Annotated in this window: 52 protein-coding genes (1 of these 52 running past the window's edge); 17 read left to right on the top strand and 35 right to left on the bottom strand. The window is 53.2% G+C overall.

Annotated elements, in window-relative coordinates; genetic code table 11:
* The 16 genes from tolA to sdhC form a co-directional block, all read right to left on the bottom strand.
* Window positions 1-562 (bottom strand): cell envelope integrity protein TolA (gene tolA / locus TU92_RS20285; RefSeq protein WP_112168970.1); only part of this gene is annotated, 562 nt, incomplete at its 3' end.
* Window positions 563-676: 114 nt separating this feature from the next.
* Window positions 677-1,108, bottom strand: coding sequence for a colicin uptake protein TolR (tolR, locus tag TU92_RS20290; protein WP_112168971.1), 432 nt, complete (start codon window positions 1,106-1,108; stop codon window positions 677-679).
* 11 nt (window positions 1,109-1,119) lie between these two features.
* On the bottom strand, window positions 1,120-1,809 hold the full coding sequence (gene tolQ, locus TU92_RS20295) for a Tol-Pal system protein TolQ (RefSeq protein WP_056771666.1): 690 nt from the start codon (window positions 1,807-1,809) through the stop codon (window positions 1,120-1,122).
* A complete protein-coding gene (ybgC, locus tag TU92_RS20300) occupies window positions 1,806-2,210 on the bottom strand; it encodes a tol-pal system-associated acyl-CoA thioesterase (RefSeq protein WP_112168972.1) in 405 nt (134 codons plus the stop codon). Before ybgC ends, tolQ begins: the two co-directional genes overlap by 4 nt.
* Window positions 2,211-2,348: 138 nt before the next feature.
* Window positions 2,349-2,642 (bottom strand): cyd operon protein YbgE, encoded by a 294-nt coding sequence (gene ybgE / locus TU92_RS20305; protein WP_112168973.1) that lies wholly within the window; start codon window positions 2,640-2,642, stop codon window positions 2,349-2,351.
* Window positions 2,642-2,755 (bottom strand): cytochrome bd-I oxidase subunit CydX, encoded by a 114-nt coding sequence (cydX, locus tag TU92_RS20310; RefSeq protein ID WP_013576433.1) that lies wholly within the window; start codon window positions 2,753-2,755, stop codon window positions 2,642-2,644. Before cydX ends, ybgE begins: the two co-directional genes overlap by 1 nt.
* A gap of 10 nt (window positions 2,756-2,765) precedes the next feature.
* Window positions 2,766-3,905 carry a cytochrome d ubiquinol oxidase subunit II gene (gene cydB, locus TU92_RS20315; RefSeq protein ID WP_112168974.1) on the bottom strand — a complete coding sequence of 380 codons (1,140 nt, stop codon included), beginning with the start codon at window positions 3,903-3,905 and terminating at the stop codon, window positions 2,766-2,768.
* A gap of 14 nt (window positions 3,906-3,919) precedes the next feature.
* Window positions 3,920-5,488, bottom strand: coding sequence for a cytochrome ubiquinol oxidase subunit I (gene cydA / locus TU92_RS20320; protein WP_112168975.1), 1,569 nt, complete (start codon window positions 5,486-5,488; stop codon window positions 3,920-3,922).
* Between the two features lie 718 nt (window positions 5,489-6,206).
* The gene (gene sucD, locus TU92_RS20325) at window positions 6,207-7,079 is read right to left on the bottom strand and encodes a succinate--CoA ligase subunit alpha (RefSeq protein WP_056771654.1); all 873 of its coding nucleotides are present in this window, start codon (window positions 7,077-7,079) and stop codon (window positions 6,207-6,209) included.
* The gene (gene sucC / locus TU92_RS20330; protein ID WP_056771651.1) at window positions 7,079-8,245 is read right to left on the bottom strand and encodes an ADP-forming succinate--CoA ligase subunit beta; all 1,167 of its coding nucleotides are present in this window, start codon (window positions 8,243-8,245) and stop codon (window positions 7,079-7,081) included. The genes sucD and sucC overlap by 1 nt, the downstream gene beginning before the upstream one ends.
* A 100-nt stretch (window positions 8,246-8,345) precedes the next feature.
* Window positions 8,346-9,578: a 2-oxoglutarate dehydrogenase complex dihydrolipoyllysine-residue succinyltransferase gene (gene odhB / locus TU92_RS20335; protein ID WP_112168976.1), complete on the bottom strand. Its 1,233-nt coding sequence runs from the start codon at window positions 9,576-9,578 to the stop codon at window positions 8,346-8,348.
* Window positions 9,579-9,624: 46 nt separating this feature from the next.
* On the bottom strand, window positions 9,625-12,432 hold the full coding sequence (gene sucA / locus TU92_RS20340; protein WP_112168977.1) for a 2-oxoglutarate dehydrogenase E1 component: 2,808 nt from the start codon (window positions 12,430-12,432) through the stop codon (window positions 9,625-9,627).
* Between the two features lie 429 nt (window positions 12,433-12,861).
* Entirely contained in the window at window positions 12,862-13,578 is a 717-nt protein-coding gene (locus TU92_RS20345; protein WP_112168978.1) for a succinate dehydrogenase iron-sulfur subunit, read from the bottom strand.
* 19 nt (window positions 13,579-13,597) lie between these two features.
* Window positions 13,598-15,364: a succinate dehydrogenase flavoprotein subunit gene (gene sdhA / locus TU92_RS20350; protein ID WP_112168979.1), complete on the bottom strand. Its 1,767-nt coding sequence runs from the start codon at window positions 15,362-15,364 to the stop codon at window positions 13,598-13,600.
* Between the two features lie 3 nt (window positions 15,365-15,367).
* Window positions 15,368-15,715: a succinate dehydrogenase membrane anchor subunit gene (sdhD, locus tag TU92_RS20355; RefSeq protein WP_112168980.1), complete on the bottom strand. Its 348-nt coding sequence runs from the start codon at window positions 15,713-15,715 to the stop codon at window positions 15,368-15,370.
* The gene (gene sdhC / locus TU92_RS20360) at window positions 15,709-16,098 is read right to left on the bottom strand and encodes a succinate dehydrogenase cytochrome b556 subunit (protein ID WP_101077384.1); all 390 of its coding nucleotides are present in this window, start codon (window positions 16,096-16,098) and stop codon (window positions 15,709-15,711) included. Before sdhC ends, sdhD begins: the two co-directional genes overlap by 7 nt.
* Before the next feature lie 757 nt (window positions 16,099-16,855).
* On the opposite strand from sdhC, the gene TU92_RS20365 reads away from it, so the two are divergent.
* Window positions 16,856-18,139, top strand: coding sequence for a citrate synthase (locus tag TU92_RS20365; RefSeq protein ID WP_112168981.1), 1,284 nt, complete (start codon window positions 16,856-16,858; stop codon window positions 18,137-18,139).
* Window positions 18,140-18,212: 73 nt separating this feature from the next.
* Here TU92_RS20365 and TU92_RS20370 read toward each other — a convergent pair whose 3' ends face one another.
* From TU92_RS20370 to pxpB, 6 genes are all read right to left on the bottom strand, one after another.
* Window positions 18,213-19,658: a CBM96 family carbohydrate-binding protein gene (locus tag TU92_RS20370; protein ID WP_112168982.1), complete on the bottom strand. Its 1,446-nt coding sequence runs from the start codon at window positions 19,656-19,658 to the stop codon at window positions 18,213-18,215.
* Between the two features lie 151 nt (window positions 19,659-19,809).
* The gene (nei, locus tag TU92_RS20375) at window positions 19,810-20,604 is read right to left on the bottom strand and encodes an endonuclease VIII (protein ID WP_112168983.1); all 795 of its coding nucleotides are present in this window, start codon (window positions 20,602-20,604) and stop codon (window positions 19,810-19,812) included.
* Complete coding sequence (gene pcp / locus TU92_RS20380) at window positions 20,604-21,254, bottom strand: pyroglutamyl-peptidase I (RefSeq protein ID WP_112168984.1); 651 nt, start codon at window positions 21,252-21,254, stop codon at window positions 20,604-20,606. The genes nei and pcp overlap by 1 nt, the downstream gene beginning before the upstream one ends.
* A gap of 55 nt (window positions 21,255-21,309) precedes the next feature.
* On the bottom strand, window positions 21,310-22,044 hold the full coding sequence (gene pxpA, locus TU92_RS20385) for a 5-oxoprolinase subunit PxpA (protein WP_112168985.1): 735 nt from the start codon (window positions 22,042-22,044) through the stop codon (window positions 21,310-21,312).
* A complete protein-coding gene (pxpC, locus tag TU92_RS20390) occupies window positions 22,034-22,963 on the bottom strand; it encodes a 5-oxoprolinase subunit PxpC (protein ID WP_112168986.1) in 930 nt (309 codons plus the stop codon). Before pxpC ends, pxpA begins: the two co-directional genes overlap by 11 nt.
* The gene (gene pxpB / locus TU92_RS20395; protein WP_112168987.1) at window positions 22,957-23,622 is read right to left on the bottom strand and encodes a 5-oxoprolinase subunit PxpB; all 666 of its coding nucleotides are present in this window, start codon (window positions 23,620-23,622) and stop codon (window positions 22,957-22,959) included. Before pxpB ends, pxpC begins: the two co-directional genes overlap by 7 nt.
* Window positions 23,623-23,911: 289 nt before the next feature.
* On the opposite strand from pxpB, the gene TU92_RS20400 reads away from it, so the two are divergent.
* Window positions 23,912-25,300: an MFS transporter gene (locus tag TU92_RS20400; protein WP_425272536.1), complete on the top strand. Its 1,389-nt coding sequence runs from the start codon at window positions 23,912-23,914 to the stop codon at window positions 25,298-25,300.
* 116 nt (window positions 25,301-25,416) lie between these two features.
* Here TU92_RS20400 and TU92_RS20405 read toward each other — a convergent pair whose 3' ends face one another.
* The 5 genes from TU92_RS20405 to TU92_RS20425 form a co-directional block, all read right to left on the bottom strand.
* A complete protein-coding gene (locus TU92_RS20405; RefSeq protein WP_112168989.1) occupies window positions 25,417-26,160 on the bottom strand; it encodes a type 2 GTP cyclohydrolase I in 744 nt (247 codons plus the stop codon).
* A 24-nt stretch (window positions 26,161-26,184) separates the two neighbouring features.
* The gene (locus TU92_RS20410) at window positions 26,185-27,165 is read right to left on the bottom strand and encodes an MBL fold metallo-hydrolase (protein WP_112168990.1); all 981 of its coding nucleotides are present in this window, start codon (window positions 27,163-27,165) and stop codon (window positions 26,185-26,187) included.
* A gap of 35 nt (window positions 27,166-27,200) precedes the next feature.
* Complete coding sequence (phrB, locus tag TU92_RS20415; RefSeq protein WP_112168991.1) at window positions 27,201-28,631, bottom strand: deoxyribodipyrimidine photo-lyase; 1,431 nt, start codon at window positions 28,629-28,631, stop codon at window positions 27,201-27,203.
* Window positions 28,632-28,641: 10 nt separating this feature from the next.
* Window positions 28,642-29,595, bottom strand: a complete 954-nt coding sequence (locus TU92_RS20420; protein WP_112168992.1) for a YbgA family protein — start codon at window positions 29,593-29,595, stop codon at window positions 28,642-28,644.
* A 182-nt stretch (window positions 29,596-29,777) separates the two neighbouring features.
* Window positions 29,778-29,993, bottom strand: a complete 216-nt coding sequence (locus tag TU92_RS20425; protein ID WP_112168993.1) for a YbfA family protein — start codon at window positions 29,991-29,993, stop codon at window positions 29,778-29,780.
* 304 nt (window positions 29,994-30,297) lie between these two features.
* Here TU92_RS20425 and TU92_RS20430 point away from each other — a divergent pair, with 304 nt between their 5' ends.
* From TU92_RS20430 to kdpE, 6 genes are read left to right on the top strand one after another with little or no spacing between them, the layout of a single operon-like run.
* On the top strand, window positions 30,298-30,387 hold the full coding sequence (locus TU92_RS20430) for a K(+)-transporting ATPase subunit F (protein WP_101075733.1): 90 nt from the start codon (window positions 30,298-30,300) through the stop codon (window positions 30,385-30,387).
* A complete protein-coding gene (gene kdpA, locus TU92_RS20435; protein WP_112168994.1) occupies window positions 30,388-32,076 on the top strand; it encodes a potassium-transporting ATPase subunit KdpA in 1,689 nt (562 codons plus the stop codon).
* 43 nt (window positions 32,077-32,119) lie between these two features.
* Complete coding sequence (kdpB, locus tag TU92_RS20440) at window positions 32,120-34,186, top strand: potassium-transporting ATPase subunit KdpB (protein ID WP_112168995.1); 2,067 nt, start codon at window positions 32,120-32,122, stop codon at window positions 34,184-34,186.
* Window positions 34,187-34,207: 21 nt separating this feature from the next.
* Entirely contained in the window at window positions 34,208-34,801 is a 594-nt protein-coding gene (gene kdpC / locus TU92_RS20445) for a potassium-transporting ATPase subunit KdpC (RefSeq protein WP_112168996.1), read from the top strand.
* Window positions 34,802-34,855: 54 nt separating this feature from the next.
* Complete coding sequence (kdpD, locus tag TU92_RS20450) at window positions 34,856-37,555, top strand: two-component system sensor histidine kinase KdpD (RefSeq protein ID WP_112169093.1); 2,700 nt, start codon at window positions 34,856-34,858, stop codon at window positions 37,553-37,555.
* Window positions 37,552-38,241, top strand: coding sequence for a two-component system response regulator KdpE (gene kdpE / locus TU92_RS20455; RefSeq protein ID WP_112168997.1), 690 nt, complete (start codon window positions 37,552-37,554; stop codon window positions 38,239-38,241). The genes kdpD and kdpE overlap by 4 nt, the downstream gene beginning before the upstream one ends.
* Here kdpE and TU92_RS20460 read toward each other — a convergent pair.
* From TU92_RS20460 to seqA, 3 genes are all read right to left on the bottom strand, one after another.
* Window positions 38,231-38,962, bottom strand: coding sequence for a PadR family transcriptional regulator (locus tag TU92_RS20460; protein WP_112168998.1), 732 nt, complete (start codon window positions 38,960-38,962; stop codon window positions 38,231-38,233). The two genes, kdpE and TU92_RS20460, sit on opposite strands and share 11 nt — an antisense overlap.
* Before the next feature lie 172 nt (window positions 38,963-39,134).
* A complete protein-coding gene (gene pgm, locus TU92_RS20465; RefSeq protein WP_112168999.1) occupies window positions 39,135-40,778 on the bottom strand; it encodes a phosphoglucomutase (alpha-D-glucose-1,6-bisphosphate-dependent) in 1,644 nt (547 codons plus the stop codon).
* A 24-nt stretch (window positions 40,779-40,802) separates the two neighbouring features.
* Window positions 40,803-41,351: a replication initiation negative regulator SeqA gene (gene seqA, locus TU92_RS20470; protein WP_112169000.1), complete on the bottom strand. Its 549-nt coding sequence runs from the start codon at window positions 41,349-41,351 to the stop codon at window positions 40,803-40,805.
* A 238-nt stretch (window positions 41,352-41,589) separates the two neighbouring features.
* On the opposite strand from seqA, the gene ybfF reads away from it, so the two are divergent.
* The gene (gene ybfF, locus TU92_RS20475) at window positions 41,590-42,378 is read left to right on the top strand and encodes an esterase (protein WP_112169001.1); all 789 of its coding nucleotides are present in this window, start codon (window positions 41,590-41,592) and stop codon (window positions 42,376-42,378) included.
* A 255-nt stretch (window positions 42,379-42,633) separates the two neighbouring features.
* A complete protein-coding gene (gene ybfE / locus TU92_RS20480) occupies window positions 42,634-42,915 on the top strand; it encodes a LexA regulated protein (RefSeq protein WP_056772022.1) in 282 nt (93 codons plus the stop codon).
* Window positions 42,916-42,994: 79 nt separating this feature from the next.
* On the opposite strand, the gene TU92_RS20485 is transcribed toward ybfE, so the two are convergent.
* Complete coding sequence (locus TU92_RS20485) at window positions 42,995-44,659, bottom strand: methyl-accepting chemotaxis protein (RefSeq protein WP_112169002.1); 1,665 nt, start codon at window positions 44,657-44,659, stop codon at window positions 42,995-42,997.
* A 419-nt stretch (window positions 44,660-45,078) separates the two neighbouring features.
* Between TU92_RS20485 and fldA the strand changes: the two genes are divergently transcribed.
* Both fldA and fur read left to right on the top strand, forming a co-directional pair.
* A complete protein-coding gene (fldA, locus tag TU92_RS20490; protein WP_056771565.1) occupies window positions 45,079-45,606 on the top strand; it encodes a flavodoxin FldA in 528 nt (175 codons plus the stop codon).
* Window positions 45,607-45,920: 314 nt separating this feature from the next.
* Entirely contained in the window at window positions 45,921-46,376 is a 456-nt protein-coding gene (gene fur, locus TU92_RS20495; RefSeq protein WP_013576469.1) for a ferric iron uptake transcriptional regulator, read from the top strand.
* A gap of 302 nt (window positions 46,377-46,678) precedes the next feature.
* Here fur and chiQ read toward each other — a convergent pair whose 3' ends face one another.
* From chiQ to nagE, 4 genes are all read right to left on the bottom strand, one after another.
* A complete protein-coding gene (gene chiQ, locus TU92_RS20500; protein ID WP_112169095.1) occupies window positions 46,679-47,020 on the bottom strand; it encodes a ChiQ/YbfN family lipoprotein in 342 nt (113 codons plus the stop codon).
* Window positions 47,021-47,033: 13 nt separating this feature from the next.
* A complete protein-coding gene (gene chiP, locus TU92_RS20505; RefSeq protein ID WP_112169003.1) occupies window positions 47,034-48,497 on the bottom strand; it encodes a chitoporin ChiP in 1,464 nt (487 codons plus the stop codon).
* 419 nt (window positions 48,498-48,916) lie between these two features.
* Window positions 48,917-50,587 carry a glutamine--tRNA ligase gene (glnS, locus tag TU92_RS20510; RefSeq protein WP_112169004.1) on the bottom strand — a complete coding sequence of 557 codons (1,671 nt, stop codon included), beginning with the start codon at window positions 50,585-50,587 and terminating at the stop codon, window positions 48,917-48,919.
* 213 nt (window positions 50,588-50,800) lie between these two features.
* A complete protein-coding gene (nagE, locus tag TU92_RS20515) occupies window positions 50,801-52,753 on the bottom strand; it encodes a PTS N-acetyl glucosamine transporter subunit IIABC (protein WP_112169005.1) in 1,953 nt (650 codons plus the stop codon).
* Window positions 52,754-53,147: 394 nt separating this feature from the next.
* Between nagE and nagB the strand changes: the two genes are divergently transcribed.
* The 5 genes from nagB to asnB form a co-directional block, all read left to right on the top strand.
* Window positions 53,148-53,948 carry a glucosamine-6-phosphate deaminase gene (gene nagB, locus TU92_RS20520; RefSeq protein WP_112169006.1) on the top strand — a complete coding sequence of 267 codons (801 nt, stop codon included), beginning with the start codon at window positions 53,148-53,150 and terminating at the stop codon, window positions 53,946-53,948.
* A 145-nt stretch (window positions 53,949-54,093) separates the two neighbouring features.
* Window positions 54,094-55,233, top strand: a complete 1,140-nt coding sequence (gene nagA, locus TU92_RS20525; RefSeq protein ID WP_112169097.1) for an N-acetylglucosamine-6-phosphate deacetylase — start codon at window positions 54,094-54,096, stop codon at window positions 55,231-55,233.
* A gap of 20 nt (window positions 55,234-55,253) precedes the next feature.
* Window positions 55,254-56,477 carry a DNA-binding transcriptional regulator NagC gene (gene nagC / locus TU92_RS20530; RefSeq protein ID WP_112169007.1) on the top strand — a complete coding sequence of 408 codons (1,224 nt, stop codon included), beginning with the start codon at window positions 55,254-55,256 and terminating at the stop codon, window positions 56,475-56,477.
* Window positions 56,478-56,534: 57 nt separating this feature from the next.
* Complete coding sequence (locus TU92_RS20535) at window positions 56,535-57,287, top strand: HAD-IIA family hydrolase (protein WP_112169008.1); 753 nt, start codon at window positions 56,535-56,537, stop codon at window positions 57,285-57,287.
* A gap of 348 nt (window positions 57,288-57,635) precedes the next feature.
* Window positions 57,636-57,671, top strand: partial view of an asparagine synthase B gene (gene asnB, locus TU92_RS20540; protein ID WP_112169009.1) — the start only. 1,629 nt of this gene lie beyond the right edge of the window; only the first 36 of its 1,665 coding nucleotides appear in the window; its start codon is at window positions 57,636-57,638; its stop codon lies off the right edge, out of view.

The raw sequence follows: 57,671 nt of genomic DNA on the forward strand, positions 1-57,671 counted from the left end.
CGGCAGCAGCGGCTTTTTTCTGTGCATCAGCCTGGGCTTTGGCGGCTTCTTTCGCCGCATCGGCTTTAGCCTGAACGGCAGCTTCTTTCGCTGCTTCCGCTTTGGCTTGCGCCGCAGCCGCTTCTGCTTGTTTCTGTTGTTCTTTGGCCTGCTCAGCGGCTTGTTCAGCCTGTTTCTGCTGCTGGGCCTGTTCCTGAGCCTGCTGCTTCGCATCCTGCTGCGCTTGCAGACGCTCTTTCTCTAACTCTTTCAGGCGCTGTTGTTCTGCCGCCTGCTTCTGCTGTAATTCTTCAGCCTGTTGCTCTGATTTTTTCTGACGTGCTGCTGCAGCACGTTGGGAATCAGCCTGTTGCTGCTGTTGACGGTTGTACTGATCGACCACTGCACTGGGATCGACCATTACCGCGGAGATATCACTACCGCCACCGCCGCCACTCATGCTGGTATCTTCGTCCAGCGATCCCAAAATCAGCAGGCCTATAATGATGATATGCAGAACGACCGAAACAATAACGGCGCGTTTGAGCTTATCGTTTTGTTCAGTTGCAGTTGCCTTTACCAAAATAGATTTCCCAAGACAGGATTACCAAAACCCGGATCCCTTCAGTGCCTGTCGTTCTCTTTTAACAAGGCAGGGAAAGCCGGGTTTCAAATAAGTGTTACAAATTACCTATCCTTAGATAGGTTGTGTCATCAATCCGACAGATTTCACACCGGCCTGATGCAACATATTCAGCGCCTTGATGATTTCATCATAAGGCACATCTTTTGCACCGCCGATCAGAAAGACCGTCTTCGGATTGGCCTGAATACGGCTGGTCGCTTCTGCGATAACCTGCTGTTCAGGCAACTGTTCCATACGCTGATGATCCACCACAATGGTGTACTGACCGACGCCTGAGACTTCAACAATCACTGGCGGGTTATCATCGCTGGATACCGCTTTGGAATCCGTCGCGTCAGGCAGATCTACTTCCACGCTCTGAGTAATAATCGGTGCTGTTGCCATAAAAATCAGTAACAGAACCAGCAGTACGTCCAGCAGCGGAACAATGTTGATCTCCGACTTACCTTCGCGACGGTTACGACGACCTCGTGAACGAGCCATACTCTCCCCCTTTAGTTACTGCTGGTTTCGCGAGAGAAAGCCTGACGGTGCAGGATGGCCGTAAATTCTTCCATGAAGTTATCGTAGTTTTGCTCAAGCTTGTTCACGCGCTGGTTGAGGCGGTTATACGCCATAACCGCAGGGATAGCAGCAAACAAACCGATCGCAGTAGCAATCAGTGCTTCTGCAATACCCGGTGCAACCATTTGCAGGGTAGCCTGTTTCACAGAACCTAAGCCGATAAAGGCGTGCATGATGCCCCAGACCGTACCAAACAGACCGATGTACGGGCTGATGGAACCGACAGTGCCGAGGAATGGAATGTGCATTTCAAGGGATTCGAGTTCACGGTTAAAAGAAATACGCATCGCACGCGAAGAACCTTCAATCACAGATTCAGGTGCATGGCTGTTGGCACGATGAAGACGTGCAAACTCTTTAAAACCGGAATGGAAGATTTGCTCTGCCCCGCTCAGGGTTTCGCGACGGCCCTGGCTTTCCTGATACAAACGGGAAAGCTCAATACCGGACCAGAATTTATCTTCAAACGCTTCTGCCTCACGGGTGGCGGCATTCAGCACTTTCGTACGTTGAATGATGATTGCCCAAGACGCGACAGAGAAGCACACCAGGATAAGCATAATCAGCTTAACCAGGATGCTGGCCTTTAAAAATAAATCAAGCATGTTCATGTCAGTCACTGCTTAAACTCCGCGACAATAGACTTAGGAAGCGCTCGTGGCTTCATTTGGTGTGGATCAATGCACGCAATTAACACTTCCGCAGAACTCAGAAGGTTTCCTTGCGAATCAAGAATTCGTTGTGCAAAAGTAAGAGAAGCTCCGCGAATGGACGTAATCTCACTCTGGACATCCAGCATGTCATCTAGACGAGCTGGTGCAAAGTATTCGACCGTCATGCGGCGGACAGCAAAAGCGACGTGTTCGCCCAGCAACTGTTGCTGGTGAAAATTGCGTTGGCGCAACATCTCTGTGCGAGCCCTTTCATAAAAGGCGACGTATCGAGCGTGGTAGACCACGCCTCCCGCGTCTGTGTCTTCATAGTAGACACGAACCGGCCATCGGAACAACGAATTACTCACTGTACATCCCGTAATGCAATTTGACGGCACTACTATACTCAAGAGGGCTGGGGTTGGGAATGGGTTGCATTGATGTATTGAAAATAATTATGGGCCAGAACGGCCCATAAGATTTTGAATGTAAATCTGTGTATTTATTCAGCTAAAAAAGTATAGAAGACCAGCAGCTAAGGCAATCATAGCGAGCAACGGGCAAAAGAATGCTTTCCAAATCGACTTATGCGGGCGGAATCCCAGACCGTGGATCACGCCAGCACACACCGCCCAAATCAGAATGATCCCATGCCACACTTCCAGCTGACTGGTCGACGAGGCAAACATACCCGGTTTCCAGAACACACAGCCGGCAAGAACCAGCGACATCACCAGTGAAAGGGCCCGCAAGGGGCCCTTATCGGTGAGGGCGTAAATCTTATCCGCGATCACACTCATTACTTCTCTTCTTTGGCAGCTTTATTGGCTTCGCTGTGCTCAAACGCCAGCGCGGTAATGATACCAAACGAGCAAGCCAGTAAGGTGCCGAGGATCCAGGCAAAATACCACATGGTGTTCTCCTTAATACAACGAATGCTTGTTGTTCTCGATGTAGTTTTTATCGAGGCGACCGAACATCTTGTAATACGCCCATGAGGTGTAAATCAGGATGAGTGGCACAAAGATACAGGCTACAACGGTCATCACTCTCAGCGTCAGCAGTGTGGAGGTCGCATCCCACATGGTCAGGCTGGCATTCGGCTCAGTAATGGACGGCATCACGAACGGGAACATGGTGATACCGGCAGTCAGGATCACACAGGCGATAGTCAGTGAGTTACTGATAAACGCCAGTGCGCCCTTGTTGATGCGTGAGAACAGAATGGTCAGCAGCGGCAGAATAACGCCGAGCGCAGGGATAGCCCACAGGCCCGGTGTTTTATTGAAGTTAGCCAGCCAGGCGCCCGCTTCGTGAGATACCGTTTTGCGCAGAGGATTCGACGGGCCCGCGTGATCCATCACTGAAGTCACGGTGAAGCCATCAATCCCTTTGACTAACCAGATACCGGCAAGCAGGAAGCACACCATCATCACCAGCGCGGAAATCTGGGATGCCGCACGGGTACGCAGATGCAGTTCACCCACGGTACGCATTTGCAGATAGGTTGCGCCCTGCGTGATAAGCATGGTCAGGCTGACCAGACCGGCGAGAATGCCGTACGGGTTCAGCAGCTGCAACAGGTTGCCGGTGTAGAAGAGACGCAGATCGTTATCAATGTGGAACGGAACGCCCAACAACAGGTTACCGAATGCCACGCCGAACACTAATGCCGGCACGAAGCTCCCGATGAAGATGCCCCAGTCCCACATGCCACGCCAGCGTGCGCTATCGACTTTTGAACGATAGTCAAAACCGAGCGGACGGAAGAATAAGGCGCACAGCACCAGCACCATCGCGGCGTAGAAACCGGAGAATGCCGCGGCGTAGACCATCGGCCAGGCAGCGAACAGCGCGCCGCCGGCGGTGATGAGCCAGACCTGGTTACCGTCCCAGTGCGGGGCGATGGCGTTGATCATTACCCGGCGGTCGGTATCGGTTTTGCCGATAATACGCACCAGAATGCCTACGCCCATATCGAATCCATCGGTGACTGCGAAGCCGATAAACAGCACGCCAATCAGCACCCACCAGATGAACCTTAGCGATTCATAATCAAACATATTTGGACTCCCTTTTACCGAGTTTGCTCAAGTGGCGCTGGAGTTTGTTCAAAGTGATAGCGACCTGTTTTCAGGCTGCTTGGGCCCAGGCGTGCATATTTGAACATCAGGAACATCTCAGCGATCAGGAACAGGGTGTACAGGCCGCAGATCAGAATCATCGACGTCAGTACATCACCTACCGTCAGTGAAGAGTGCGCAACCGCAGTCGGTAGCACTTCACCAATCGCCCAAGGCTGACGACCGTATTCCGCCACAAACCAGCCCGCTTCCACAGCAATCCACGGTAATGGCAGGCCGAGGAACACCGCGCGGTGCAGCCAGCGTTTCTGACCAATCTTGCCACGGATCACCGCGAAGAAGGACAGACCGATCAGCACTAACATCAGGATGCCGCAAGCAACCATGATACGGAATGCGAAATACAACGGCAGAACGCGAGGAATAGAATCTTTGGTGGCTTTCTGGATTTGTGCATCACTCGCATCAGCCGGGTTATCGGTATAGCGTTTGAGCAACATACCGTAGCCCAGATCCTGCTTGGCGCTTTCGAAATCGCTGCGTACTTTCGGGTCAGTGTTACCTGAACGCAGTTCTTCCAGCAGGGTGTACGCTTTCATCCCGTTGCGGATACGCACTTCGTGTTGCGCCATCAGGTCTTTCAGACCGGTGACCGGCGTATCAACCGAGCGCGTTGCGATGAGCCCCAGCAGGTATGGAATCTGAATAGAATATTCGTTTTCCATTTTGTCCTGATTCGGCATGCCGAACAGCGTGAAGCTGGCTGGTGCAGGTTGGGTATCCCACTCGGCTTCAATGGCAGCCAGTTTCGTTTTCTGTACGTCACCCATTTCGTAACCGGACTCATCACCCAGCACGATAACGGAAAGTACAGCCGCCAGACCGAAACTTGCGGCGATAGCGAATGAACGCTTCGCGAAACCGATGTCACGGCCTTTAAGCAGGTAATAAGAGCTGATGGCCAGAATGAACATCGCGCCAGTCACATAACCGGATGCCACGGTGTGAACGAATTTAACCTGCGCAACCGGGTTCAGAACCAGCTCAGAGAAGCTGACCATTTCCATGCGCATGGTTTCGTAGTTGAAGGTTGATGCAATCGGGTTCTGCATCCAGCCGTTCGCCACCAGGATCCACAATGCTGATAAGTTCGACCCGAGGGCAACGAACCAGGTCACCGTCATATGCTGAACTTTAGACAGACGATCCCAACCAAAGAAGAACAGGCCGACTAATGTGGATTCAAGGAAGAACGCCATTAAACCTTCAATCGCCAGAGGCGCACCGAAGATATCACCGACGTAATGTGAGAAATATGACCAGTTGGTCCCGAACTGGAATTCCATGGTTAAACCGGTGGCGACACCAAGTGCAAAGTTAATTGCAAAAAGTTTGCCCCAGAATTTGGTCATATCTTTATAGATTTGTTTGCCCGAAAGCACATAAACCGTTTCCATAATTGCCAGTAAAAACGCCATACCCAGCGTTAATGGGACAAATAGGAAATGGTACATGGCTGTTAAAGCAAACTGTAAACGCGACAGTTCAACGATATCAAACATCTTGACCCCTTGCTCCTCGGAGGAAGACCCCAACTTGCGATCTCTGACGAATCGGTCACCCGGAACGCCTCATGACTACCAGAATTCAAATCAAATGTGTGCAGAACAGAAATGTCTGCGATATGACGGAGTAAGACCGGCTCGCAGGCACTCTGATACCCGACAAAAAACCGACCTTTCAGCCTCGAACAGGGCTTTGCGGACAGGAAAAATTTCGGGAAAAGTAAACATACAAAATACTGATGTTACAGGGCTGATATGTTACGCCACTAATTCCACACAATAAATAGGTTTTTTAGTGACCCAAAGCGGATTTACGCATACAGGTCAATTAGCGCTCAGATCTGCCTCATCGGGTGAAATTGATCTGACGCAATTTAAGCCCATCTCATTGTTTATTTCTATATAAGATACCGCAAATTCCAAAAAAATATTTCCGGATGTTACTGATGGGTTTCAATACACTTTAATGATGACTTTATTGTTAATTAATTGTGTTTATATGGTTGGCAATAATACTCATCCAGCTACTTTAAAATCCCTATTTATTAACTTTCCATTCCCAGTGAACCTATCGTGCGTTGTTAATAAATATGACTTAAATCGGTTATTGTTAAACATTATAGCAGCAATAAAAAAGGTCACCCGAAGGTGACCAACATGTCGAATCTTTGTCGCTTTCAACCCGCCAGAATTTTTCTGGCAGGCGATGTCGTACTTACTGTGGCAGCAGTGATTTTACTGCTTCACCGATATCAGCCAGGCTGCGAACGGTTTTTACACCGGCCGCTTCCAGCGCAGCAAATTTATCATCTGCAGTGCCTTTACCACCGGCAATGATGGCGCCAGCGTGGCCCATACGTTTGCCTTTCGGCGCAGTCACACCAGCGATATAACCTACAACCGGTTTGGTCACGTGTGCTTTGATATAAGCTGCTGCTTCTTCTTCCGCATTACCACCGATCTCACCGATCATCACGATCACTTCAGTCTGCGGATCTTCCTGGAACAGCTTCAGAATATCGATGAAGTTAGAACCCGGGATCGGGTCACCGCCGATACCGACGCAGGTGGACTGGCCGTAACCGTAATCAGTCGTCTGCTTAACGGCTTCATAAGTCAATGTACCGGAGCGGGAAACGATGCCCACTTTGCCCGGCAGGTGAATGTGGCCCGGCATGATGCCGATTTTGCATTCGCCCGGTGTGATCACGCCCGGGCAGTTTGGCCCGATCATGACCGCATCGCTTTGGTCGAGCTTCATCTTCACAACCAGCATATCCAGCGTCGGGATGCCTTCGGTAATACAGATGATAAGCTTGATACCCGCATCCAGCGCTTCCAGAATGGAATCTTTGCAGAACGGTGCCGGAACATAAATCACAGACGCGGTGGCGCCGGTGGTTTCTACCGCTTCACGCACGGTGTTAAATACTGGCAGACCCAGATGTTCGGTGCCGCCTTTACCCGGCGTCACGCCGCCGACCATTTTTGTGCCATAAGCGATGGCTTGTTCGGAGTGGAAAGTCCCCTGGCTACCGGTGAAACCCTGGCAGATAACTTTGGTGTTCTTGTTGATTAAAATCGACATTATTTCCCCTCCACTGCCGCGACAACTTGTTGAGCCGCATTCGTCAGGCTGGTCGCTGCAATGATGTTCAAACCGCTGTCCGCCAGTTTTTTGGCACCCAGCTCGGCATTGTTACCTTCAAGACGCACCACAACCGGCACGCTGACGCCCACTTCTTCCACCGCACCGATGATACCGTCGGCGATCAGGTCGCAACGAACGATACCGCCGAAGATGTTAACGAAGACGGCTTTCACTTTTTCATCCGAAAGAATGATTTTGAAAGCTTCGGTCACGCGTTCTTTAGTCGCACCGCCGCCCACGTCGAGGAAGTTAGCCGGTTCGCCACCGTGCAGTTTCACGATGTCCATAGTGCCCATTGCCAGACCGGCACCGTTCACCATGCAACCGATGTTGCCGTCGAGCGCCACGTAGTTCAATTCCCACTGTGCAGCCTGAGCTTCGCGGGCATCTTCCTGACTGTGGTCACGCATTTCGCGCAGTTCTGGCTGACGGAACAAGGCGTTACCGTCCGCGCCCAGTTTGCCATCAAGGCAAATCAGGTCACCGGCGGTGGTCACCACCAGCGGGTTGATTTCGATCAGCGCCAGATCGCGCTCAAGGAAGATGTTCGCCAGACCCATGAAGATCTTAGTGAACTGCTGAACCTGCTTACCGGTCAGACCCAGTTTGAAGGCCAGTTCGCGGCCCTGATACGGCTGCGGACCAGCCAGCGGATCCAGTGCCACTTTGTGGATCAGGTGCGGGGTTTCTTCCGCCACTTTTTCAATTTCCACGCCGCCTTCAGTAGACGCCATGAACACCACGCGACGGGAGCTGCGATCGACTACCGCGCCGAGGTACAATTCTTTATCAATGTCAGTCGCCGCTTCAACCAGGATCTGGTTAACCGGCTGGCCCTGTGCGTCTGTCTGGTAAGTCACCAGACGTTTGCCCAGCCAATGTTCAGCGAAAGCACGAATTTCTTCTTTGCTTTTCACCACTTTCACGCCGCCCGCTTTACCGCGACCACCGGCATGAACCTGACATTTCACCACCCACGGACCGGCACCGATTTTCGATGCAGCCTCTTCCGCTTCACGCGGGGTGGAACAGGCGAAGCCTGATGGTGCTGGCAGGCCGTAGCGCAGGAAAAGCTGTTTCGCCTGATACTCATGTAAATTCATGATGTTCTATCCATTCTTATTCAGTAGGAGGGCTTTATCAGTGGCACAGCGAACCGTGCCACTGAGGGTCGAGATCTCTTTTACTTACGGCAACCGGGGACTAAACGTCCAACAGCAGACGAGCCGGATCTTCCAGCATCTCTTTAATGGTCACCAGGAAGCCGACCGATTCGCGGCCATCAACCAGACGGTGGTCGTAGGACAGTGCCAGATACATCATTGGCAAGATCACGACCTGACCATTCACTGCCATCGGACGATCTTTAATGGCGTGCATGCCGAGGATCGCGCTCTGCGGTGGGTTGATAATCGGAGTAGACATCAGGGAGCCAAAGACGCCGCCGTTGGTCACAGTAAAGTTACCGCCGGTCAGTTCTTCAACTTTCAATTTGCCGTCACGGCCTTTGATCGCCAGCTCTTTGATTTTCTTCTCGATATCCGCCATGCCCAGCGTATCCACATCACGCAGAACCGGGGTCACCAGGCCACGTGGCGTTGAAACGGCAATGCTGACGTCGAAGTAGTTATGGTAAACCACATCTTCGCCATCAATGGAGGCGTTCACTTCCGGATAGCGTTTCAGCGCTTCAACCACGGCTTTCAGATAGAAAGACATGAAGCCCAGACGCACACCGTGACGTTTTTCGAAACCATCACCGTACTGCTTACGCAGATCCATGATTGGCTTCATATTGATTTCGTTAAAGGTGGTCAGCATCGCAGTGCTGTTCTTGGCTTCCAGCAGACGCTCGGCAACGCGTTTACGCAGACGGGTCATCGGTACGCGTTTTTCGCTGCGTGAACCCAGAGCCGGTGCCGGTGTTTCGCTGGCAGCAGGCGCTGAAGCAGGTGCGGTTGCAGGTTTCGCATCTTTGGCTTTCGCCAGGTGTTGCTCTACGTCTTCACGGGTCAGACGACCGCCCACACCGCTGCCTTTAATGGCGTTGGCATCAAGAGAATGTTCTGCAATCAGGCGGCGGATCGCCGGGCTGAGGGCGTCGCTGCTCTCTTCTTCCAGCGCAGCTGTGTGGCGTGCCGCAGGAGTCGCTTCTTTATCGGAGCTTTTCTCAGTGCTTGGCTTACCAGAGCTGTTACCCGGACGAATGCGCGCCAGAATCTGACGGGAAATCACCGTTGCGCCTTCGTCTTCGATGATGCTGTCCAGAATACCGGCTTCGCTCGCCGGCACTTCCAGAACCACTTTATCGGTTTCGATTTCTACCAGTACATCGTCACGCTCAACACTGTCGCCCGGCTTTTTGTGCCAGGTGGCAACCGTCGCATCCGCAACGGATTCAGGAAGGTCAGGGACCAGAATATCTACGCTACTCATTATCAATCCTTCTTATGTTCCATATGGTTAACTGACACCAACGCGGTTATTTAACGTTCAGCGCATCGTTAACCAGATCTTGCTGTTGCTTCTGGTGAACGGACATGTAGCCGACTGCCGGAGAGGCAGAGGCCGGGCGTCCTGCGTAACGTAAAGAAGCCCCGAAAGGAATCACTTCACGGAAATTGTGTTGGCTGCAGTACCATGCGCCCTGATTCAGCGGCTCTTCCTGACACCAGACGAAATCATGAACGTGCGCGTATTGTTCCAGCACTTCCTGAATGGCCTTGTGCGGGAACGGATACAGCTGTTCGATACGGACGATCGCGACGTCGGTTTTTTCGTTCTTACGACGCTGTTCCAGCAGATCATAGTAGACCTTACCTGAACACATCACGACGCGCTTAACCTGTTTCGGATCCAGTTCGTCCACTTCACCAATGGCCGGCAGGAAGCTGCCGTTGGCCAGTTCGTCCAGCGTGGAAACCGCCAGCGGATGACGCAACAGAGACTTCGGTGACATCACGATCAGCGGACGACGCATACCGCGCAGCGCCTGACGACGGATCATGTGATAAACCTGCGCCGGGGTAGACGGGATACATACCTGCATGTTTTGCTCAGCGCAAAGTTGCAGATAGCGTTCCAGACGCGCGGAGGAGTGCTCCGGCCCCTGCCCTTCGTAGCCGTGCGGCAGCAGCATCACCAGACCACACATGCGGCCCCATTTTTGCTCGCCGGAGCTGATGAACTGGTCGATGACCACCTGAGCACCGTTGGCGAAATCGCCGAACTGCGCTTCCCAGATAGTCAGCGTACGCGGTTCAGCCGTGGCATAACCGTATTCAAACGCCAGCACCGCTTCTTCGGAAAGCACGGAGTCCCAGACGTTGAATTCGCCCTGGCTGTTGTGAATATTCGACAGCGGCACATACACAGAACCGTTTTTCTGGTTGTGGATCACCGCGTGACGGTGGAAGAAGGTTCCGCGACCGGTATCTTCACCGGACAGACGGATAGGAATACCTTCGTCGACCAGCGTGGCGTAAGCCAGATTTTCGGCACCGCCCCAGTCAAACTTCTTGTTCCCTTCAGCCATCTCGTTACGGTCGCCATAAATCTTGGCCACGCGGGACTGCATTTCGATAGCGTCCGGTACATGGCTGACGCGACGCGCCAGCTCCTGCAGACGTTTGAACTCCACCTTATTCGGGTAAGCTTCGTCCCACTCGTGGTTCAGATACGGTGACCAGGTGAACGTGTGCATGTCATTTTGACGCCACTCTTCCACCACACACTCACCGGCATCCAGCGCATCGCGGTACAGATTGACCATTTCGGTCGCATCTTCCAGGCTGGCAACGTTCTGCTCAGTCAGAATGTCTGCATAGATTTTGCGCGGTGTCGGGTGTTTCTTGATCTTGTTGTACATCAGTGGCTGCGTTGCGCTTGGCTCATCGGCTTCGTTATGGCCGTGGCGACGGTAGCAAACCAGATCAATCATGACATCGCGTTTAAAAGTATTGCGGAAATCCAGCGCCAGACGGGTCACGAAAGCGACAGCTTCCGGGTCATCCGCATTGACGTGGAAAATCGGCGCCTGCACCATTTTCGCGATATCGGTACAATAATCGGTAGAACGCGCATCTTTCGGGTTCGAGGTGGTGAAGCCCACCTGGTTATTAATGACGATACGCACAGTACCGCCCACTTCATAACCGCGCGCCAGCGACATGTTCAGTGTTTCCTGAACCACGCCCTGACCGGTAATCGCCGCGTCACCGTGAATGGTGATTGGCAGAACCATGTTGCTGCGCGCTTCGTCCAGACGGTCGCGACGAGCACGGACAGAACCGATGACGACCGGGCTGACGATTTCCAAATGCGACGGGTTAAACGCCAGCGCCAGGTGAACCATACCGCCTTCGGTTTCCACATCAGACGAATAGCCCATGTGGTATTTCACGTCACCGGTGCCCAGGTGTTCTTTATGTTTGCCGGAGAATTCGTCAAACAGATCCTGAGGTTTTTTACCCAGCACGTTGATCAACACGTTCAGACGACCACGGTGCGCCATACCCAGCACCACTTCACGCGTTCCATTTTTGCCCGCGTGACGGATCATGTCTTTCAGCATCGGAACCAGCGCATCGCCACCTTCCAGGGAGAAGCGTTTAGCTCCCGGGAATTTCGCGCCCAGATAACGTTCCAGACCTTCTGCTGCGGTCAGCTCTTTCAGGAACGTTTTCTTTTCTTCATTGGTGAAGTTTGCACGACCGACCACGGATTCGACACGCTGCTGGATCCAGCGTTTCTCTTCGGTGTTGGTGATGTGCATGTATTCCACACCGATGGAGCCGCAATAGGTCTGCTTCAGGGCTTTATACAGCTCGCCGAGCTGCATGGTTTCTTTGCCGATGGCAAAAGAACCGACGTTGAAGGTTTCCTGGAAATCAGCTTCGGTCAGATGGTGGAACGCAGGGTCAAGATCGGGCACATCGTCCAGTTTCCACAGGCCGAGGGGATCAAGGTTCGCGTTCTGATGGCCACGGAAGCGGAAGGCGTTGATTAACTGCAACACCTTAACTTGCTTGGCATCCGTTTCAGGATCGCTGATGGAGGAGTTATAACGTGACGCATCTTTCGCCAGACGGCGGAAGTAGTCCCGTGTTTGAGAATGGAGTTGCTCTGGTTTCACACCCACTGTTGGTAGCTGTTTAAAAATCGAACGCCAGCTATCGTCAACGGAACCAGGATCGGTTAAGTAGTCTTCATAGAGTTGTTCTATGTAAGACTGGTTCGCACCCGCCAGATAGGAGGAATCCAGCCAGGCCTTCATTGCGCCGTTCTGCATCGTGATCCCTTAAGCTTTGAAGCTTTAGTTTTCGCCGTGGTTAATAATAATGACCGTGATACACCGCGGTAAAACGGTTTTCCTTACTAAAACAGTTCGTTGGTTGAGCGTTTGGCTCTTCAAGGAACCTTCAAAAATCCGCCATGCGCGTGACTGACTTTTGAAGTTGCCCTGCTTATCTTTCTCCCCCTGGCGACACCTTGTATGCCACTTATCTGTAAAAACAGCTGAAACTGATGTCCCTGATTTTTACCCAACTATCTTACTCCAGTCAGGCGCAACTTTGTTGCACTTGTTGCTACTTTGTTATTAAAAATTTACTTATTTGCTATCAGCGCCTCAGTTAGCACATTTGTAACTATTGTAAGTAGCGCTTATGAGTAAATAACAGCGGGAACCTGAGTTCCCGCTGTGGCATGGCTTATCTTGTCAGGCACCGCGTTGTAGCAGCATCGATTTGATATGCCCGATAGCTTTGGTCGGATTTAGCCCTTTCGGACACACACTCACACAGTTCATGATGCTGTGGCAGCGGAATACGCTGAAAGCATCATTCAGATCGTCGAGACGCGGTTGTGTTTCGGTATCGCGGCTGTCGATCAGGAAACGGTAAGCGGCCAGAAGACCTGCCGGACCGACAAACTTGTCCGGGTTCCACCAGAAGGACGGGCACGACGTCGAGCAACAGGCGCAGAGAATACATTCGTACAATCCGTCGAGTTTTTCGCGTTCTTCCGGCATTTGCAAATGCTCACGCGCCGGAGGATTTTTCCCATCATTCAACAAGTAAGGCTTAATCTTCTCATACTGCTTATAGAATTGCCCCATGTCCACTACAAGGTCGCGCACAACCGGTAACCCAGGTAACGGACGGATAACAATCTTCTTGCTGCCATGACGTAACGTCGAGACCGGCGTGATACAGGCCAGACCGTTTTTCCCGTTCATGTTCAGACCGTCTGAACCACAAACGCCTTCACGGCAAGAGCGGCGGAAGGCCAGCGTCGGATCCTGCTCTTTCAGCAAAATCAGCGCATCAAGCAACATCATGTCGCGCCCTTCCTGGGCTTCCAGCACATAGTCTTTCATGTACGGGACGTCATCGACGTCCGGGTTATAGCGATAAATCGAAAATTCGAGTTTCATATTCTGTCTCCGCTACGCCCTAGTAAGTACGCGCTTTCGGCGGGAACGCCGCGCGAAGCTTAGGCTGCATGTTCACCTCACGGCGGGTCATGCTTTCGGTTTCCGGCTGATACAGCGTGTGGCACAACCAGTTCGCATCATCACGATCCGGGAAGTCAAAGCGGCTGTGAGCGCCACGGCTTTCGGTGCGGTAGTTTGCGGAGACAGCCGTCGAGAACGCGGTTTCCATCAGGTTATCCAGCTCCAGACATTCCACGCGCTGAGTGTTGAACTCCGTCGAGGTATCGTCCAGACGGGCCGTTTTCAGACGTTCGCGGATCACTTTCAGCTGTTCCAGACCTTCAGCCATCGCATCGCCTTCGCGGAATACCGAGAAGTTGTTCTGCATACAGGCTTGCAAGTCTTTGCGGATAGCCACCGGATCTTCACCGGAACGGGTATTGTTCCAGCGATTGAGACGCTCAAGAGACACATCAATGTCGTCCTGAGAGGCTTCACGGCTGTCGCCCTGCTCATTGATAGATTCCTGCAAGTGCATACCGGCAGCGCGACCAAACACCACCAGATCCAGCAGCGAGTTGCCACCGAGGCGGTTGGCACCGTGAACGGAAACACAGGCAATTTCGCCGACCGCGAACAGCCCTGGGATCACCACGTCTTCGCCCTTCTCGTTCACACGCAGTGCCTGACCGGTCACTTTGGTCGGAATACCGCCCATCATGTAATGGCAGGTTGGCAGAACAGGGATCGGCTCTTTGATGGGATCCACGTGGGCAAAGGTGCGGGAGAGTTCGAGAATGCCCGGCAGGCGGGATTCCAGCACTTCACGACCCAGATGATCGAGTTTCAGTTTTACGTGCGGGCCCCACGGACCTTCGCAGCCACGGCCTTCACGGATTTCGATCATGATGGAACGAGCCACCACGTCACGACCCGCAAGGTCTTTGGCATTCGGCGCATAACGTTCCATGAAACGTTCGCCGTCTTTATTGAGCAAATAACCGCCTTCACCACGGCAGCCTTCTGTGACCAGAACGCCCGCACCGGCGATACCGGTCGGGTGGAATTGCCACATTTCCATATCCTGCACTGGCACGCCAGCGCGCAGCGCCATACCCACACCGTCGCCGGTATTGATGTGTGCGTTAGTGGTGGACTGGTAAATACGGCCTGCACCGCCGGTTGCCAGCACGGTCGCTTTGGCTTTGAAGTAGACCACTTCACCAGTTTCGATGCAGATAGCCGTACAGCCGACGATCGCGCCGTCCTGATTCTTCACTAAATCCAGTGAATACCATTCGGAGAAAATCGTGGTGCCGTTTTTCAGGTTTTGCTGATACAGCGTGTGCAGCAATGCGTGGCCGGTACGGTCAGCGGCTGCTGCTGTGCGGGCCGCCTGCTCGCCGCCGAAGTTCTTCGACTGGCCACCAAACGGACGCTGATAAATACGGCCATCTTCAAGACGGGAGAAAGGCAGACCCATGTGTTCGAGTTCCAGAATCGCTTCCGGCCCGGTTTTACACATATATTCAATGGCGTCCTGATCACCGATGTAGTCGGAACCTTTTACGGTGTCGTACATATGCCATTCCCAGTCATCCTCATGGGTGTTGCCCAGCGCGACGGTAATACCGCCCTGCGCTGACACCGTATGGGAGCGGGTCGGGAAGACTTTGGAAATCAGGGCACAGGTCTGGCCCGTTTGTGAAATCTGTAATGCTGCACGCATACCGGCGCCACCTGCACCGATCACTACAGCATCAAACTCTCTGACTGGCAGATTCATTTACTACGCTCCCCAAACAACAATTGTTCCGTAAAGTAGGTAAACCACTAACGTGACGACGATGGCCAGTTGCAGCACCAGTCGAACAGCTACCGGTTTGACATAGTCCGTTAACACCTGCCACATGCCGATCCACGCATGAATCAAAATCGACAGCAGCGCCAGCAGTGTGAATACTTTGGTGATGGAGGAAGCGAAGAAGCCATGCCAGACATCAAACGTCAGTTCCTGGGCCAGAACCACGAAGCCCAGAATATAAAGGATGTACAGGGTGAGAATAATTGCGGAAGCACGAAGTAACAGCCAGTCGTGCACACCATTGCGCCCTAATGCAGAAACATTGCTTACCATACGAGGACTCCAGCCAGAATTGACAGCACGACGGTCAGACCGATTGCCACCTGGGCAGAACGGGTACCGGCAGCCAAACTCTCTTCGATATAGCCAAAATCCATCAGCAAGTGGCGGATGCCACCGCAGACGTGATAGGCCAGCGCAGTGAGTATTCCCCAGAAGATGAATTTGACGAAGAAGCTATTCATGATGGCAGCCGCTTGCGCAAACCCTTCAGGAGAAGAGAGTGACAGGCCTAGCAGCCAGAGGAGGATACCGACGGCGACGAAGGTTATTACGCCAGAGACTCGGTGTAAGATGGACGCTATCGCAGTAACGGGAAACCGGATCGTTTGCAGATCCAGATTGACAGGTCTTTGTTTTTTCACGGTTTTGCCCACACAGCTCTTATTATTTTACTTCCTCCGGTCTGGAGCAGTGTCAGACAGCATTAAGACTGTAAGCCTTCATCCCTCGCGCTCAAACAACGACATCCAATGTGCTTAAACGGCGCGTGATGCATTTTCTCAGTTTTTACGTTTGGGAAACGCGAAATGCTCAGAAAATAACGCTGGGTGCTCCTACTTCAGGGTTTGCCCGGAGACCTCGTCGAAGTATAGGTTGATCACATTCTTATTACAATTGCCCTACAAATGCTTTATTCACATTTCTGCGAAACAGTGAGTTAGCTCCCAAATTCAATAAATCGCACAAAATAAATTATCGAGTTTGACATTTGATCAACATTTCCATTACATATGAATCATCCCTATAGGACTGTGATACTGAGCACATACCGGCTTTACCCTCACGCACCAAAAAGGGGAAAGTATTAAGAGAATCAGTGGATCACACAATCGTAAGACGGGGTCTTCCCTGTCGGGCCAAGTTATGCAAAAGTGGTGATTGTGTAAATCCTCAACCTCTTCATTGGTACTGAGCGACAGAACAGTAATGATTTACCGAATCTTTAACAACGATGAAACGCCGCTTGTTTGTCACAGAGCAGTCTGAGACTGCAATTCGACTCAGCTCTACGTTCCCTTCCGATACGATCGCAGAGTTAAGGCTGATAATAATAATGACCTTACAAGGCGTCGCTTCCAGGCATTTCTGTTGTTATCGATTTTTAAAAATAAGGCGCTAAGGAGACTGTAAATGGCTGATAAGAAAGCGACACTTACCCTACAAGGTCACGACCCGATTGAACTGGATGTGCTGTCCGGCACGCTGGGCCAGGATGAAATTGATATCCGCACCCTCGGTTCAAAAGGCCTTTTTACCTATGATCCCGGTTTCACGTCTACTGCATCCTGCGAATCCAAAATCACCTACATTGATGGTGAAGAAGGCATTCTGCTGCACCGCGGTTTCCCGATTGATCAGCTGGCGCAAGAGTCTAACTTCCTGGAAGTGAGCTACCTGCTGCTGAACGGCGAAACCCCGACACCGAAGCAATTCGAAGAATTCAAAACCAATGTGACCCGTCACACTATGGTGCACGAGCAGATCACCCGTCTGTTCCACGGTTTCCGTCGTGACTCTCACCCGATGGCCGTCCTGTGCGGCGTGACCGGCGCGCTGGCCGCGTTCTATCACGACTCCATTGACGTCGAAAACGAACGTCACCGCGAAATCGCCGCTTACCGTCTGCTGTCCAAAATGCCGACCGTTGCCGCGATGTGCTACAAATATTCTATCGGCCAGCCGTTCGTGTATCCGCGCAACGACCTATCCTATGCTGGCAACTTCCTGCACATGATGTTCTCCACCCCGTGTGAAGAATACAAAGTGAACCCGATTCTGGAACGTGCAATGGACCGAATTTTGATCCTGCACGCCGACCACGAACAAAACGCCTCAACGTCAACAGTGCGTACCGCTGGCTCAAGTGGCGCTAACCCGTTCGCCTGTATCGCTGCAGGTATCGCCTCACTGTGGGGACCGGCTCACGGCGGTGCCAACGAAGCCGCGTTGAAAATGCTGGAAGAAATCAGCAGCGTGGATCACATCCCTGAGTTCGTTAAACGCGCAAAAGATAAAAATGATTCGTTCCGCCTGATGGGCTTTGGTCACCGTGTTTATAAAAACTATGACCCGCGCGCCACCGTAATGCGTGAAACCTGTCATGAAGTGCTTAAAGAGCTGGATCTGAAAGATAACCTGCTGGAAGTGGCGATGGAGCTCGAGAACATCGCGCTGAATGATCCGTACTTCATCGAGAAGAAACTGTATCCGAACGTCGATTTCTACTCCGGCATCATCCTGAAAGCGATGGGCATTCCGTCTTCCATGTTTACCGTTATCTTTGCGATGGCGCGTACCGTGGGCTGGATTGCACACTGGAGCGAAATGCACCAGGACGGCATTAAAATCGCCCGCCCTCGTCAGCTCTACACCGGCTACGACAAACGTGATTTCCATTCTCAGCTGAAAAAATAATCTCTTCTTTTTTCACTATAATCCAAAGCGCCAGCATTTATGCTGGCGCTTTTATTTACGACTGTTTCAGCAATTATTGGTATTGTTGTTCCTGTGCACCGTAGATCGTCAATTGTGAAGGGTAATGTTCATTTTCCCTAGCACTGAACGTATATATATCCCCTTTTTTCTTCGAGTCACCACTGAGGCAAAATGCGATTTCCGTTTGCCCTTGCTGCTGCGCCTGTTTCACTATACTGGTCACATCAATATCACGATACCTCTGTGCTTCATCAAGATATAACCCTGCATAGGATTTATAGTTACACACCGGCCTGGTATTCCATGTCACACTCTTTTCGTCCCAGTCAGTTGTCGTCGGATAAATATAAATCATCTGCGCGCCGGTTGATGTACTTCTTCCGCCAAAAAGATGCACGTTATATTTAAATAAGGCTAACTGTGAGTCCGGATAGTTAGTAGGTAGTGCGGGGATTTTAAATTTCAACAATGTGATTTTTTCATCATTACCCGCTTCCGCAGAATTTGAGGTATCACCCTGAACTAACAACTGCTGACTGTCGCCAAAGTTTTTATCACTCTCCTCTTTATTACTGACATAAGTATCAGCGCTGGTATCAAGATAGGTATATGGCATATAGCTTGTACAATCATAGTTATTATTCATGCAGCGTTCTGTCATGAATTTTGCAGCATCAGGTGCCCAGCCATTAATAAAATCACCATGCGCGGTATAGAGTGTCCCCCATTGATCAATACGCTTTTCCCCTTCCATGATCGGATCCAGAGATAACTGAACCGTTCTCAAATCCAGAGAGGTAGCGCCTGGAAACTGATAGGCAATATTCATGTTAACGGTAGGAATATGTTTGGGGTAGTCAGCCGGGCAGACGCCGTTATCATCTGAATACACGGCATTCGGTTTGCGGGGGGAGCCTGACGGTTTTGCCGCGATATTCTTACCATCCCAGCAGTTGGGAAATTGAATGCCGATATTAAATTGCAGAGTGCTGCCGTCTGCAGGCTGTTTACATGTACGCTGGTCACTTTGGCTGTAACCCGTACCGTCATTACATAAAAAACTAATACGCGGGTTTTGTGTAGTACCTTTATGGTCACCGGCTAAAAGCTGTAAACCCGCCGGGAACGGTATTAACGGATTTGCTTTACTGCCCGCAGTTTGATAATACGTCTTCTGATAGAGTGGTCGCACTTCTGTGCCATCAGGTAATCTTAATGAGGGTGCCCAATAAGCTGAGGAATCGGCTAAATCGGTACAGGTTGTGGCAGGTTTATTTTGTAGTGTTTCATATGTTGTGGATGCGTCCGTAGACGTATTACCAAAAAAATCATGCCACATCGCGTGATTAGGCATACCAAACATTAAAATAGCGTCATCACCTAAAGTGTGGTGATAAGCGCACTGAACGCTGGTCTGATAATCATCAGCCTGCGCCATAAAGGGTACGATACCTGTACAACAAAGAGAGACAAATAAGCCTGCTTTGTATTTATTCATGGGAAACCTCGCCAGTAAAATCAATTATTACACCTATTGCAAACTTACCTGCAATTTAAAAAGCATATAATAAGCACTGGCGTTAATACGCCTGAAATATGCACACAAATATCATTTCTTATAATTTTTATTAATCATAAAAATAACTCACTTACACCTGACACACCGGGCACCAGAAAAATGGCCGCGATGACACGCTGCTTTTGACGATGGGGTCGCCGCAACGCTCGCAGGGTTTGCCCGTGCGGCCAAAAACCTTAAACCGGAACAACGCGCCGTGATGCACATTTTCATCCATAGTGCCGCGCGTGGCGTAGGATAATCGCGCCACAGACAAACAGGCATCGGCCAGCGCATCCAGCTCTGTTTCGTTCAACTCTTTCGGCTTGTGTTCCGGCAGCAGTTTCGCCAGCCAGAGAATCTCTGCCCGCAGATAGTTTCCAAGACCAGCAAGAAACGCCTGATTGAGCAACATACCACCCAGTTGCCGGTTACGGAATTTAGGCGAGAGTAACCGCTCACGTACCTGCGCGACCGTCAGCGTTTCGTCCAGCACATCCGGGCCGATACGTTGCAGGAACGGATGATTTTCTATTTCCGCCGTATCATAAATCCCGATTTCAGACGCGCTGTACAACAGGATCGCCGCATCGGTAGTCTGCAACTGCACCCGCAGCGAACGTTTGGTTTCTTTCGGTGTTTCACCGCCCTTCACTACCCGCCAGACGCCATAAAGTTGATTGTGGCTGTAAAGCGTCAGGCCGTTGGAGAAGTGGGTCAGCAGTGCTTTACCGCGCGTTTCAATCGCCGTGATTTTCGTACCACGCAGAGCCGACTGGTAAGGTTTCAATGAGGGGAAAGCAAACCAGACATCCGTGAGCGGTTTATTGACGACCGCGCGCACCAGTAAATCGGCCGCGCGGCGAATTTCAGGACCTTCAGGCATCAGTGAGTCGCACCCTCGGCAATTCGCAGATCCTGCTCAGTATGCAGGGCAATGGCGATAGTCAGTTCAAGAGCATTGAGCACAGTGTGTACTGACATACTTGGCTCGCCGGGATGTTTCGCGGCTTGTTCAGGCAGATAAGGAATATGGATAAAGCCGCCTTTCACCACGCTGCACGAAGGATGTGCCAGCCGGTGCATCAGCCCGTACATCACGTGATTGCACACATAAGTGCCCGCCGTTTGCGACACTGACGCCGGAATACCCGATTCGCGCAAGCCGTTCACGATGGTTTTGATCGGCAGCGAAGAAAAATAGGCCGCCGGGCCGTCGGCAACAATAGGTGCATCCACCGGCTCATTGCCCTCGTTATCTGGGATCCGCGCATCATCAATATTGATTGCCACACGCTCAACGCTGAAATCACTGCGCCCGCCAGCCTGACCGACGCACAGCACCATTTCCGGATGCACTTCATCAATCGCCGCATTCAGCGCGTCAATCGCTTTACCAAACACGCAAGGCAGCTGCCGCACTACAATCTGCGCGCCCGACAGTTCCAGATCACCCAGTAATTTCACCACTTCCCACGACGGATTGACACGCTCGCCGCCAAACGGGTCGAAACCGGTCACTAAGACTTTACGCATGATAGATCCTTGTTGTAGGGCAAGACTGATATCTCATCTGTTAGCTATGAGGTAATTATGATCGGATTTCAATCCCCTGCTCACCAAATGCCTCGCGCAGTTTTTTGGCAAATGTCAGGGCGTGCTCACCGTCACCATGCAGGCAGACGGTATCGGCCTGAACCGGAACCCAGACGCCTTCGCGACTGAGCACTTTTTGTTGTTGCACCATCGCCAGTGTCTGTTCCAGCGCCTGTTCATCGGTGTCGATCATTGCATCGGGCTGACTGCGCGGTACCAGCGAACCGTTGCTCAAATAGCGGCGGTCAGCAAACACTTCCTGCCGCGTTGCCAGCCCGTACCGCTCACCGGCGCGGATAAGCTCGCTGCCCGCCAGACCCACCAGACGCAGCGTCGGGTCGACGTCGCAGACTGCGCGGGCAATAGCGTCAGCCAATTGCGTATCGGTCGCCGCCTGGTTATACAACATCCCGTGCGGCTTGACGTGCACCATCTTTGCGCCTTCGGCACGGGTGATGGCCGCCAGTGCGCCGAGCTGATAGACCACCTGCGCATAAACGGTTTCCGGCGGCAACTGCATGGCGGTACGACCGAAGTTTTCGCGATCGGGAAAACTCGGGTGCGCGCCAATCGCCACGTCATACTTCAGCGCCCAGCGCACTGATTGCTGCATCGTCTGCGCGTCTCCGGCGTGAAAGCCGCAGGCGATATTGGCGGAACTGACCAGTTGCAACAGCGCCTCGTCATTGGCACAGCCTTCACCGAGATCGGCGTTGAGATCAACGCTCATACAGCCCCCGCTTGATCTGTTCAATAAACAGTGATTGCTCCCGCAAAGCTTTCTGCGCCTCCTCCAGCGTACATTTCACGAAATGCACCGGTTCCCCCAGGCGGATTTGCGCCAGATTGTAGAGATCGGCTTCGATCACGCAGGCAATACGCGGATAACCGCCGGTGGTCTGGGCATCGGCCATCAATACAATCGGCTGACCGCCGTGCGGCACCTGCACCACGCCCGGTAACAGGCCATGAGAAAGCATCTCGCGGTCGGTTTCCCGTTTCAGCGCGTGGCCGTGCAGGCGATAACCCATGCGGTTACTTTGCGGGCTCAGTTGCCACGACGCACGCCAGAAGGCATCACGCGCTTCGGCGCTGAACTCCTGATACTCCGGCCCCGGTATGGCGCGGATACGATTACCAAACAGCAGTTGTTTGATGCCGCCTGCGCTTTTTGGCATATGGAAACTGTCACCGGTGGGCAACACATCGCCGTCCTGAAGCGGACGCCCGTTGTAACCGCCGAATTTTGCTTTCAGATCGGTGCTGCGCGAGCCCATCACTTCGGGCACGTCGATCCCGCCAGAAATCGCCAGATAACTGCGCATTCCTCGCGTCGGTGTTTTCATGGTGAGCACCTGACCCGGCTTCACGGCGTAGCGCCATCCGGTCCAGACATCTTTGCCGTCGAGTTGCGCGTGGCATCCTGCGCCGGTCAGCGCCATCCAGCCTTCGCGATGAAACTCGGCGCTGAACTGCCCGAGAGTAATCTCCAGCCCGGCGGCGTTCTCATCATTGCCGGCCAGCAGATTGGCGATGCGCAAAGCTGGCGCATCCAGCGCGCCGGAATGGCTGACCCCCTGCTGGCGGTAACCGTTGCGGCCTAAATCCTGCACCGTCGTAAACATCCCTGCGCGTAAAACCTTCAGCATACGCCCTCCTTCTGTGGCACAAAGCGCACGTGGTCACCGGGTAATAATAAGGTCGGGGATGAACGCGTGGGATCAAACATCGCCAGCGGCGTCTGCCCGATCAGCTGCCAGCCGCCGGGTGTGGCCAGCGGATAGATACCGGTCTGGCTACCGCCGATGCCAACGGAACCCGCGGGTACGGAAAGCCGCGGTTCACCATGGCGTGGCATAGCCAGTTGCTCCGGCATTCCGCCGAGGTACGGGAAGCCGGGCTGGAAACCGAGGAAATAGACGGTGTAATCGATACCCGAATGGCATCCGACCACCTCACGTGGCGTCATCCCCGTATGGCGGGCGACGCTCTCCAGATCCGGCCCCTGCTCACCGCCGTAGATAACCGGGATTTCAATCAGTCGGGAAACCGGTTCAATGGCTTCGCTCTCTTCCCACCAGGTTTGCAGGCGCTCAATTGCGTCCAGCGCGGAGCTTTGCGCATCGGTGAGTAAGACCGTCAGATTATTCATACCGGGAATGACTTCGCGAACGCCGGGATAGGCCGCGCGATCCTGTAAACGTTGGGTCAGACCCCAGATCCGCTGCTGGCTGGCCAGCGTCACAGGCGGTTCCAGTTCCAGCACTACCGCGCGTTCACCCAGCAGGTAACATCGTGCTCGTTGCACTCAGACACTCCTCAAAGAAGGGTTGTGGATCATTGAGTTATTCATGAACTCAATGTCCCGATAAGGGTATGTAGATTAAGGGTAGTTATGCGGGAAAGCGACAGAGGATGTCAACTTGTCAAAGACGACCAAAGGGCGGCGAAGGTTTCGCCCATCGCCCGCACCTGCTACTCTCAGAGGTGTTGCAGTTTTTTAGCGTTTGGATAACGCAGTATTTACAAAATGAAAGGGACAGCCCGTGAGAAAACCTTTAGCACTCTTTTTTCCGCTTTATACCACCACATTACTGATGCTGCTCGGTTCCGGCCTGCTCACCACTTACATTTCCCTGCGACTGTCGGCGATACACGTCAGCGGCGCGATGATCGGGGCGATTATCGCCGCCAACTACATCGGGCTGGTGATCGGCGGTAAAGTCGGCCATATCCTGATCGCCCGCGTCGGCCACATTCGCGCCTACGTCTCCTGCTCCGGCATCATTACCGCCGCCGTTCTGGGGCACGGCCTGACTGATATTATTCCCGTCTGGGTGGTGCTCCGGCTGATCATCGGTCTGTGCATGATGGTGCAATACATGGTGCTGGAAAGCTGGCTGAACGATCAGGCCGAGGCCAATCAGCGCGGCGTGGTTTTCGGATTTTACATGGTGGCGTCATACCTCGGGATGTCGCTCGGTCAGGTCGTTTTGATGCTCGACAGCGGCCTTGGCGTCAGTACGCTCATCATGATCGCGCTGTGTTTCGCGCTCTGCCTGGTCCCCATCGCGCTGACGACGCGTACCAACGTTGGCCATATGTCCCCGGCGCCGATGGAGCTTAAATTCTTTATCGGTGCAATCCCTAAGGTGCTGGCGATAACGCTGGTCATCGGCATGGTGGTCGGTTCTTTTTACGGGATGGCGCCGATTTACACCAGCCAGCAATCGCTGACCACTCAGCAAACCGGTCTGTTTATGGCGATGGCGATCTTCGCCGGGCTGCTGGCGCAGTTTCCGCTGAGCTGGCTGTCAGATCGCTATAACCGAAACATGCTGATGCGCATCAACGCGATCCTGCTGGCGGTCGCCGCCCTGCCGCTGGCGTTGCTCACGCATATTTCTTTCCCCGTGCTGCTCGGCATCGGTTTTGTCGTCAGCCTGATGCAGTTCACGCTGTATCCGCTGGTGGTCGCACTCGCCAATGACATGATTGAACCGGAGCGCCGCGTCTCGCTTTCCGCCTGTCTGCTGATGGCGTTTGGCGTCGGTGCCTGTATCGGTCCGCTGGCGGTGGGTGCGCTGATGGAACCGCTCGGTGGCAATATTCTGTATGCCTTTTTCGCCCTGTGCGGAGCGGCAATCGTTGCGCTCAGCCGGACCTCGGCGAAAGAAGAAGAAACGGTGATGGCAGTCGATGCGCCTCTGCCGCACATCGCTATGCCGGACAGTCTGAGCAGTTCACCGCTGTCGCCTGCACTGAACCCGGCCTTTGACGAGCAAATGATTCAGGAAACGATGCCTGCGCCAGAAAACGTCACAGAACCGGCGGTAGAAGAAAGCGAAGTGACAGAAGAAGAGGAAGAAAGCCCGTATCCGCCGCAGGGTGCAGACCCCGAAGTGGATACCGGCTTGCAGCGGGCATTTACATTGCTTGAAGACAGCGTGCCGGAAGAAAGCTCAGATAAGACGTTACAAAAGTGAGGGGCGTCATCGTTGCAGCCCTTGTGGATTCGGACAGTGCGCAGGGACAGGAGCATACTTACTGTACGCGACTGTCAGGAGCACTGCCCGGATTCAACAGGGTAAATAAGATGGCCCTAAGCCGGGTTATCGATGTCGATGAACATCACATCTAACCCATGCTCTGACTCAAGCCATTCGCCTAAAGCTTTCACGCCATAACGTTCGGTGGCGTGATGGCCAGCGGCATAGAAATGCAGCCCCATTTCGCGGGCGATGTGGATAGTTTGCTCTGAGACTTCGCCGCTGATGAATGCATCCACGCCAAACTCTGCCGCCTGCTGAATGAAGCCCTGACCGCCGCCGGAGCACCAGGCGATGCGACGAATTTCTTCCGGCCCGCCTTGCGCGCTGTGCAGCACTTTGCGATCTAAAATCACTTCAATTCGCTGACGTAATTCTTCGCCGGATAACGGCTTTTCGAGCTCGCCGTAAGGCACCAGCGGCATGACTTCCCCCTGTACAGCAATGCCAAATAACTCGGCAAGCTGCGCGTTGTTACCGAGAACAGGGTGCGCATCGAGCGGTAAATGGTAGCCATACAAATTGATATCATTCACCAGCAGGGCTTTTAGCCGGTTGCGCTTCATGCCACGAACAACCGCCGGTTCGTTCTTCCAGAAGTAACCGTGATGCACCAAAATTGCGTCAGCTTCGACGGCAATCGCGGCATCCAGCAGATCCTGAGAGGCGGTCACCCCGGTGACCACGCGCTGCACATTACGACGCCCCTCGACCTGCAGGCCGTTAGGCGCGTAATCATGGAAATTAGTGACATCCAGTTTCTGGTTTATCAGGGCTTCAAGCTGGAGATTATTCATGGTTATTCCCGGTAGAATGGCTTATCAAAACGTTAATTTATCACCCTGCTGCATCCGCACAAACTTCACGCCCAAATTATTGCCTTTCTCCAGCTGCTGCATGATCTCTTTTTCGGGGTCCGCACCGGCTTTCAGGCTGGGTTTCACGTGGCTGATGATCACCGTCAGGTCTTTCAGCGCCCCTTCACCACCGGCGTATTGTTGCAAATTGCCAAGCTCTTTCAGCAGCCAGTGCGGCGTGAGATGGCCGAACAGTTTGCTGTCGGGTACGTCATCGGGATAAGAGGTTTCGATGATAAGCCCCTTCAGGCGTTTTGCTTTGATTTCATCGCCGAGCACGCGCCAGACGGCGTCGAGATTTTTTGATTTCTCGACCTCATCCGGGCCGGTATCGCCAAAGAAGGCGAAGGACTGATTATTGCGGCTGACCAGAATCATGCTCGAAGGCGTACCGCCGTGGCTGAGCGGGTAAATGCGGCCATCGAGACCGGTAAGGCCAAGGGAGAATCGCTGATCCGGACGCTGTAAGTTCAGGCGATAAGTGCCGATACGCAGGCCGCTGCCTGAATCGGTAAAGTTCGGCCAGACGCGGCCATTGAAGTAATGCTGACGCAGCGTGCCGATGGTGTCGGCGGTGCCATAAATCGGTTTTTTGGTGTCTTCGGGCGAGCTGATGATCAGCCCGGCCAGATGGTCGAGATGACCGTGGCTGATAAAGTAGCCGCCGATCAGGTTGCGAAATACCGCGCCCTGCCCAGTGTTGGGGGCGGCATTTTCAGTCGTCACTTCGGGGAAACTGCCTTTCTCCAGCCCTTTACGGATGCCCGGCAATACGGAACCGGCGTCCAGCCCGAGATACAGTTTTTGATCGTCACTGCGCACCAGATATGACGTCAGATTTCCTTCCTCAACGCCACCGTTGACACCCAGTGCGACCACATCAAAGGCCGCCACGGCCTGGCTCGCCCAGCACGCCAGCATCAGCGCCAGCAGGTGTTTTTTCATCACATCGCTCCTTGTCGTGGTGATTAGCAAAAAGGTCAGTCTGACCGGTTTTTTGCCGCCTCAAACGCCGCAAGCGTGTCTTTGCGTGCCCTTGCGTGATCAATGATCGGCAACGGGTAGTCTAGCACGCGATGCTGTTTTTCCGCCCAGCGATGCGGTGTGTGTATGTCTTTTTCCGGCACGTCCGACAGTTCAGGGATCCAGGCCTTGATAAATCGTCCCGCTTTGTCAAAGCGTTCGCCCTGCGTTGTCGGATTGAAAATGCGGAAATACGGTGCGGCGTCGGTCCCTGTCGACGCGCCCCACTGCCAGCCGCCGTTGTTGGCGGCCAGATCGCCGTCGAGCAACTGCGACATAAAATAGCGTTCGCCTTCGCGCCAGTTGATCAGCAAATCCTTCACCAGAAAACTGGCGACGATCATGCGCAGACGGTTGTGCATCCAGCCGGTGGCGTTGAGCTGGCGCATCGCCGCATCGACTATCGGATAGCCTGTTTTCCCCTCTTTCCACGCCTGTAACTCTTCCGGCGCGTGCCGCCAGTGCACGCCGTCGGTCCAGCCGACAAACGGCTGATGTTTGCAGAGTTTCGGCCATGCGACGATCAGGTGCCGGTAAAACTCGCGCCAGATTAGCTCGTTCAACCAGCCAAACGCGCCGCCGTCAGTTCTGTCGAGCACGTCAGGGCATTCGGTGCGCAGCCGGTTGAAACACTGACGTGGCGAAAGCACGCCAATCGCCAGATAGGGCGAGAGCGAACTGGTGCCATCAACGGCGGGTAAATCGCGCTGCTGAAGATAATCCTGCACCTGCTCACGGCAAAAACTGCGCAACTGATTGCGCGCCGCGTCTTCGCCGACAGCAAAATTCTCGTCGATGTTTTCCAGCGGATAATCGAACGGCATCAGCTTATGCATCACCGTTTTCTGCCCATGCTCTCGCGCTTTTGGTGCGGGCAGGGAGCGGCTGTCGGATTCCGTCAGGCGGGATAAAAAGGCACGACGAAACGGCGTGTAGACTTTGTACATCTCGTTATTGCCGGTGGTAACCGATCCCGGTGGCAGCAGCAGGCTGTCGTCAAATGCGTGGCATAAAACGTCCGCGCCGACGGCTTTTTCCAGCGCGTCATCGCGCAGACGCTCATTGATTTCATACTGTTTATTGTAAAAAATCGCATCCACCGTTTCCGTTTCGCAGAAACCTTTCATCCAGTTCACACTTGCCGCGAAGTCATCACACTGATGGTAATGCAGCGGGATCCCGCGTTCCGCCAGAGAATGTTGTAGCGACTGAAGATGCTGATAAATAAACGCCGCCTGACGCGGTGCCATTTCATGCTGTTTCCACTGTTCAGGCGTGGCGATAAAGAGAGCGATCACCCGCGCCTGCGGATCCTCACAGGCGGCGTGCAGCGCGCGGTTGTCGGTAATACGTAAGTCATTGCGAAACCAGACTAAATGCGTGGTCATAACATTCCCTTTAGTGTCCGTAACGCAAGCGCAGAGCTTCCGGGTAGGGCTCGAAATATCGCTGATCGGCCAGATACGCATCCGGGTATTCGGACATGTAATGTTTGAGCAACGTGATTGGGGCCAGAAGCGGCTGCATTCCCTGACGATAGCGGTCGATAAGCCCCGCCAGTTCCTGACGCTGTGCAGAAGTGAGCTGTTTACGGAAATAGCCCTGCACATGCATCAGCACATTGGTGTGATTACGTCGGGTGGCTTTGTGATTAAGCAGAGTCATCAGCCGCTGGCGATATTCGACGAAATAATCTTCCAGCGATGTCCATTCGGCCATCGCGGCGACAAAACGCCCCAGTTCCCGGTATGCCGGCTGCGAATGCGCCAGTAAAGAGAGTTTGTAACGGCTGTGGAACGCCATCAGTTTGCCGCGTGTCAGGCCGCTTTCACGCAGCTGATTCAGCTCGAAAAGGGTAAATACGCGCTCGACAAAATTCTCGCGAATGACCGGATCGTTCAGCCGCCCGTCTTCTTCCACGGGCAGCCATGGATGCTGTTTCATCAGCTCGGCGGTATAGATACCCACGCCACTCTTCTTGGCATCTTTGCCGTTGGCGCTGTAAACCCGCACGCGTTCCATGCCGCAGCTCGGAGATTTGGCGCAGACGATATAACCACAAAGCTGCGTTAACGGCGCGACGCGCTTTTCAGCGTAGCTCTGCATTTTTTCAGTGATATCGATGGTTTCATCATTGCTGAAGCGCATCGCGACGCCTTCGTCCATTCTGACCAGCCGCAATGCCGGGCGCGGTGTTGGCAGTCCGATAGCCATTTCCGGACAGATCGGTTCGAAGCGAACATAAGGCGCCAGCTGCTCTACGGCAAAGGCGTACCGCTTGTGGCCGCCATCGAAGCGGACTTTGTCGCCCAGCAGGCATGCGCTGATGCCGATAGGGATTGTTTTTGTCATTGTCAGCTCCCGACGTTGAAGTGAAAAAAGGGAGTGTCAGTGATTCATCACTCTCATGTATTACTCAGTATAAGTTATACATAAAAATAATGTTGTACAGGTTTTCCGAAAGGGCAATAAAAAACCCCGTCTGGAGGACGGGGTTTAAAAAGGCTGTGTGTTAAATCGATTCAGTTCACAAATCAGTAGAAATCTTGTGTTGCCATTTCAGCATGTGCCAACCAGACCGGTTTATCGCTGGTCTTCATCCAGACGCGGTGTAAATAGCTGTAAAAACGGGCGCGATCGGCGCGGAACAGCATGACCGGTAAGGCGAGAAGACCGGCGGCCAGCACAAAAGCGCGGCGGGCCAAAATACGGGTCATGGTGTAAGGCGTGTAATCAGACGTAGCTTTCATCGCGTTGCTCCTGTGAAATTTGGAAAGTTTATGGAAACTGGAAGTTGTGAAAAATTTTACGGCAATTGCTGAAATTTTACCACTCATCTGACCACTTTAAAGTGTAAATTTTCGCCATTTTCCACCTGACGGTGTAATTGAGTTACAAAATGGTTAACTAAATACGGCGATAAGGTTTCTTTTTAGTTTTTTATTTGCGCATTTTTATACTTTCTTTACACCGAAGCCCCCTTTCTTTTCAGGATCTTTGCCCGCGTTTTCTTATTCTCCTCCCAACATAAAAACACACCTGTGGAGGTGGATTGTGACTGTTGGCGTAATCTGCGGCGCATTGCTGGTTCTTCTGCTGCTCGGCTATCTGGTTTATGCCTTGCTGAATGCGGAGGATTTTTAAATGGCCGCAACCGGATTCTTACTGATTGCCAGTTTTATGCTGGTGCTTTTGCTGCTGGCAAAACCACTGGGTAACTTTATTGCTCAACTTATTGAAGGACAGCCTGGCGCATTTTTGCAGCGCGTAGAAAACGGGGTATTACGCACATCTGGCAGCAGCGATGCTGAAATGAACTGGTGGCAGTACGCGCTGGCGATCATGGTGTTCAACATTCTGGGGATTATCGTGCTGATGGCCATGCTGATGGCTCAGGGCGCGTTGCCGATGAACCCGCAGCATTTTGGCGGATTGTCGTGGGATCTGGCGTTTAACACCGCCGTCAGTTTCGTCACCAATACCAACTGGCAGGCCTACAGCGGCGAAAGCACGCTGAGCTATCTGAGCCAGATGGTCGGTTTGACCGTTCAAAACTTCCTGTCGGCTGCGACCGGTATCGCCGTGGCGTTTGCCCTGATCCGCGCCTTTGCGCGCCCTTCTGCGCAAACCATCGGTAACGCCTGGACGGATTTATGGCGCATCACGGTGTATTTGCTGCTGCCGGTGGCCTTCCTGCTGGCACTGTTCTTCGTAAGTCAGGGCGTGATTCAGAATTTCGAAGCTTATCAGCACATCACCACGCTGGAAGGTATGCAACAAACGTTGCCTATGGGGCCGGTGGCGTCGCAGGAAGCGATCAAAATGCTGGGCACCAACGGCGGTGGCTTCTTCGGCGCTAACTCGGCGCATCCGTTTGAAAACCCGACAGCGCTGACCAACATGGTGCAGATGCTGGCGATCTTCATCATCCCTTGCGCCCTGTGCTTTGCGTTCGGTCGCGTGGTTGGTGACAACCGTCAGGGCAACGCACTGGTGTGGGCGATGTCGGTGATTTTTGTGGTGTCGGTGGTGGTGGTGATGTACGCCGAATTGCAGGGTAACCCGCACTTCACGGCGCTCGGGGCCAGCAGCAACATCAATATGGAAGGCAAGGAGAGTCGCTTCGGCATTCTCGCCTCAAGCCTGTATGCGGTGGTGACGACGGCAGCCTCCTGTGGCGCGGTCAACGCGATGCACGACTCCTTCACCGCGCTCGGTGGAATGGTGCCGATGTGGCTGATGCAGATTGGTGAAGTGGTATTCGGCGGCGTGGGTTCAGGCCTGTACGGCATGTTGCTGTTCGTTCTGCTGACGGTGTTTATCGCCGGGCTGATGATTGGCCGCACGCCGGAATATCTCGGCAAGAAAATCGACGTTTATGACATGAAGATGACTGCGCTAGCGATCCTGGTCACTCCTACGCTGGTACTGCTCGGCACCGCGCTGGCGCTGGTCACCGATGCAGGTCGCGCGGGTATTCTTAACCCCGGCGCGCACGGTTTTAGCGAAGTGTTGTATGCGGTCTCTTCTGCCGCCAACAACAACGGCAGCGCGTTCGCCGGGCTCAGCGTCAACACGCCGTTCTACAACCTGTTGCTGGCGTTCTGCATGTTCTTTGGCCGCTTTGGCGTGATCCTGCCGGTGCTGGCGATTGCCGGTTCGCTGGTGGCGAAAAAACGTCAGCAGGCAGGCAACGGCACGCTGCCGACCTCCGGTCCGCTGTTTATCGGCCTGCTGGTCGGGACCGTACTGTTAGTCGGTGCGCTGACCTTTATTCCGGCGCTGGCGCTGGGGCCGGTCGCGGAACATCTGCAGGTCTGGTCAGCACAATAATGCTGCGTAATTCGTTGAATTAATGAATATAGAGATTAATAAAATGACTCGTAAACAACGTGCGCTGTTTGAACCACGCCTGATCCGCACTGCCCTGTGGGATGCGGCAAAAAAGCTGGATCCACGCGTTCAGTGGCGCAATCCGGTAATGTTCGTGGTGTATCTGGGCAGTATTCTGACCACGGTTATCTGGCTGGCGATCCTGATGCATCGCACCGACGGCAGCGCCGCCTTTACCGGCAGCGTGTCGCTGTGGCTGTGGTTCACCGTGCTGTTTGCCAACTTTGCCGAAGCCCTGGCGGAAGGCCGCAGTAAGGCGCAGGCGCAGAGCCTGAAAGGCGTGCAGAAAACCAGCTGGGCGAAGAAAATTTATGAACCGCGCCCGGATTCGCCGGTGATTAAAGTCGCGGCGGACGAGCTGCGTAAAGGCGATATGGTGCTGATCGAAGCCGGGGATACCGTGCCGTGCGACGGTGAAGTGCTGGTCGGCGGCGCGTCGGTGGATGAAAGTGCGATCACCGGCGAATCTGCGCCGGTTATCCGCGAATCCGGCGGCGACTTCTCCTCGGTGACCGGCGGGACGCGCGTGCTCTCCGACTGGCTGGTGGTGCAATGTTCCGCCAACCCCGGCGACACTTTCCTCGACCGCATGATTGCCATGGTTGAAGGCGCAAAACGTCGCAAAACACCCAATGAAGTGGCGCTGACTATTTTGCTGGTCGCCCTGACGCTGGTCTTCGTGCTGGCAACCGCCACGCTTTATCCGTTCTCGCTGTTTAGTGTGGACGCCAGTCATGCCGGTATTCCTGTCACCGTGACCGTGCTGGTCGCGCTGCTGGTATGCCTGATCCCGACCACCATTGGCGGTTTACTGTCGGCTATCGGCGTGGCGGGAATGAGCCGCATGCTGGAAGCCAACGTGATTGCCACCAGCGGCCGTGCGGTGGAAGCCGCCGGTGACGTGGATGTGTTGTTGCTGGATAAAACCGGCACCATCACGCTGGGTAACCGCCAGGCATCGCAGTTCCTGCCCGCCCCTCAGGTGACGGAACAGGAACTGGCCGATGCCGCGCAGTTATCTTCGCTGGCCGATGAAACGCCGGAAGGCCGCAGTATCGTGGTGCTGGCAAAACAGCGCTTTAATCTGCGCGAACGCGACATTCATTCGCTCAATGCCACCTTCGTCCCTTTCTCGGCACAAACCCGTATGAGCGGCGTGAACGTCGGCGACCGCAATATCCGTAAAGGCGCGGTAGACGCTATCCGTCGTCATGTGGAATCCAACGGCGGCACGTTCCCGAAAGCCGTCGACGGGCTGGTGGAAACCGTCGCGCGTAAAGGCGGTACGCCGCTGGTGGTGGCCGAAGGCGCGAAAGTGCTGGGTGTGGTCGAACTGAAAGACATTGTTAAAGGCGGCATCAAGGAACGTTTCGCCGAGCTGCGCAAGATGGGCATCAAAACGGTAATGATCACCGGCGATAACCGTCTGACCGCAGCAGCCATTGCCGCCGAAGCGGGCGTCGATGACTTTCTGGCCGAAGCGACGCCGGAAGCCAAACTGGCGCTGATCCGCCAGTACCAGTCGGAAGGCCGTCTGGTGGCCATGACTGGCGACGGCACCAACGACGCCCCGGCGCTGGCACAGGCTGACGTGGCGGTGGCGATGAACTCCGGTACTCAGGCTGCGAAAGAAGCCGGGAACATGGTGGATCTGGATTCCAACCCGACCAAGCTGATTGAAGTGGTGCACATCGGTAAACAGATGCTGATGACCCGCGGCTCGCTGACCACGTTCAGTATCGCCAACGACGTCGCCAAGTATTTTGCCATCATTCCGGCGGCGTTCGCGGCAACTTATCCGCAGCTGAATGCCCTGAACGTGATGCACCTGACCTCACCGTCTTCGGCCATCATGTCGGCAGTTATTTTCAACGCCCTGGTGATTGTGTTCCTGATCCCGCTGGCGCTGAAAGGCGTGAGCTATAAAGCCATGAGCGCCGCATCGCTGTTGCGCCGTAACCTGTGGATTTATGGCGTGGGCGGTCTGCTGGTGCCGTTTGTTGGTATCAAGCTTATCGACATGATCCTGACCGTTTTACACCTGAGCTGATTGATTAAAAGGAAGACCATTATGTCTGTTACACGTATTGCGTATGTTCGCCCGGCTCTGGTGATGACCGTTCTGCTGACGCTGGCCACCGGCGTGGCCTATCCCCTGCTGACCACCGGCGTTTCCGAACTGGTGTTCAGCTCGCAGGCACGGGGTTCACTCATCAATGGCAGCAGCGACAAAGTGATCGGATCGGAGCTTATCGGGCAGAATTTTACCCGCAACGAGTACTTCTGGGGCCGTCCGTCAGTCACGTCCGATTCGCCGTATAACCCGATGGCGTCAGCGGGCAGCAATCTGGCGGCCAGTAATCCGGCGCTGGATCAGGCGGTGAAAGACCGTATCGCGGCGCTGCGTAAAGCCAACCCGCAAAGCTCCGCCACGGTACCTGTCGATTTGGTCACTGCCAGCGGCAGCGGGCTGGATCCGCAGATATCCGTGGAAGCGGCGCAATGGCAGGGGCAGCGCATTGCCACCGCCCGCGGGTTGCCACTGGCGCAAGTGAATAAATTGATTGATGATAATACATCATCACCGCTGATAGGTTACCTCGGCCCGACGGTGGTCAACGTGCTGAAACTCAATCAGGCGCTGGATAAACTGAAAGCCAACTAATGTAGCCAAAATAATTCGGGTCGCAGGAAAGCGGCCCGAAGTATGAAGGATAATATGACAGAAGATAACCGCCCCGACCCTGACAGCTTACTGGCGCTCGCCAATGAGAAGCCGCGCGGGCAACTGAAGGTCTTTTTCGGCGCCTGCGCAGGCGTCGGGAAAACATACGCCATGTTGCAGGAAGCGCAGAGGTTGCGCGCCACCGGTCTCGATGTGCTGGTCGGTGTGGTGGAAACCCACGGGCGGCAGGAAACGCAGGCTCTGTTGCCGGGGCTGACGCTGTTGCCACCCAAACGCATTCACCATCGCGGACGTCAGGTGCAGGAGTTTGACCTCGACGCCGCGCTGGCCCGCCGCCCTGCCCTGATCCTGATGGACGAACTGGCGCACAGCAACGCCGCCGGTTCGCGCCATCCTAAGCGCTGGCAGGATATTGAAGAATTACTCAATGCAGGTATCGACGTTTTTACCACCGTAAACGTTCAGCATCTGGAAAGCCTGAACGACGTGGTCAGCGGCGTGACCGGCATTATCATTCGTGAAACCGTTCCCGATCGTCTGTTTGATGATGCCAGCGAAGTGGTGCTGGTGGATTTACCCCCCGACTCCCTGCGTCAGCGCCTGAAAGAAGGCAAAGTCTATATTCCCGGTCAGGCCGAACGCGCCATCGAGCACTTTTTCCGCAAAGGCAATCTGATTGCCCTGCGCGAACTTTCCCTGCGCCGCACCGCCGATCGCGTTGACGATCAGATGCGGGAATACCGCGACGATCAGGGCGTCAACCGCGTCTGGCACACCCGTGATGCGCTGTTGTTATGCATCGGGCATGGCGGCGGCAACGAAAAACTGGTGCGCGTCGCATCGCGTCTGGCGGCGCGCCTCGGCTGTGTCTGGCACGCTGTTTATGTCGAAACACCGCGTCTGCACCGGTTACCGGAAGGCCAGCGCCGCGCGATTTTACATTCACTGAAACTGGCGCAGGAATTGGGCGCTGAAACTGCCACGCTTTCCGAGCCGCACGAAGAACAGGCGATTTTGCGCTATGCCCGCGAACATCGCCTGGGCAAAATCATGATGGGCCGCCGGCGTGAAAAACGCTGGAAACCCGGCGGCAGCTTTGCCGACAAGCTGGCGGATATCGGCCCGGATCTCGACCTGATTATCGTCGGGCTGGAAGATTCCCCTGCCACGCCGGTACGTAAAGAGCAGGATTCACGTACGTTTGCCGACCGGTTCAGCCGCCAGCTGTGGGGCTGTTCGCTGGCCGTCGCGCTGTGTGCACTGATCACCGTGCTGTCACAGTGGCTCATCCCGGCCTTCGATCAGGCCAACCTGGTGATGGTGTATCTGCTCGGCGTGGTGATCGTCGCACTTTTTTATGGCCGCTGGCCGTCCGTACTGGCGGCGGTGATTAACGTCGTCAGTTTTGACTTATTCTTCGTGCAGCCGCGCGGCTCGCTCGCCGTCACCGACGCGCAGTATCTGGTGACTTTCGGCGTGATGCTGCTGGTCGGTATTCTGATCGGGAATCTCACCGCCGGTGTACGTTATCAGGCGCGTATCGCCCGCCACCGCGAAAAACGCGCACAACATCTGTATGAGATGTCGAAAAGCCTCAGTCAGGCGCTGACGCCGGAAGCCATCGCGCAAACCAGCCGCCACTTTATCTCCTCCAGCCTGCACGCCAAAACCGCCATTCTGCTGCCGCAGGAAAATGGCGAACTGGCGCAGCCTGCCGGAGAAGTCACGTCGATTGTCGTAGACGACGCCATCGCGCGCTGGAGTTTTGATAAGAAACTGCCCGCCGGTGCGGGCACTGATACCCTGCCCGGCGTGCCGTATCAGTTACTGCCGCTGGTGGCGTCCGGGGGATCCTGCGGGCTGCTGGCGGTGGAGCCCACCAATATTCGCCAGCTCTTGGTGCCGGAACAGCAGCGTTTGTTGCAGACCTTTACCGTGCTTATCGCCAATGCCCTCGACCGCCTGCATCTGGCTGCACGTGCGGAATCTGCACGGCTGGAAACCGAGCGCGAGCAGCTGCGCAACTCACTGCTTTCGGCCCTCTCTCACGATTTACGCACGCCGCTCACCGTTCTGTTCGGACAGGCGGAAATCCTGACGCTGGATCTGGCATCGGAAGGCTCGAAGCACGCACCGCAGGCCAGCCAGATCCGCCAGCAGGTGCTGAGCACTACACGGCTGGTGAACAATTTACTGGATATGGCGCGTATTCAGTCGGGCGGGTTTAATCTGCGCAAAGAGTGGCAGTCGGTTGAAGAGATCACCGGCAGCGCGTTACGGATGCTGGAACCGGTGCTGGCGAACGACAATATCAAAATCGATTTACCGCCAGAAATGGTGCTGGTGAACTGCGATGCCAGCCTGATCGAGCGGGTGCTGATCAATCTGCTGGAGAACGCTCATAAATACGCTGGGATCGGCGCAACCATCGGTATCAAAGCCACGCCGCTGGAGGAATGGCTGGAGATCGAAGTCTGGGATAACGGCCCCGGCATTGGGGCGGGAACCGAGCAAAAAATCTTTGAGAAATTCGCACGCGGGAATAAAGAATCGGCCATTCCGGGCGTGGGGTTGGGATTAGCCATTTGTCGTGCCATTATTGAGGTGCACGACGGACGGATCTGGGCAGAAAACGGCCCGAACGGCGGTGCGCGTTTCCGTTTCAGGCTGCCGCTGGAAGCTTTGCCTGATATGGAGAATGACATGGAAAAAGACATCGGCGAGGCCCCGTGACCGCATCCCACATCAATATTTTGATTGTTGAAGACGAAAAAGAAATCCGCCGCTTTGTGCGCACAGCGCTGGAAGCGGAAGGCTTACGGGTGTTTGAAAGTGAAACATTGCAGCGCGGGCTGATTGAGGCCGGCACGCGAAAACCGGATCTGATTATTCTCGATCTCGGTTTACCGGACGGTGACGGCCTGACCTATATTCGCGATTTGCGCCACTGGAGCGCCATCCCGATCATTGTGTTGTCCGCACGCACCCGCGAAGAAGACAAGATTGCCGCGCTGGATGCCGGTGCCGATGATTTTCTCACCAAGCCGTTTGGCGTCGGTGAACTGCTGGCGCGTGTTCGCGTGGCGCTGCGCCGTCAGGCAAACAGCTCGCAGGAAAGCCCGCTGGTGACGTTTTCCGATGTGACTGTCGATCTGATCAACCGCCGCGTTCAGCGTAACGGTGAAGATTGTCATCTGACGCCGATCGAGTTTCGCCTGCTGGCCGAGTTGCTGGCAAACAGCGGCAAAGTCATTACTCAGCGTCAGTTATTGAGCCACGTTTGGGGCCCGAATTACGTCGAACACAGCCATTATCTGCGCATCTACATGGGGCATTTACGCCAGAAACTGGAGGCCGACGCCACCCGTCCGCGTCATCTACTGACGGAAACCGGCGTGGGCTATCGCTTTATGCCGTAGGGGCTTCGGGTGCGTCATTGTCGGTTTTAACGGGCGCAAATTCCGCTTCAATACTTTCTGCCGCCTGCTGCAAAATCGCGCTCACGCGCAGTACCTGCTCCGGTGTTAAATCATCACGCATCATGTTGCCGCGCAGTGCATGTTTCAGGCGATGCATGGTCTCATGAATGCCTTCCGCCAGATTGTTTTCCTTCGGTCGGGTAGCTCCGGCCAGACGGGCAAAGATCACGTCCACCGCATCCTGATGCTGCGCCAGTTCGGTTTTACCGGCTTCGGTTAACTGATAGCTTTTGCGACCATTTCCGGTGGCCACGGCTTCCAGAAAATCTTGTTCTTCCAGCAGGGTCAGCGTCGGATAAATCACCCCCGGACTTGGCACATACAGGCCAGAAGAAGCTTCTTCGATGGCTTTGATCAGCTCATACCCGTGACTCGGTTTCTTGGCCACCAGCGCCAGCAGAACGCGGCGTAAATCACCATGCTCGAACAGACGATGCACACCGCGTTCGCCGCGAGGACCGCCCCGGCGACCTTCGCCACGACCACCGCGACGCGCACGCCCTTCTTCTCCATGCTCTTCACCGCGATGACGTCCGTCACGGCGCAATGCATGACGTTCGCTGTGACCGCTCATGTCTGATTCATGACGGCAATGGCCGCGGTGCCCTTCTTCCCTGCTTGTGTGACCGCGATGACGGCCTTCAAACATTTTGCTAAACATATTTTATGTCCTATTTAGATATATCGAATTATTTCGATATATCTAAACTAGATCGAATTTTAAGATATGGCAAGCGGGAAGACGCATTTAGATATATCTTTTTTGTTTCCTAAATCGCAGACAAAAAAAAGCGCTGAGTAATCAGCGCTTTTGATGAGATGAAGAAACCGGCTTATTTTGCGTCGGCGAGCACTTTGCTGACGATTTCTACGGCTTCTTTCTCGATTTGCTCACGATGTTCTGCACCAAGGAAGCTTTCACAATAGATTTTGTAGGCTTCTTCTGTACCGGACGGACGTGCCGCGAACCAGCCGTTTTTGGTCATCACTTTCAGACCGCCGATCGATGCGCCGTTACCCGGTGCATTGGTCAGACGGGCGGTGATCGGGTCACCGGCCAGCGTGTCGGCTTTCACCTGCTCAGGGGAAAGTTTAGACAGCGCGGCTTTCTGAGCGTGAGTCGCAGGCGCCTGGATGCGGTTGTAGCTTGGCGCACCAAAGCGGGCGGCCAGTTCGTTGTAATGTTCCTGCGGATTCTTGCCGGTCACTGCGGTAATTTCCGCGGCCAGCAGGCACATGATGATGCCGTCTTTGTCGGTCGACCACGGTGTACCGTCGAAACGCAGGAAAGAAGCCCCTGCACTTTCTTCGCCACCAAAACCGAAGCTGCCGTCAAACAGACCATCAACGAACCATTTGAAACCGACCGGTACTTCAACCAGTTTACGCCCCAAATCTTCGACAACGCGGTCAATCATTGCGCTTGAAACCAGCGTTTTACCGACGGCGACGTCTTTGCCCCACTGCGGACGATGCTGGAACAGATACTGAATCGCCACGGCCAGATAATGGTTAGGGTTCATCAGACCAGCAGGCGTCACGATACCGTGGCGGTCGTAGTCAGGGTCATTGGCAAAGGCCAGATCGAATTTATCACGCAGCGCCAGCAAACCGGCCATTGCGGATTCAGACGAGCAGTCCATGCGGATCACGCCGTCGTGGTCGAGATGCATGAAACGGAAAGTCTGATCGACGTGATCGTTTACCAGCGTCAGATCCAGTTTGTAATGCTCAGCGATACGCTTCCAGTATTCGATACCGGAGCCACCGAGCGGATCCACACCCAGCTTCAGACCGGCTTTCTGAATCGCGGCCATGTCGACGATTTCGGTCAGGCCTTCGATAAACGGCTGAACCAAATCCTGTTCGACCAGATGACCGCTTTTCCACGCCTGATCCAGAGACTGACGCTTCACGCCGGAAAGCTTCGCGGCCAGCAGAGCGTTGGCACGTTTCTCGATAACCGACGTCAGATTGGTATCTGCCGGGCCGCCGTTGGTCGGGTTATATTTGATGCCGCCATCTTCCGGTGGGTTGTGCGACGGGGTAATGACGATGCCATCAGCCAGTGCGCCACCCTTGCGGTTGTGAGTCAGGATAGCGTGAGACACCGCCGGAGTTGGGGTGAAACCGTTGTTTTCCTGCACGATGACGTCAACGCCGTTGGCCGTCAGCACTTCCAGCACAGAGATAAATGCCGGTTCGGACAATGCATGGGTATCTTTCCCCACGTAGCACGGACCGGTAGTGCCCTGCTCTTTGCGCACTTCGGCAATCGCCTGAGCAATCGCCAGAATGTGCGCTTCATTAAAGCTGTGACGCAACGAACTACCGCGATGGCCGGAGGTCCCGAATTTCACCGCATGCGCGGTATTTTGTGGGTCCGGTTGCAGAACGTAATATTGTGACGTTAACTGCGCCACATTGATCAAATCGCTTTGCTGAGCAGGTTGCCCTGCACGGGGGTGATTAGCCACTGGCGCTTCTCCCTGACGCTGAAATTAGAGGGTGCCGCACACTTTGTCAGTCAGTTCCGCCGGGAACTGCATGAGCTGCATGATGTGTTCGATCATGCTGCGTTTGCGACCTGTGTTGGTATTCGTGATAACCCAATACGGCGTTCCTGGAACGTGTTTAGGCTTGGTATGGATGCCGTTTTGCAGCAGTGTTTGCTGGTCACCGGCAAAATAAGTGCGCGTGCGGCCGGTCAAAGAGTCGGTCGCAGCAGCAAATTCTTTCGCGTTCAGGCTGTACAAGGTCGACAGAATCAGCATAAAGCGATTCACCGCCTTGGTCTGCTCGGCGTATTCATCGGAAAGCAGCAGTTCGCGAACGGCGCGGACTTTATCACGCGACGTCGGTGCCGCAACGGCAGCCGGTTTTTCCTGAACGACTGTGCCCGGAATGTTAGCCGCTGGCGCGGCAGGAGCGGTCTGACCGGCAGTAAACTTCAACATACGGCGCAAAATATCAGACGCACTTTCACCGATAGCTTGTGTGTGGCTGGCAATGTAGCGGTAGAGTTCTTCGTCAACCTCAATAGTTTTCATCTTTATCCAGTACTGTTTTTCTACTTAATTTGTTCAAAAGGATTATACAAATTTCTACGCGTTTACAAACAGGGAATCGTGCCGCGAAGCAAAAAGCAGAATTATTACCTTTCGCTGCATGCTGGCCCCGGCCTGTTCTTCTCCACGTAGTAAAATCCCGCTCAGGCATCTGGCAGAAAACTTTCTGTTTTAAAAATTATCCGCCACTCATGATAACCTAATGAGATTGTTTATCTGTATGAACTTCGCCATGAAATTACATTATCGCCTGCAAGAACCTGAAGTCTCTGGCAGCACAGCCCTGCCGGTTTTGTTAATCCACGGTTTGTTCGGAACCCTCGATAATCTGGGGGTTCTGGCCCGCGACCTGAAACAAGAGCATAGAGTGTTGCAGGTAGATTTGCGTAATCACGGCCAGTCCGGGCGCTCGCAAGAGATGTCCTACGCCGCGATGGCGCAGGATTTGGTGGAAACGTTAGAAGAAGTCGGTTTCCAAAAAATCATCGTTATCGGCCACTCCATGGGCGGAAAAGCCGCGATGGCGCTGACGGCGCTTATCCCGGATCGCATCGAAAAGCTGATCGCCATTGATATCGCCCCTGTGGATTATCACACCCGCCGCCACGACGAAATTTTTGCTGCGATCAATGCCGTGACCGCCGCCGGTGCGCGCGATCGCACGTCCGCCACCGCCTCCATGCAAGAGCATATAAAGGAAGACGGCGTGATCCAGTTTCTGCTGAAATCATTCCAGCAGGGAGAATGGCGTTTCAACGTGCCGGTTTTGATGAGTGAATACGAAACGATTATCGGCTGGGAGAACGTGCCCGCGTGGGATCACCCGGCGTTATTCATTCGCGGCGGCCTGTCGCCGTATGTGCAGGACGCCTACCGTGAAGATATCGCCCGCCAGTTCCCACAGGCAAAAGCCTATGTGGTCGCCGGAACCGGTCACTGGGTTCACGCGGAAAAACCTGACGCCGTACTGCGCGCTGTGCATCGATTCATCGATTCGCCTGAGGTTTAACATCCTGGGGATAAATTGTGCAAAAAGTCTGCACAACTTCAGAAGTTATCATGAAATCAGGGCAATCAGGCGTTGTGAACTCCTGGCGCGCTAGGGTATGATTGCGCGCTATAATTTTGCCGCCCCGTTTCGCTCAGGTTGAGTGGCGGGGGGTGAATTGGGTCAGGGTTTCTTAGCCCGTAATGTGTGAAACGCTCGTCAGGAATCGGCTTGCCGTTTTCCGATGTAAAAACTTCCCTGGTTGTACCGCTACCTATGGCAAAAGAACAACTGGATCGCACGACGATTGATCTGTTCGCAGATGACCGCCGTCCGGGGCGTCCAAAAACTAATCCGCTATCCCGTGATGAACAGCTCAGGATCAACAAGCGCAACCAGTTACGCCGCGATAAAGCGAGCGGTCTGCGTCGCGTCGAGCTGAAAATGAACGCCGATGCTGTTGATACACTCAATAAGCTGGCAGAAGAACGCAATATCAGTCGTAGCGAATTGATTGAAGAGATGCTGCTGGCGCATCTTAACGGTCATGAAGGCTGATTGAAAACGGGTAACCTTCTCAGGCTACCCGTTTGTTTTTTCTCTTTATACTGCTCAATATTTTACTTCACTGCATCACTCAGAACGTTTCCCAGTTTTCCGAACTTTTCGCAGAAATCATTCCCGTATCAGGCCGTAATAACGGCGCAGAAATCATCCCCGCAGGTTTTGACCCGACGCGCGTAACGTTGTCTCGCAGTTTGAACGTCGCAACGGCGTTATTGAGCAACGCGGCCTGCTCTTCCAGAGAAACGGCGGCCTGAGATGCCTGTTCCACCAGCGAGGCGTTTTGCTGTGTAACGCTGTCCATCTGCGTGACGGCTACGGCTACCTGACTGATACCTTTGCTTTGCTCATCGGACGCAGACGCGATTTCCGCCATGATATCGGTGACATGCGTAATCGAACGCACCACTTCGTCCATGGTCTGCCCCGCGTTTTCCACCAGTTTGGATCCGCTATCAACGCGGGAAACCGATTCACTGATAAGCTGCTCAATCTCTTTCGCTGCCTGCGCACTGCGCTGTGCCAGATTGCGCACTTCGCTGGCGACGACGGCAAATCCGCGCCCCTGTTCGCCTGCGCGTGCGGCTTCTACCGCGGCATTCAGCGCCAGAATGTTAGTCTGGAAAGCGATGCTGTTGATGACGGACGTTATCTCAGCAATCTTTTTCGAACTGCCGGAAATATCTTTCATGGTGCTGACAACGTCGGCCACAATGTTACCGCCTTTGCGGGCGGTGCCGGACGCTTCAATCACCAGCTGGCTGGCGTGATGGGCGTTGTCGGCGTTGTGTTTCACCGTTGCGGTCAGTTCTTCCATGCTGGCCGCCGTTTCTTCCAGCGCCGAGGCCTGCTCTTCCGTACGCGAAGAGAGATCGTTATTACCGGCAGAAATCTCAGAAGCCCCCTGATAGATGTTGTTGGTACAGTTGCGGATGGTTTGCACCGTGTTTACCAGACTGGCCTGCATGATGTTGAGTAACGGGATCAGCTTACCGGCACAGTTTTTACCAAACTCTTCCATGTGATTTGTCAGGTCACCGCTGGCAATCAGTGCAAACTGATCGCGGATCTTATCCAGCGGTTTCACCAGCGCCATCACCAGATAACGATCGGTCAGCAGTAAAATTATCAGGCCGATAATAAATGCGGTGATCTGAATCACTTTGCTGACGTAGGTCAGGTGGTTAGATTCCGTTTGTGCCGTGCTGAAATCCACCGCAATCTGGTTGCTGACTTTTTGCATTGCCGCGCCAAAATCACGGCTCAGTGGCGGAACGGTGGCGTTCGCTAACTGATTGTACACATCGATATTTTTGCTGCTGGCAGCCTCAAACAACGGGGTGACACCCTGGGCAACGAGACTCTCCCAGCTGGCAAGCAACTCCTGAACTGCAGATTCTTCCAGGCCCGGATGTGCCGCGGCTTTAAATCCCGCCAGAGCCTGAGTCAGGCCATCGAGAGACTGTTTTGCGGTATCAAAAATTTCCGGCCCTTTGGTCGGATCGGCCTGAAGCTGCGAGACGGCTCGGCTCAAGCGGGTGACGGTGCGAAAATACTGATCATTTCCTTTGCTGATCAGCGCCATATTGTTGACGAGTTCGGAACTGTTCCTGGTGTTTTGGGTCAGTGTGTTAAGCGAGTTGACGGTGTAAAGCGATACACCGGCCCACATGACGCAAAAAACGCCAAGAATGATTAATAAAGCGGTCCTGATGGTAATGTTTTTCAAAAACTGCACGATATGCCTCTCTCGAAACATGACTGTTTCTGGTCTGAGGATTGAGGGGGATGCGGAGAATCAAGACACGTAACCAGCGGACGGGTGCCTCTGGACATGTTTGAACACCTCTCCGGGCATCGATTTCTTTATTATGTTGAGATTGCTCTCGCATCATCTATCGGCTGGACGTGCTTAAACTTAAGGAGTGTGTCGGATTATTTCTTCACTTTGCTTTTAACCTCAATAACTTTGAGGTTAAAGACAGACTTTCAAAAGACACGAAGGCGATAACACTTAAAAAGTTTGGCCGATAAACTTATTCGTCAGTTAAGAAGGCGAGCGGAAGCATATTCTCCGCCCCGCGAGTTTGCTATTATCAGCGTTATTATTGCCTGCAATGCAGGGCTTATCATTGAGAACAAGAGGTTAGACATCTTATGGCCGTAGTAGGAATCTTCTTTGGATCCGATACAGGTAACACCGAAAACATCGCAAAAATGATCCAGAAACAACTGGGTAAAGATGTTGCTGAGGTGCATGACATTGCGAAGAGCAGCAAAGAGGATCTGGAAAAATTCGATATCTTGCTGATCGGTATTCCAACCTGGTATTACGGTGAAGCCCAGTGTGACTGGGATGACTTCTTCCCAAGCCTGGAAGAGATCGACTTCGAAGGTAAGCTGGTTGCGCTGTTTGGCTGTGGCGATCAGGAAGACTATGCAGAATATTTCTGTGACGCACTGGGCACCGTGCGCGACATCATTGAGCCACGCGGCGCGGTGATTGTGGGTCACTGGCCAACAGAAGGCTATCATTTCGAAGCCTCTAAAGGTCTGGCCGATGATAAACACTTCATCGGACTGGCGATTGACGAAGACCGTCAGCCTGAATTAACCAATGAGCGCGTTGATGCGTGGGTTAAGCAAATTACAGAAGAATTAAGCCTTTCAGAAATTATTGGCTAAAAACCCTGTTGGCCCTGAGGATTTATTCTACAATTGAAGGGCCAAACTATTACTGAAATTAACAATTTAGCCACAACAAAATTGTTACTTTCAGTAGTATCAAGGTACACTGAGTTCATCTGTTTTTTCTATCGATCAAGTCGTTGCATTCTCTGATGTGACCGGCATTTAGTGATCTTTATTAACAGGCAATCGTTTAGGGGATCGGCACACTTCCGTTAAACGAAGGATCCTAAACGAACAATTTTGTGCCGCTGATGCCACAGGCTCCATGCCTCAACTTGATTAGCACATAGTAACAGGACTGAATCCGCATGACTGACAACAACACCGCACTGAAGAAAGCCGGCTTAAAAGTCACGCTTCCGCGCCTTAAAATCCTGGAAGTGCTGCAAGCGCCGGAAGGTCATCACGTGAGTGCGGAAGATCTGTACAAACAACTGATTGATATGGGTGAAGAGATTGGTCTGGCGACGGTTTACCGTGTTCTGAACCAGTTTGATGACGCCGGTATCGTAACGCGTCATAACTTCGAAGGCGGCAAATCCGTATTCGAACTGACCCAGCAACATCACCATGACCACCTGATCTGTTTAGATTGTGGCCGCGTGATTGAATTCCGCGACGAATATATCGAAGGTCGTCAGCGTGAAATCGCTAAGAAACATGGTATCAAACTGACCAACCACAGCCTGTACTTGTACGGCCACTGTGAAGCAGGCGATTGCCGCGAAGATGATTCTTTGCACAATGATAAACCCGCGCAGTAATCTGCCCGGTTCGGCGAAGTTGCCGTTAACGTAAAGCCTTAACTAACCGCTGAAAAGCGGTTTTTTTTGGCCTGAGCGCTGAACATCAGATATAAAAAACCCCGGAGAACCGGGGTTTCGTTTTTTTAGCCTCAGGCGGTTTCGCTTAAAGCTTATCGGTCACCGGCTCTGCGCGGCGAAAGCCTGCACCCTCGGCAGAGGCTGGGCGTATCCAGACATCACCGGTAATTTGCGGTTTTGGCGTATCATCATAATGATGCCAGTGCGTTGAGTCTGAATTTTTTCCATCTCCAACCTCATCCTTAATTCGTGGGTTTAGGTGAATTATTCGCTCTGATTTCCTGCCAGATTTTGCCGCAGTCGTCGGCGTAAGCCTGGCCGTCCCCGGTTTTACGCGCGGTAAGGCAGCGCTGGTAATCCACCACGCGCACTGTTTCCTGTTCGGCAAATTGCTTGTGCGCTTTTTCCTGTTTCAGGACGTCAAGAACCGTCTGGCACGAGGCTATTTTGTCCGGCGATCCTTCCGCCTTGTTGATACAGACGCTGTAGGCATCACGCAATTTGGTGTCTTCTTTTTGCGCCGTTGTCGGAGCACAGCCTGCAAGGAAAACGGAAGTAACAACGATCATTAGTAATTTATTCATCGACATGGCGACCTCAGAAAATAGTGAATGGAGCGATAACGATGAATTTGACGTCTTTTTCATCCTGGAAGATGTTGCCGTAACCACCGCCCCAGCTCGGGATATCCGAATGGTTGTCGTACTGGGTGTAATGCAGTTTGAACAGCGTGCCTTTGGCGCGGCCTTCCTGAATGGTGTACAGCGCGTCCAGACTCCAGGCGCTCTCTTTCAGGCGCTGGCTCTGGTCATAAGCCGCATTGGTGCTTGGCTTGGCGTCCCATGCGTAAACGTAAGAACCGCCCACCGCGAAGCCCGGCAGATCCCATTTCGCCAGATCGTATAACACCCCGGCATAGACCGCTTTTTCACCGTTGGCGTTGAAGTCAGAACGGTTATCCCACCACACGTCAAGACGACCGTTAGATGAGGAATAAGTCGGTGTCATACGCTGCAGGAAATACCCCTGATTCCCTTCTGCCTTGACCATCGTCCCTTCAAGACGCCAGTTGAACTGGCCTGTGGTGTAGCCGAATGTCAGTGCCTGCAACCAGGCGAGACCGTCATACAAACTGTTCGGATCGTTCTTGTCGCTGATGCGGTCTTCCGCACCGTAGAACTGGTAGCTGGTGGTCAGCGGATTGCCCAGCAGATCGACCTTATAGGACGCTTTGGCAAAGTACTGATCGACGTAGCTTTCCGCTTCGCCATAGGCCGCTTCGAGGACGAAATCATTTTTAAAATCATATTTCGCGCCGAGGGAATGAATGTAGGAGACACCGGTTTTCTTGTCATTCTGGCGGAAATCATCCATTTCCAGATGCCACGGCGATTTGTATTCGTCCGCCCACATGTAAGAGAAACTCAGCTCGCCCGGTTCGCCGAAATCATGTTTATAACCGGCTTCCGCGCCGCGATAGGTGCCCGGCATGAAGCTCCAGTGCGGAGCGATCAGCGTCTGCCCGGTAGGCTGGATGTAACCCGCATGTCCCCAGAAACCGCCATATTTAAATTTACCCGCGGCTTTGTACAGGCTGACCCCGCCCTTATCGCCGGAGTAATCTTCGTCGTAGGCGTGGTTTTTGGAAGAGAACGCGATTTCGTTCGGGTGCCCGCTGTCGCTGGCTTCAGCCAGCTCAATCGCAGTAAAAGCTGCGACGTCGATACCGAACATATCCCACGCATAACCGGAGGAGAAATCCAGATTCAGGTTGGCGGTGGAGTGAGAAAGGTTAGTGGCATATTTATCGTAATCAGGGTTGTTGACCGTAACTTTCGAGCCATCAGGTCGGGTTTCTTCTTTAGTCTTATTCAGATCTTTGCGATCACGCTCGCGCTGCCAGTAATAAACTCCGCCAGTCAGCGTGGAATCATCAATAAAGCCTTCCGCTCTGACTTCCTGAGAAAAAGTCATTCCGCCACCCAGTAAGGTGCCAGCCAGAGTGTACATCACAGGTTTCAGATAAGCCGATCCCCTGCCCCGGTTAAGGTGCTTGTGCATAGAAATTCCTCATTTTGACTAAAAAAGATGGTGCAAAACCCAAACGGGTATTAAAAGCGGCCGCCAGAGGCGTAACCGTAAAAAGCAGGTTAAGAGTATTTTTCGCGACGCGAATTATCAATGAGTAATTAATCATTGTTCTCTGAAGTATGACAAAGTGCACATAAAGATGAAAAAGTGTAACAGAAACGACTCAGGAGGGATTAAACAGCCAAAAAACACTAAATAACCAGAATTTCAGAGAGTTAAAATAAATAACCACATACTTTACACGTTTCAGCATTCATAAAGTGGTTAAATCAGGGAGCTAAAAAGTGACCATCAAAAACACATTAATTCGCGATGAAAATCAAACACACCATTTTCCAGACATAAAAAAACGCAGCCGAAGCTGCGTTGAGTCAGACGTGATATTTCAGTCAGGCGACGGGTTTGCTTTCCCAGGTGTCGCGAAGGCCGACGGTGCGGTTGAACACCAGATGCTCAGCACTTGAATAGCGGCTGTCGGCACAGAAGTAACCTTCACGTTCGAACTGCACACTGACTTCTGCCTGAGCAGCGGCCAGAGACGGCTCAACGAAGCCCTGAGCAATCACCAGAGATTCCGGGTTGATGGTGGTCAGGAAATCTTCAGCCTGGCCAGGGTTCGCAACGCTGAACAGACGGTCATACAGGCGAAATTCTGCCGGTTTACCTTCAGAAGCAGAAACCCAGTGAATCACGCCTTTCACCTTACGGCCATCTGCGGGATCTTTGCTCAGCGTATCGATATCGTAAGAACAGAAGATGGTGGTGATATTCCCTTCCGCGTCTTTCTCGATGTGTTCCGCTTTGATCACATACGCATTGCGCAGGCGAACTTCTTTGCCCAGCACCAGACGTTTGTACTGTTTGTTCGCTTCTTCGCGGAAATCAGCCTGATCGATGTAAATCTCACGGGTGAACGGCACTTCGCGGGTACCCATTTCCGGCTTGCTCGGATGATTCGGCATTTTCACCATTTGCACGTCATCACCGGTGAAGTTCTCAATGACCACTTTAACCGGGTTAATAACGGCCATGGCGCGCGGTGCGTTTTCGTTCAGATCGTCACGAATACAGGATTCCAGCGCCATCATTTCAACGTTGTTGTCCTGCTTGGTCACGCCGATACGACGGCAGAATTCGCGGATAGACGCAGCGGTATAACCACGGCGACGCAGACCGGAAACAGTCGGCATACGCGGATCGTCCCAACCTTCTACAATCTTATCCGTCACCAGCAGGTTCAGCTTACGCTTGGACATGATGGAGTATTCAAGATTCAGACGGGAGAACTCATACTGACGCGGATGGCATGGAATAGTGATGTTATCCAGTACCCAGTCGTACAGACGGCGGTTGTCCTGGAATTCCAGCGTACACAGTGAATGTGTGATTCCTTCCAGCGCATCGGAAATGCAGTGAGTGAAATCGTACATCGGGTAGATGCACCATTTTGTGCCAGTCTGATGATGTTCGGCAAACTTAATACGGTAGATGACCGGATCGCGCATCACGAAGAATGGCGACGCCATATCGATTTTGGCACGCAGGCAAGCGGCACCTTCGGCGAATTCACCGTTACGCATTTTTTCGAACAGCGCGATATTTTCTTCCACACTGCGATCGCGATACGGGCTGTTTTTGCCCGGTGCGGTCAGCGAACCACGGTATTCGCGAATTTGATCGGGAGACAGTTCGTCAACGTACGCCAGACCTTTGTTGATTAGCTCCAGCGCGTATGCGTGCAGTTGATCGAAATAGTCTGAGGAGTAGTGAATATCACCGCTCCAGTCGAAGCCCAGCCACTGGACGTCGTGTTTGATCGACTCAACGAATTCGATGTCTTCTTTTGCCGGGTTAGTATCGTCAAAACGCAGATTGCACTGACCCTGGTAGTCTTGCGCAATGCCGAAATTCAGGCAGATAGACTTCGCATGGCCGATATGCAAATAGCCATTAGGCTCAGGCGGGAAACGGGTGTGAACGGTATTGTGTTTCCCGGTCGCCAGATCTTCATCAATAATCTGACGGATAAAATTTGTTGGGCGGGCTTCAGCCTCACTCATTGTGCAATTCCTCTACGCAACATTGACTCTACGGATAACCGCTTATGTTCCAACAAGCCACGTCGGGAAACAACCGTTAGTTGCATAAAATCGTGGTTATCCCTTTACGGGCTGTCCGAAAACAATAAAAAACGGGAAGAGATCGCTCTCTTCCCGTTCTGACTGTCTTTACTAAACAGTGTTTACTTAAACCTTATCACTCAGACAAAAAGATTATTTGCCCTGGATATCGAACAGTTTAGTCTGTCCGGCCACCACGGAACCGCTCGCCAGAGAAACAACACCGGTGTAATCATCGATATTGCTGACCACAACCGGGCTTATCATTGAGCGCGCGTTGGCGTTCAGATAATCCAGATCCAGTTCCAGAACAGGCTGACCGGCAGTCACTGTCGCACCCTCTTCGACCAGGCGGGTAAAGCCCTTACCATTAAGCGTGACGGTATCAATCCCCATGTGAACCACCACTTCAGCACCAGAAACGGTTTCCAGGCAGAAAGCATGATTGGTATTGAAGATTTTAACGATAGTACCCGCAGCAGGCGAGACTACGGTTTTACCGGTCGGGCGGATCGCAACGCCGTCACCGACAGCTTTGCTGGCGAAGGCTTCATCAGGTACTTGATCCAGCGCCACAACATCACCCGTTACCGGAGACACCAGCGTTTCCACCACGGTTTTCAACGTGTTTGGCACAGCCTGTGGAGCAGCTTTAGTGGTCACTACCGGCGCAGCCGTTGCCACACCTGCGGCAACCGGGCCACGTGCAATCACTTTCTTCATAGCATCTGCCAGAGATTCGGCTTTTGCACCAACGATAACCTGAATGCTTTGTTTATTCAGACGAACGATACCGGATGCGCCAAGACGTTTACACGCTGCGTCATCCACGGTGCCGGCATCTTTCACGTTCAGACGCAGACGGGTAATACAGGCATCAATGCCTTTGAAGTTGTCAGACCCACCCAGTGCACCAATGTAGCTCAGCGCCAGCTGGTTCAGGCCTTCTTCTGTATTGCTGTTCGCTTCCGGCGCGCCCATGTTTTCAATGTCGTCTTCACGACCCGGCGTTTTCAGGTTGAACATGCGGATAATCACGCTGAACAGAACGAAGTAGATGATGAAGAACACAACGCCCATCACCAGTAACATCCAGACGTTTTTACTTGCCGCTGGCAGGTTGTACATCAACGCGTAGTCGATGGCACCCGCAGAGAAGGAGAAGCCTGCGTGAATACCCAGAGCCGTTGCGACGTACAGGCTGATCCCGGTCAGGATGGCGTGCACTAAATAGAGCAGCGGAGCGAGGAACATGAACAGGAATTCTAATGGCTCGGTCACACCAGTCAGGAACGCGGTCACTGCTACGGAAACCAACATACCCCCGACCAATGGACGACGTTCTTTAGGCGCTGCGAAATACATGGCAAATGCCGCACCAGGCAGACCGAACATCATGATTGGGAAGAAGCCGGACATGAACATCCCCGCCGTGCCGTCACCCGCGTAGAAGCGGTTGATGTCACCGTGGAACACAGTACCGGCAGCATTGGTGAAATCACCAATCTGGAACCATGCGATGGTGTTCAGAACCTGATGCAGACCGGTTGGGATCAACAGACGGTTTACGAAACCGAAGATGCCCGCACCGAATGCGCCAGCGCCCACGATCCACTCACCACCGGCGCGGATTGCATCCTGCACCGGAGGCCAGATGTAACCAAAGATAGCGGCAAGAACCAGACAGAAGAAGCCGGTTGCGATAGGAACGAAACGTTTCCCACCGAAGAAGCTCAGGAAGTCAGGCAGTTTAATATCAGACCAGCGGTTGTAGACCATACCGCCGACCAGACCGGTGATGATACCCGCCAGAACACCCATATTAACGGCCGGGTTGATGGTGATCATCGCTTTGGTCAGGATGAAGTAACCGATACCGCCGGCTAAAGCAGCCGCACCTGCGTTGTCTTTAGACCAGCTCGACGCCACACCGATAGCGAAGATTAATGCGAGGTTATCGAAAATCCCGCCACCGGCTTGCGCGATGAAAGGCATGTTAAGAAGATCAGGCTGTCCGAAGCGCAGCAATAACGCAGCGACCGGTAGTACGGCTATAGGCAGCTGTAGCGCTCTGCCTAAACGCTGAAAGAATCCAAGAATATTCACATTTCCCCCTATCCGCCGTCAGGCGAATCACCTAAGTAGTTTAATTAGTATGGTTACTACCTTTACTCTTTACTGTTCCGATTTAACCGACTGCACTGCGAGTGTAAAAAGATTATTTCGTATCGCAAATTAAAACCTCTCTTTTTGTGATAATTGTCACCAAAAAGAGGTGATAACATGCCATCAGACTGGTCAACACACAAAACTTATTTTATTATTAAAAAAATCTAGACGGTATTGTGCCAGCCATAAACTTTCACGGTGGTTTACGCTTAACAAGACCGCCTTTGAACCGAAGAACTTTGCTTGAGCTTTGTCTACGTATATCCGAAGTCATCCGTTGCGACTAAGGGTATAAACAGTATATTCAATATTCTGAAACTAGAGGTACGTGATGAGACTGATTCCTTTAAACACCACCACTGAAGTTGGCAAATGGGCTGCACGACATATCGTTGAACGCATCAATGCCTTCAAACCGACTGCCGAACGTCCTTTCATTCTGGGCCTTCCTACCGGTGGCACCCCGCTTGAAGCTTACAAACACCTTATCGCCATGCATAAAGCAGGCCAGGTTAGCTTCAAAAACGTCGTGACCTTTAACATGGATGAATATGTTGGCCTGCCACAGGAACACCCTGAGAGCTATCATACCTTCATGTACAAAAACTTCTTTGATCACGTTGATATCCCAAGCGAAAATATCAACCTGCTGAATGGTAATGCGCCAGATATCGACGAAGAATGTCGCCAGTACGAAGCAAAAATTAAATCCTACGGCAAAATTAACCTGTTTATGGGTGGCGTGGGTAACGACGGTCACATTGCTTTCAATGAACCCGCTTCTTCGCTGGCTTCCCGTACGCGTATCAAAACGCTGACGCACGAAACCCGTATCGCGAACTCCCGTTTCTTCGACAACGATGTGTCTCAGGTGCCAAAATACGCCCTGACCGTTGGCGTGGGTACGCTGCTGGATGCAGAAGAAGTGATGATTCTGGTTACCGGTCACGCGAAAGCGCAGGCTCTGGAAGCGGCAGTTGAAGGCAACATTAACCACATGTGGACCATCAGCTGTCTGCAACTGCACGCTAAAGCCGTGATGGTGTGTGACGAACCGTCCACCATGGAACTGAAAGTCAAAACTGTGAAATATTTCCGCGAGTTAGAAGCGGAAAACATGAAGAATCTTTAATTTAAAATTATGCCCAAAGCCAGTCACGCTACGTCAAGGCGGCACGAAGCAAATCTCCGGGAGCTTACGCAAGTCAGTGACCGGAGTGAGGCAGCCAACGCAGCAGCAGCGTGACTGGAGAAGGGCGAACGTACTAGGGGGCATGATGTACGCATTAATTAATGGTCGGATTTATACCGGTCACGACGTTCTGGATAACCACGCGGTGGTGATTGCCGATGGCAAAATCGAACGTGTTTGTCCGGTCAGCGAACTGCCGGCAAATGTGGAAACCCGCAGTCTGGACGGTGCCATTCTTGCCCCCGGATTTATCGATCTGCAACTGAACGGTTGCGGTGGCGTGCAGTTTAACGATTCTCTGGAAGCTATTTCCGTAGAAACGTTAGAAATCATGCAGAAAGCCAATGAAAAATCCGGCTGTACCAGTTTCCTGCCGACGCTGATCACCTGTAGCGATGACTACATGAAACACGGTATCAGCGTCATGCGCACCTATCTGGAAAAATATCCTAATCAGGCGCTGGGTCTGCACCTCGAAGGGCCGTACCTGAGCCCGGTGAAAAAAGGCACCCACAATCCGGCCTTTATCCGCCTGCCGGACAGCGCGATGATTGATTTCCTGTGTGCCAACGCTGAGGTGATTACCCAACTCACCCTCGCGCCCGAGCAGGTCGATGCAAAATACATTCGCCAGCTGCGTGATGCAGGCATTGTGGTGTCAGCGGGTCATTCCAACTCAACCTATGAGCAGGCGCGCGCAGGTTTTGCCGCCGGGATCTCGTTTGCTACGCACCTTTATAATGCAATGCCTGCCATTACCGGCCGCCAGCCTGGCCTGATTGGTGCAATTTTCGATACACCAGAAGTCTATACCGGCGTTATCGCCGACGGGCTGCACGTGGATTGGGCAAATATCCGCAACGCGAAAAAACTGAAAGGCGACAAGCTGGTGCTGGTCACTGACGCCACAGCGCCTGCCGGGGCAAATATTGATGAGTTCATTTTTGCCGGTAAAACAATATACTACCGTGATGGACTCTGTGTGGACGAAAACGGAACACTGAGCGGCTCAGCGCTGACCATGATCGAAGCGGTACAAAACAGTGTCGAACATGTCGGAATCGCTCTGGATGAAACGCTGCGTATGGCATCGCTTTATCCGGCACGCGCGATTGGTTTCGATGACCGCTTAGGCAGCATCGAAGCAGGTAAAGTCGCCAACCTCACCGCGTTCACTCATGATTTTAAAATCACAAAAACTATCGTTAACGGTGACGAAGTTTAATTGAGCGGATAAAAGTATTGATGACAACTGGCGGACAGCAGGCACAAATCGGCAACGTTGATCTGGTTAAGCAGTTAAACGGCGCGGCGGTTTACCGCCTGATTGATCAACAGGGGCCCATTTCGCGCATTCAGATTGCCGACGTGAGCCAGCTCGCGCCCGCCAGTGTTACCAAAATTACCCGACAGTTACTTGAGCGCGGCCTGATTAAAGAGGTGGAGCAACAGGCGTCCACCGGGGGCCGTCGCGCAATTTCAATCATCACCGAAGCCCGCCCCTTTCATACCATTGCTGTGCGCCTGGGTCGCCATGATGCGACCATCACGCTCTATGATCTGAGCGCCAAATCACTGGCCGAACAACATTACGCCCTGCCGGAACGCACTCAGGAAACGCTGGAGAACGCGCTGTTTGAGTCGATCGCGCAATTTATCGAGCTGAACCAACGCAAAATTCGCGAGCTGATTGCCATTTCCGTCATCCTTCCTGGCTTAGTTGATCCGAATAAAGGCATCGTTCGCTACATGCCGCACATCAGCGTGGGTGCGTGGAAATTAGTGGATGCACTGGAAGCCCGGTTCAAAGTGACCAGTTTTGTCGGCCACGATATCCGCAGTCTGGCTCTCGCCGAGCACTACTTCGGTGCAACCCGCGACTGTCAGGACTCTATTTTGGTTCGTTTACATCGCGGAACCGGTGCCGGGATTATCGTTAACGGACAGATATTCCTCGGCAGTAACGGCAACGTCGGTGAGATCGGACACATTCAGATAGACCCGTTGGGCGAGCGCTGCCATTGCGGGAATTTCGGTTGTCTGGAAACCGTTGCCGCTAATGCCGCCATTGAAAACCGCGTGCGTCATCTGCTGACCCAGGGCTATGCCAGCAAGCTCAGCCTCAATGACTGTTCGATTACCGCCATTTGCAAAGCGGCGAACCGCCATGATGCGCTGGCCACGGAAGTCATCGACCATGTCGGGCGTCAGTTAGGCAAAGCGGTATCTATAGCCATCAACCTGTTTAATCCGCAGAAAGTGGTGATCGCCGGTGAAATTACCGAGGCCGATAAAGTGCTGCTGCCTGCCATCCAGAACTGTATTAATGCTCAGGTGCTAAAAGATTTTCGCCGTAATTTGCCGGTGGTGACCTCGGAACTGAACCATCAGTCGGCGATTGGCGCCTTTGCGCTGGTTAAACGCGCGATGCTCAATGGCGTTCTTTTACAGCGTCTGCTGGAAAATTAAGACGTGCTATAGTCTTTGGCTGCCAGAAATGGAGCTGGAAAAGTGGGTTTATAAATCATGACGATTAAGAATGTAATCTGTGACATTGATGGCGTGCTGTTGCACGACAACACCGCGGTACCCGGCGCAGACAAGTTTCTCGCCCGTATTCAGGAACAGGGAATGCCTTTGGTCATTCTCACCAACTACCCTTCCCAGACCGCGCAAGATTTGGCAAACCGCTTCAGCGCGGCGGGTTTGGATGTGCCGGAAAGCGCCTTCTTTACATCGGCAATGGCCACCGCTGATTTTCTCAAACGTCAGGAAGGCAAGAAAGCCTACGTCGTTGGCGAAGGTGCGCTGATCCACGAATTATATAAAGCCGGTTTCACCATTACCGACATCAATCCTGACTTTGTGATTGTTGGCGAGACCCGATCTTATAACTGGGACATGATCCATAAAGCGGCGTTCTTCGTTGCCAACGGTGCACGCTTTATCGCGACGAATCCCGATAACCACGGCCACGGATTTACCCCGGCCTGTGGTGCGCTGTGTGCCCCTATCGAAAAAATCACTGGCCGCAAACCGTTTTATGTCGGTAAACCGAGCCCGTGGATCATCCGCTCAGCCCTCAATAAAATGCAGGCGCATTCCGATGGCACGGTAATTGTCGGCGACAATTTGCGTACTGATATTTTGGCCGGTTTTCAGGCGGGTTTAGAAACAATCCTGGTGCTGTCCGGCGTTTCCACGCTGAACGATATCGAGGGGATGCCTTTCCGCCCGACGTGGATTTATCCGTCGGTTGCCGATATCGACATCATTTAACGTCGTCTGTTAAGTCTTTGAAAACGAGCCAGGACGTCTGTTCTGGCTCGTTTTTTTTCGTCTTGTTGATTGTTTTATATCCACTTTCCTGATTTTTTGCCGCCCTCTCAATTTTTCGCGATATAAATGACGATTCATTAATAATATGACCATTAAACTGAGAATTCGCTAAAGATCTGCACCCCTCAACATACTATTTCTCAGAAGAGTGTTAAACCGCTTGCACAGCATGGGGGTTTTGACGCATTTTCATAGTCAGCAACGCAACATCGCCAGACTAAAACAGAAAGAACGGCAACGTTGACCCTCATAAAAATGACAGCCAGAGAAAGTTAGGGAGAAAGACTTATGTGTTCAATTTTCGGTGTGCTCGATATTAAAACT

This window comes from Rahnella inusitata (assembly GCF_003263515.1).
Classification (GTDB): Bacteria; Pseudomonadota; Gammaproteobacteria; order Enterobacterales; family Enterobacteriaceae; genus Rahnella; species Rahnella inusitata.

Bases quoted from the DNA above. Each gene is read 5' to 3' on its own strand.
- tolR (WP_112168971.1), bottom strand. From the start codon at position 1,108: ATGGCTCGTTCACGAGGTCGTCGTAACCGTCGCGAAGGTAAGTCGGAG.
- ybgE (WP_112168973.1), bottom strand. From the start codon at position 2,642: ATGAGTGTGATCGCGGATAAGATTTACGCCCTCACCGATAAGGGCCCC.
- cydX (WP_013576433.1), bottom strand. From the start codon at position 2,755: ATGTGGTATTTTGCCTGGATCCTCGGCACCTTACTGGCTTGCTCGTTT.
- cydB (WP_112168974.1), bottom strand. From the start codon at position 3,905: ATGTTTGATTATGAATCGCTAAGGTTCATCTGGTGGGTGCTGATTGGC.
- cydA (WP_112168975.1), bottom strand. From the start codon at position 5,488: ATGTTTGATATCGTTGAACTGTCGCGTTTACAGTTTGCTTTAACAGCC.
- sucD (WP_056771654.1), bottom strand. From the start codon at position 7,079: ATGTCGATTTTAATCAACAAGAACACCAAAGTTATCTGCCAGGGTTTC.
- sucC (WP_056771651.1), bottom strand. From the start codon at position 8,245: ATGAATTTACATGAGTATCAGGCGAAACAGCTTTTCCTGCGCTACGGC.
- odhB (WP_112168976.1), bottom strand. From the start codon at position 9,578: ATGAGTAGCGTAGATATTCTGGTCCCTGACCTTCCTGAATCCGTTGCG.
- sucA (WP_112168977.1), bottom strand. From the start codon at position 12,432: ATGCAGAACGGCGCAATGAAGGCCTGGCTGGATTCCTCCTATCTGGCG.
- TU92_RS20345 (WP_112168978.1), bottom strand. From the start codon at position 13,578: ATGAAACTCGAATTTTCGATTTATCGCTATAACCCGGACGTCGATGAC.
- sdhA (WP_112168979.1), bottom strand. From the start codon at position 15,364: ATGAATCTGCCAGTCAGAGAGTTTGATGCTGTAGTGATCGGTGCAGGT.
- sdhD (WP_112168980.1), bottom strand. From the start codon at position 15,715: ATGGTAAGCAATGTTTCTGCATTAGGGCGCAATGGTGTGCACGACTGG.
- TU92_RS20365 (WP_112168981.1), top strand. From the start codon at position 16,856: ATGGCTGATAAGAAAGCGACACTTACCCTACAAGGTCACGACCCGATT.
- TU92_RS20370 (WP_112168982.1), bottom strand. From the start codon at position 19,658: ATGAATAAATACAAAGCAGGCTTATTTGTCTCTCTTTGTTGTACAGGT.
- nei (WP_112168983.1), bottom strand. From the start codon at position 20,604: ATGCCTGAAGGTCCTGAAATTCGCCGCGCGGCCGATTTACTGGTGCGC.
- pcp (WP_112168984.1), bottom strand. From the start codon at position 21,254: ATGCGTAAAGTCTTAGTGACCGGTTTCGACCCGTTTGGCGGCGAGCGT.
- pxpA (WP_112168985.1), bottom strand. From the start codon at position 22,044: ATGAGCGTTGATCTCAACGCCGATCTCGGTGAAGGCTGTGCCAATGAC.
- pxpC (WP_112168986.1), bottom strand. From the start codon at position 22,963: ATGCTGAAGGTTTTACGCGCAGGGATGTTTACGACGGTGCAGGATTTA.
- TU92_RS20400 (WP_425272536.1), top strand. From the start codon at position 23,912: ATGCTGCTCGGTTCCGGCCTGCTCACCACTTACATTTCCCTGCGACTG.
- TU92_RS20405 (WP_112168989.1), bottom strand. From the start codon at position 26,160: ATGAATAATCTCCAGCTTGAAGCCCTGATAAACCAGAAACTGGATGTC.
- TU92_RS20410 (WP_112168990.1), bottom strand. From the start codon at position 27,165: ATGAAAAAACACCTGCTGGCGCTGATGCTGGCGTGCTGGGCGAGCCAG.
- phrB (WP_112168991.1), bottom strand. From the start codon at position 28,631: ATGACCACGCATTTAGTCTGGTTTCGCAATGACTTACGTATTACCGAC.
- TU92_RS20420 (WP_112168992.1), bottom strand. From the start codon at position 29,595: ATGACAAAAACAATCCCTATCGGCATCAGCGCATGCCTGCTGGGCGAC.
- TU92_RS20425 (WP_112168993.1), bottom strand. From the start codon at position 29,993: ATGAAAGCTACGTCTGATTACACGCCTTACACCATGACCCGTATTTTG.
- kdpA (WP_112168994.1), top strand. From the start codon at position 30,388: ATGGCCGCAACCGGATTCTTACTGATTGCCAGTTTTATGCTGGTGCTT.
- kdpB (WP_112168995.1), top strand. From the start codon at position 32,120: ATGACTCGTAAACAACGTGCGCTGTTTGAACCACGCCTGATCCGCACT.
- kdpC (WP_112168996.1), top strand. From the start codon at position 34,208: ATGTCTGTTACACGTATTGCGTATGTTCGCCCGGCTCTGGTGATGACC.
- kdpD (WP_112169093.1), top strand. From the start codon at position 34,856: ATGACAGAAGATAACCGCCCCGACCCTGACAGCTTACTGGCGCTCGCC.
- TU92_RS20460 (WP_112168998.1), bottom strand. From the start codon at position 38,962: ATGTTTAGCAAAATGTTTGAAGGCCGTCATCGCGGTCACACAAGCAGG.
- seqA (WP_112169000.1), bottom strand. From the start codon at position 41,351: ATGAAAACTATTGAGGTTGACGAAGAACTCTACCGCTACATTGCCAGC.
- ybfF (WP_112169001.1), top strand. From the start codon at position 41,590: ATGAACTTCGCCATGAAATTACATTATCGCCTGCAAGAACCTGAAGTC.
- ybfE (WP_056772022.1), top strand. From the start codon at position 42,634: ATGGCAAAAGAACAACTGGATCGCACGACGATTGATCTGTTCGCAGAT.
- fldA (WP_056771565.1), top strand. From the start codon at position 45,079: ATGGCCGTAGTAGGAATCTTCTTTGGATCCGATACAGGTAACACCGAA.
- fur (WP_013576469.1), top strand. From the start codon at position 45,921: ATGACTGACAACAACACCGCACTGAAGAAAGCCGGCTTAAAAGTCACG.
- chiQ (WP_112169095.1), bottom strand. From the start codon at position 47,020: ATGAATAAATTACTAATGATCGTTGTTACTTCCGTTTTCCTTGCAGGC.
- chiP (WP_112169003.1), bottom strand. From the start codon at position 48,497: ATGCACAAGCACCTTAACCGGGGCAGGGGATCGGCTTATCTGAAACCT.
- glnS (WP_112169004.1), bottom strand. From the start codon at position 50,587: ATGAGTGAGGCTGAAGCCCGCCCAACAAATTTTATCCGTCAGATTATT.
- nagB (WP_112169006.1), top strand. From the start codon at position 53,148: ATGAGACTGATTCCTTTAAACACCACCACTGAAGTTGGCAAATGGGCT.
- nagA (WP_112169097.1), top strand. From the start codon at position 54,094: ATGTACGCATTAATTAATGGTCGGATTTATACCGGTCACGACGTTCTG.
- nagC (WP_112169007.1), top strand. From the start codon at position 55,254: ATGACAACTGGCGGACAGCAGGCACAAATCGGCAACGTTGATCTGGTT.
- TU92_RS20535 (WP_112169008.1), top strand. From the start codon at position 56,535: ATGACGATTAAGAATGTAATCTGTGACATTGATGGCGTGCTGTTGCAC.